The organism is Streptomyces sp. NPDC013187, assembly GCF_042899705.1.
GTDB classification, from domain to species: Bacteria; Actinomycetota; Actinomycetes; order Streptomycetales; family Streptomycetaceae; genus Streptomyces; species Streptomyces hawaiiensis_A.
This window is the reverse complement of sequence record NZ_JBIBAF010000001.1, coordinates 20754-76815: the sequence shown is the minus strand read 5'-3', so window position 1 is coordinate 76815 and position 56062 is coordinate 20754. Positions and strand designations below refer to the sequence as shown.

53 protein-coding genes (1 of these 53 running past the window's edge) are annotated in these 56062 nt (G+C 72.6%); 37 read left to right on the top strand and 16 right to left on the bottom strand.

Annotation, left to right across the window (positions count from 1 at the left end; genetic code table 11):
- The 5 genes from ACFY5B_RS00375 to ACFY5B_RS00355 form a co-directional block, all read left to right on the top strand.
- Nucleotides 1–973: the 3' portion of a sensor histidine kinase gene (locus tag ACFY5B_RS00375; RefSeq protein WP_389962366.1), read on the top strand. The gene continues 407 nt to the left of window position 1, outside the view; only the last 973 of its 1380 coding nucleotides appear in the window; its start codon lies beyond the left edge, outside the window; the stop codon is at nt 971–973.
- On the top strand, nt 970–1653 hold the full coding sequence (locus tag ACFY5B_RS00370) for a response regulator (RefSeq protein WP_389962363.1): 684 nt from the start codon (nt 970–972) through the stop codon (nt 1651–1653). Before ACFY5B_RS00375 ends, ACFY5B_RS00370 begins: the two co-directional genes overlap by 4 nt.
- Nucleotides 1654–1752: 99 nt before the next feature.
- A complete protein-coding gene (locus tag ACFY5B_RS00365; RefSeq protein ID WP_389962360.1) occupies nt 1753–3093 on the top strand; it encodes a sensor histidine kinase in 1341 nt (446 codons plus the stop codon).
- On the top strand, nt 3090–3755 hold the full coding sequence (locus tag ACFY5B_RS00360) for a response regulator (protein ID WP_389962357.1): 666 nt from the start codon (nt 3090–3092) through the stop codon (nt 3753–3755). Before ACFY5B_RS00365 ends, ACFY5B_RS00360 begins: the two co-directional genes overlap by 4 nt.
- Before the next feature lie 52 nt (nt 3756–3807).
- A complete protein-coding gene (locus ACFY5B_RS00355) occupies nt 3808–5025 on the top strand; it encodes a cytochrome P450 (protein ID WP_389962354.1) in 1218 nt (405 codons plus the stop codon).
- Here the strand turns inward: ACFY5B_RS00355 and ACFY5B_RS00350 are convergent.
- From ACFY5B_RS00350 to ACFY5B_RS00340, 3 genes are read right to left on the bottom strand one after another with little or no spacing between them, the layout of a single operon-like run.
- The gene (locus ACFY5B_RS00350; RefSeq protein ID WP_389962351.1) at nt 5009–5233 is read right to left on the bottom strand and encodes a hypothetical protein; all 225 of its coding nucleotides are present in this window, start codon (nt 5231–5233) and stop codon (nt 5009–5011) included. The genes ACFY5B_RS00355 and ACFY5B_RS00350 overlap by 17 nt on opposite strands.
- A 45-nt stretch (nt 5234–5278) precedes the next feature.
- Complete coding sequence (locus tag ACFY5B_RS00345; RefSeq protein WP_389962349.1) at nt 5279–6907, bottom strand: ABC transporter permease; 1629 nt, start codon at nt 6905–6907, stop codon at nt 5279–5281.
- On the bottom strand, nt 6904–7818 hold the full coding sequence (locus tag ACFY5B_RS00340; RefSeq protein WP_389962346.1) for an ATP-binding cassette domain-containing protein: 915 nt from the start codon (nt 7816–7818) through the stop codon (nt 6904–6906). Before ACFY5B_RS00340 ends, ACFY5B_RS00345 begins: the two co-directional genes overlap by 4 nt.
- A gap of 74 nt (nt 7819–7892) precedes the next feature.
- Between ACFY5B_RS00340 and ACFY5B_RS00335 the strand changes: the two genes are divergently transcribed.
- Complete coding sequence (locus tag ACFY5B_RS00335; protein ID WP_389962343.1) at nt 7893–8390, top strand: GbsR/MarR family transcriptional regulator; 498 nt, start codon at nt 7893–7895, stop codon at nt 8388–8390.
- 12 nt (nt 8391–8402) lie between these two features.
- Here ACFY5B_RS00335 and ACFY5B_RS00330 read toward each other — a convergent pair whose 3' ends face one another.
- On the bottom strand, nt 8403–9284 hold the full coding sequence (locus ACFY5B_RS00330) for a diacylglycerol kinase family protein (RefSeq protein ID WP_389962340.1): 882 nt from the start codon (nt 9282–9284) through the stop codon (nt 8403–8405).
- A gap of 185 nt (nt 9285–9469) precedes the next feature.
- Here ACFY5B_RS00330 and ACFY5B_RS00325 point away from each other — a divergent pair, with 185 nt between their 5' ends.
- Both ACFY5B_RS00325 and ACFY5B_RS00320 read left to right on the top strand, forming a co-directional pair.
- A complete protein-coding gene (locus tag ACFY5B_RS00325; protein WP_389962337.1) occupies nt 9470–10753 on the top strand; it encodes an adenylosuccinate synthase in 1284 nt (427 codons plus the stop codon).
- Nucleotides 10754–10888: 135 nt separating this feature from the next.
- Nucleotides 10889–11182 (top strand): hypothetical protein, encoded by a 294-nt coding sequence (locus tag ACFY5B_RS00320; protein ID WP_033310150.1) that lies wholly within the window; start codon nt 10889–10891, stop codon nt 11180–11182.
- 9 nt (nt 11183–11191) lie between these two features.
- Here ACFY5B_RS00320 and ACFY5B_RS00315 read toward each other — a convergent pair whose 3' ends face one another.
- From ACFY5B_RS00315 to ACFY5B_RS00305, 3 genes are all read right to left on the bottom strand, one after another.
- Complete coding sequence (locus ACFY5B_RS00315) at nt 11192–11842, bottom strand: hypothetical protein (protein WP_104783223.1); 651 nt, start codon at nt 11840–11842, stop codon at nt 11192–11194.
- Between the two features lie 121 nt (nt 11843–11963).
- Nucleotides 11964–12665, bottom strand: a complete 702-nt coding sequence (locus tag ACFY5B_RS00310) for a GntR family transcriptional regulator (protein WP_389962333.1) — start codon at nt 12663–12665, stop codon at nt 11964–11966.
- 139 nt (nt 12666–12804) lie between these two features.
- A complete protein-coding gene (locus ACFY5B_RS00305) occupies nt 12805–14160 on the bottom strand; it encodes an aspartate aminotransferase family protein (protein WP_389962330.1) in 1356 nt (451 codons plus the stop codon).
- 168 nt (nt 14161–14328) lie between these two features.
- Between ACFY5B_RS00305 and ACFY5B_RS00300 the strand changes: the two genes are divergently transcribed.
- The 4 genes from ACFY5B_RS00300 to ACFY5B_RS00285 all read left to right on the top strand — a co-directional run bounded on the left by ACFY5B_RS00300 (nt 14329) and on the right by ACFY5B_RS00285 (nt 19207).
- Nucleotides 14329–14934, top strand: a complete 606-nt coding sequence (locus tag ACFY5B_RS00300) for a DJ-1/PfpI family protein (RefSeq protein ID WP_389962327.1) — start codon at nt 14329–14331, stop codon at nt 14932–14934.
- A complete protein-coding gene (locus ACFY5B_RS00295; protein WP_389962324.1) occupies nt 14931–15389 on the top strand; it encodes a MarR family winged helix-turn-helix transcriptional regulator in 459 nt (152 codons plus the stop codon). Before ACFY5B_RS00300 ends, ACFY5B_RS00295 begins: the two co-directional genes overlap by 4 nt.
- Before the next feature lie 79 nt (nt 15390–15468).
- Nucleotides 15469–17523 carry a protein kinase gene (locus ACFY5B_RS00290; RefSeq protein WP_389962321.1) on the top strand — a complete coding sequence of 685 codons (2055 nt, stop codon included), beginning with the start codon at nt 15469–15471 and terminating at the stop codon, nt 17521–17523.
- Nucleotides 17524–17653: 130 nt separating this feature from the next.
- Entirely contained in the window at nt 17654–19207 is a 1554-nt protein-coding gene (locus ACFY5B_RS00285; protein ID WP_389962318.1) for a substrate-binding domain-containing protein, read from the top strand.
- A gap of 6 nt (nt 19208–19213) precedes the next feature.
- Here the strand turns inward: ACFY5B_RS00285 and ACFY5B_RS00280 are convergent, their stop codons facing one another.
- Nucleotides 19214–19972 (bottom strand): SLATT domain-containing protein, encoded by a 759-nt coding sequence (locus ACFY5B_RS00280; protein WP_389962315.1) that lies wholly within the window; start codon nt 19970–19972, stop codon nt 19214–19216.
- A 276-nt stretch (nt 19973–20248) separates the two neighbouring features.
- Here ACFY5B_RS00280 and ACFY5B_RS00275 point away from each other — a divergent pair, with 276 nt between their 5' ends.
- From ACFY5B_RS00275 to ACFY5B_RS00265, 3 genes are all read left to right on the top strand, one after another.
- Nucleotides 20249–20608 carry a YbaB/EbfC family nucleoid-associated protein gene (locus tag ACFY5B_RS00275; protein WP_344461247.1) on the top strand — a complete coding sequence of 120 codons (360 nt, stop codon included), beginning with the start codon at nt 20249–20251 and terminating at the stop codon, nt 20606–20608.
- Nucleotides 20609–20702: 94 nt separating this feature from the next.
- Nucleotides 20703–21302 (top strand): recombination mediator RecR, encoded by a 600-nt coding sequence (recR, locus tag ACFY5B_RS00270; protein ID WP_003991835.1) that lies wholly within the window; start codon nt 20703–20705, stop codon nt 21300–21302.
- Nucleotides 21295–21954 carry a DUF5063 domain-containing protein gene (locus ACFY5B_RS00265; protein WP_389962311.1) on the top strand — a complete coding sequence of 220 codons (660 nt, stop codon included), beginning with the start codon at nt 21295–21297 and terminating at the stop codon, nt 21952–21954. Before recR ends, ACFY5B_RS00265 begins: the two co-directional genes overlap by 8 nt.
- On the opposite strand, the gene ACFY5B_RS00260 is transcribed toward ACFY5B_RS00265, so the two are convergent.
- Nucleotides 21947–26599 (bottom strand): hypothetical protein, encoded by a 4653-nt coding sequence (locus tag ACFY5B_RS00260; protein ID WP_389962308.1) that lies wholly within the window; start codon nt 26597–26599, stop codon nt 21947–21949. The two genes, ACFY5B_RS00265 and ACFY5B_RS00260, sit on opposite strands and share 8 nt — an antisense overlap.
- A 196-nt stretch (nt 26600–26795) precedes the next feature.
- Here ACFY5B_RS00260 and ACFY5B_RS00255 point away from each other — a divergent pair, with 196 nt between their 5' ends.
- The gene (locus tag ACFY5B_RS00255; protein WP_389962305.1) at nt 26796–26972 is read left to right on the top strand and encodes a hypothetical protein; all 177 of its coding nucleotides are present in this window, start codon (nt 26796–26798) and stop codon (nt 26970–26972) included.
- Nucleotides 26973–26983: 11 nt separating this feature from the next.
- Here ACFY5B_RS00255 and ACFY5B_RS00250 read toward each other — a convergent pair whose 3' ends face one another.
- A complete protein-coding gene (locus ACFY5B_RS00250) occupies nt 26984–27820 on the bottom strand; it encodes a PhzF family phenazine biosynthesis protein (protein WP_389962302.1) in 837 nt (278 codons plus the stop codon).
- 173 nt (nt 27821–27993) lie between these two features.
- On the opposite strand from ACFY5B_RS00250, the gene ACFY5B_RS00245 reads away from it, so the two are divergent.
- Entirely contained in the window at nt 27994–28521 is a 528-nt protein-coding gene (locus ACFY5B_RS00245) for an SgcJ/EcaC family oxidoreductase (RefSeq protein WP_389962299.1), read from the top strand.
- 34 nt (nt 28522–28555) lie between these two features.
- On the opposite strand, the gene ACFY5B_RS00240 is transcribed toward ACFY5B_RS00245, so the two are convergent.
- Complete coding sequence (locus ACFY5B_RS00240) at nt 28556–29950, bottom strand: sensor histidine kinase (RefSeq protein ID WP_389962296.1); 1395 nt, start codon at nt 29948–29950, stop codon at nt 28556–28558.
- Nucleotides 29947–30654 (bottom strand): response regulator transcription factor, encoded by a 708-nt coding sequence (locus ACFY5B_RS00235; RefSeq protein ID WP_389962293.1) that lies wholly within the window; start codon nt 30652–30654, stop codon nt 29947–29949. The genes ACFY5B_RS00240 and ACFY5B_RS00235 overlap by 4 nt, the downstream gene beginning before the upstream one ends.
- 234 nt (nt 30655–30888) lie before the next feature.
- Between ACFY5B_RS00235 and ACFY5B_RS00230 the strand changes: the two genes are divergently transcribed.
- The 4 genes from ACFY5B_RS00230 (at nt 30889) to ACFY5B_RS00215 (ending at nt 35553) form a co-directional block, all read left to right on the top strand.
- Entirely contained in the window at nt 30889–32166 is a 1278-nt protein-coding gene (locus ACFY5B_RS00230; RefSeq protein ID WP_030846224.1) for an aspartate kinase, read from the top strand.
- A complete protein-coding gene (locus ACFY5B_RS00225; RefSeq protein ID WP_389962289.1) occupies nt 32166–33251 on the top strand; it encodes an aspartate-semialdehyde dehydrogenase in 1086 nt (361 codons plus the stop codon). Before ACFY5B_RS00230 ends, ACFY5B_RS00225 begins: the two co-directional genes overlap by 1 nt.
- 551 nt (nt 33252–33802) lie before the next feature.
- Complete coding sequence (locus tag ACFY5B_RS00220) at nt 33803–34378, top strand: SigE family RNA polymerase sigma factor (RefSeq protein ID WP_248510736.1); 576 nt, start codon at nt 33803–33805, stop codon at nt 34376–34378.
- A gap of 128 nt (nt 34379–34506) precedes the next feature.
- A complete protein-coding gene (locus tag ACFY5B_RS00215; RefSeq protein WP_389962286.1) occupies nt 34507–35553 on the top strand; it encodes a hypothetical protein in 1047 nt (348 codons plus the stop codon).
- A 56-nt stretch (nt 35554–35609) separates the two neighbouring features.
- Here the strand turns inward: ACFY5B_RS00215 and ACFY5B_RS00210 are convergent, their stop codons facing one another.
- Nucleotides 35610–36404, bottom strand: a complete 795-nt coding sequence (locus ACFY5B_RS00210) for an SURF1 family protein (protein ID WP_389962283.1) — start codon at nt 36402–36404, stop codon at nt 35610–35612.
- A gap of 99 nt (nt 36405–36503) precedes the next feature.
- On the bottom strand, nt 36504–37328 hold the full coding sequence (locus ACFY5B_RS00205; protein WP_389962280.1) for a class I SAM-dependent methyltransferase: 825 nt from the start codon (nt 37326–37328) through the stop codon (nt 36504–36506).
- Nucleotides 37329–37430: 102 nt separating this feature from the next.
- Here ACFY5B_RS00205 and ACFY5B_RS00200 point away from each other — a divergent pair, with 102 nt between their 5' ends.
- A complete protein-coding gene (locus ACFY5B_RS00200; protein WP_389962277.1) occupies nt 37431–39299 on the top strand; it encodes a prolyl oligopeptidase family serine peptidase in 1869 nt (622 codons plus the stop codon).
- A 101-nt stretch (nt 39300–39400) separates the two neighbouring features.
- Here ACFY5B_RS00200 and ACFY5B_RS00195 read toward each other — a convergent pair whose 3' ends face one another.
- Nucleotides 39401–41290, bottom strand: coding sequence for an NAD-binding protein (locus ACFY5B_RS00195; protein ID WP_389963643.1), 1890 nt, complete (start codon nt 41288–41290; stop codon nt 39401–39403).
- Between the two features lie 182 nt (nt 41291–41472).
- On the opposite strand from ACFY5B_RS00195, the gene ACFY5B_RS00190 reads away from it, so the two are divergent.
- The 10 genes from ACFY5B_RS00190 (at nt 41473) to ACFY5B_RS00145 (ending at nt 49974) form a co-directional block, all read left to right on the top strand.
- The gene (locus ACFY5B_RS00190) at nt 41473–42570 is read left to right on the top strand and encodes a permease (RefSeq protein ID WP_389962273.1); all 1098 of its coding nucleotides are present in this window, start codon (nt 41473–41475) and stop codon (nt 42568–42570) included.
- Nucleotides 42567–43274 carry a TIGR03943 family putative permease subunit gene (locus ACFY5B_RS00185; RefSeq protein WP_389962270.1) on the top strand — a complete coding sequence of 236 codons (708 nt, stop codon included), beginning with the start codon at nt 42567–42569 and terminating at the stop codon, nt 43272–43274. Before ACFY5B_RS00190 ends, ACFY5B_RS00185 begins: the two co-directional genes overlap by 4 nt.
- A gap of 64 nt (nt 43275–43338) precedes the next feature.
- A complete protein-coding gene (locus ACFY5B_RS00180; protein ID WP_389962267.1) occupies nt 43339–43749 on the top strand; it encodes a hypothetical protein in 411 nt (136 codons plus the stop codon).
- Nucleotides 43750–43942: 193 nt separating this feature from the next.
- Complete coding sequence (locus ACFY5B_RS00175; protein WP_389962264.1) at nt 43943–44509, top strand: O-methyltransferase; 567 nt, start codon at nt 43943–43945, stop codon at nt 44507–44509.
- 233 nt (nt 44510–44742) lie between these two features.
- Complete coding sequence (locus tag ACFY5B_RS00170; RefSeq protein ID WP_389962261.1) at nt 44743–45096, top strand: hypothetical protein; 354 nt, start codon at nt 44743–44745, stop codon at nt 45094–45096.
- A complete protein-coding gene (locus ACFY5B_RS00165) occupies nt 45096–45464 on the top strand; it encodes a hypothetical protein (protein WP_389962258.1) in 369 nt (122 codons plus the stop codon). Before ACFY5B_RS00170 ends, ACFY5B_RS00165 begins: the two co-directional genes overlap by 1 nt.
- On the top strand, nt 45464–46912 hold the full coding sequence (locus ACFY5B_RS00160) for an FAD-binding oxidoreductase (protein WP_389962256.1): 1449 nt from the start codon (nt 45464–45466) through the stop codon (nt 46910–46912). Before ACFY5B_RS00165 ends, ACFY5B_RS00160 begins: the two co-directional genes overlap by 1 nt.
- A gap of 206 nt (nt 46913–47118) precedes the next feature.
- Complete coding sequence (locus ACFY5B_RS00155; protein ID WP_389962253.1) at nt 47119–48081, top strand: GNAT family N-acetyltransferase; 963 nt, start codon at nt 47119–47121, stop codon at nt 48079–48081.
- 65 nt (nt 48082–48146) lie between these two features.
- Nucleotides 48147–48293 carry a hypothetical protein gene (locus tag ACFY5B_RS00150; RefSeq protein ID WP_389962250.1) on the top strand — a complete coding sequence of 49 codons (147 nt, stop codon included), beginning with the start codon at nt 48147–48149 and terminating at the stop codon, nt 48291–48293.
- Between the two features lie 40 nt (nt 48294–48333).
- Complete coding sequence (locus ACFY5B_RS00145) at nt 48334–49974, top strand: FAD-dependent oxidoreductase (protein WP_389962247.1); 1641 nt, start codon at nt 48334–48336, stop codon at nt 49972–49974.
- A 123-nt stretch (nt 49975–50097) separates the two neighbouring features.
- Here ACFY5B_RS00145 and ACFY5B_RS00140 read toward each other — a convergent pair whose 3' ends face one another.
- Nucleotides 50098–50583 carry a MarR family winged helix-turn-helix transcriptional regulator gene (locus ACFY5B_RS00140; RefSeq protein WP_389962244.1) on the bottom strand — a complete coding sequence of 162 codons (486 nt, stop codon included), beginning with the start codon at nt 50581–50583 and terminating at the stop codon, nt 50098–50100.
- Nucleotides 50584–50694: 111 nt separating this feature from the next.
- Between ACFY5B_RS00140 and ACFY5B_RS00135 the strand changes: the two genes are divergently transcribed.
- The 5 genes from ACFY5B_RS00135 (at nt 50695) to ACFY5B_RS00115 (ending at nt 55744) form a co-directional block, all read left to right on the top strand.
- Nucleotides 50695–52251, top strand: coding sequence for an FAD-dependent monooxygenase (locus tag ACFY5B_RS00135; RefSeq protein ID WP_389962241.1), 1557 nt, complete (start codon nt 50695–50697; stop codon nt 52249–52251).
- A gap of 145 nt (nt 52252–52396) precedes the next feature.
- Nucleotides 52397–52528 (top strand): hypothetical protein, encoded by a 132-nt coding sequence (locus tag ACFY5B_RS00130; RefSeq protein ID WP_389962238.1) that lies wholly within the window; start codon nt 52397–52399, stop codon nt 52526–52528.
- 102 nt (nt 52529–52630) lie between these two features.
- Nucleotides 52631–52762 (top strand): hypothetical protein, encoded by a 132-nt coding sequence (locus tag ACFY5B_RS00125; RefSeq protein WP_389962235.1) that lies wholly within the window; start codon nt 52631–52633, stop codon nt 52760–52762.
- Nucleotides 52763–53081: 319 nt separating this feature from the next.
- Nucleotides 53082–54122, top strand: coding sequence for a methyltransferase (locus ACFY5B_RS00120; RefSeq protein ID WP_389962232.1), 1041 nt, complete (start codon nt 53082–53084; stop codon nt 54120–54122).
- Nucleotides 54119–55744 (top strand): FAD-dependent oxidoreductase, encoded by a 1626-nt coding sequence (locus ACFY5B_RS00115; protein WP_389962229.1) that lies wholly within the window; start codon nt 54119–54121, stop codon nt 55742–55744. Before ACFY5B_RS00120 ends, ACFY5B_RS00115 begins: the two co-directional genes overlap by 4 nt.
- Nucleotides 55745–56062: the final 318 nt, after the last annotated feature.

The following is a 56062-nucleotide window of genomic DNA, read 5'->3' as shown; positions in this document are numbered from 1 at the left end:
CATCGGACACATGGCGGTGCTGCTGCTGCTCGCCCTGCGGGTGCGGACCCGGGTGTCCGTCGAGGCACTCGCGCTGACGGTGCTCCTCACCTACGTCGTCCAAGGGCTGCTGGGCGCGGCCGGCCATTCGTCCACCGGAGTACTCGCGGTCTCGCTGTTCACCGTCGTCATGGTCCTCGGCACCGCCCTGCGCGGCCGTCGCGAGGCCCGCGCCCAACTCGTCGAGCAGACCACGCTGACCGCCGAGGAGCGCACCCGGCGCACCCTGCTGGAGGAGCGCAGCCGCATCGCGCGGGAGCTGCACGACGTGGTGGCCCACCACATGTCGGTCATCTCCATCCAGGCGCAGGTCGCCCCGCACCTCGTCGAGAACCCGCCCGAGGAGCTCAGGGAGAACCTCGCGGGCATCCGGCAGAACGCCCTGGAGGCGCTGACCGAACTGCGCCGCGTGCTGGGCGTGCTGCGCTCCGAGCACCCCGGGCCGGAGGAGCCGTTCGCCGGCACGGGTGACGGGACCACACCGCACGCCCCGCAGCCCACGCTCGACCGGCTCGACGCGCTGGTGGAGAACACCCGGGCCGTCGGCCGCGAGGTCGTCACCGACATCAGGGGCGAGCGGCGCCCGCTGCCGCCCGGCGTGGAGCTGTCGGCGTACAGGATCGTGCAGGAGGCGCTGAGCAACGCCCTGCGGCACGCGCCCGGCGCGAGGATCACGGTCCGTCTCGGCTACGAGCCGGACGGCCTGGCGGTGGAGATCGTCAACGGCCGCCCCACCGCCCCGCCCCCGCCGTCGACGGGCGCGGGACACGGACTGCTCGGCATGCGGGAGCGGGTCGCGATGCTCGGCGGCACGATGACGGCCCACCCGTGGCACTGGGACGGCTTCAAGGTCACCGCCTTCCTCCCCGACACCCCGCCCGCCGACACCGTGGGCACCCACCCACCCACCGCCCCCCGGAGACAGGCCTCATGACGAGTGGTACCGGCGAACCCATCCGGGTTCTGATCGTCGACGACCAGGCGATGGTCCGGCAGGGCTTCACCGTGCTGCTCGGCGTCCAGCCCGACATCGAGGTCGTCGGCGACGCGAAGAACGGCGAGGGCGGCGTCGCCCTGGCCGCCGAGCTCGCCCCGGACGTCGTCCTGATGGACATCCGCATGCCCGGCATCGGCGGCATCGAGGCGACCGAACGCATCACCGCCGCCCACCCGGACATCAGGGTGCTGGTCCTCACCACCTTCGACCTCGACGAGTACGTGTACGACGCGCTGCGCGCCGGAGCCTCCGGGTTCCTGCTGAAGGACGCGTCGTCCGAGCAGCTCGCCGAGGCGGTCCGGGTGGTCGCGGCCGGGGAGGCGCTGCTCGCCCCGGTCATCACCCGCAAGCTGATCGCCGAGTTCTCCCGGCTCGACGGCAAGCCCCGCGCCCCGCTGAAGGAGCGCGTCGGTGATCTGACCGAGCGGGAGACGGAGGTGCTCTCGCTGATCGCGCAGGGCCTGTCGAACGCGGAGATCGCCCGGCACCTGTTCGTGGCCGAGCAGACGGTGAAGACCCACGTCGGCAGGATCCTGGTGAAGCTGGGCCTCAGGGACCGGACGCAGGCGGCGGTGTTCGCGTACGAGTCGGGGCTGGTGCGGCCGTCGGGGTACTGAGGGGTGGCGCTGCGGCTCCCCGTAGTACCTGAGAGGGACCCTGTGGAACCCCTCTCACTGGGGACGACCGGGACCCGGGACGCGCTTACCGTTCTGTACGTGACCGAGACGACTCACACACAGACCACGCCACCGGGGGACGGGGCGTTGCCGCGCAGCCCGGAGTACCGGGTGGCGGTGGACTCCCTGCGCGGACTGCGACAGGACCTCATACACGACGCCTTCGCCTACCGGCCGCTGCCGGGCCGGCGCACGGACGGGCGGTTCGCCCGGCGGCTGCCGGGGCGGTCGCGGGAGTACGCGGCCTGGATGCCGCACGCCCTGATCGTCGCGGCGGCCCTGATCTCCACGGCTTTCGCCACCGTCGACTCCGGTGGGCCCGCCGCCCTGATGGGTCTGTTCTGCGCGGTTCCGGTGCTGCTGACCATGGTGCGGCCGGTGGGGGCGTTCTGGGCGTCCATGGTGTCCACCCCGGTCGTGGCCGTGCTCGGCAGCCGCTGGTTCGAATGGCCGTGGGCGGCCGGCAGCTTCGTCAGCCACCTGACCGTGCTGACAGTGGTGGCGATACGCACCAGGCCGCGCACGGCCGGGTGGATGTGGGTGCTGACGGCGCTCTACGCCATCGTCGCGGACAGCGGCATCGGCCCGACCTCCATGTACGGCAGCAACTCCGGCGCCATGCTGATCCTCTCGGCGCTGATCCTGCTCAGCGTCACCGTCTGGCACATCCGCCGCAACGCCGAGCAGGAAGTCACCGCCCAGCTGACGGTCACCGCGCACGAGCGCTCCCGCCGCACCCTGCTGGAGGAGCGCACGACCATCGCCCGCGAGCTGCACGACGTGGTCGCGCACCACATGTCGGTGGTGGCCATCCAGGCGGAGGCCGCGCCCTACCGGGTGGACAACCCGCCGCCGGAGCTGGAGAAGGCGTTCGCCACGATCCGGGAGAACGCGGTGGCGGCACTGACCGAACTGCGCCGCGTCCTGGGCGTCGTCCGCGCCGAGGACTACGAGGCCCCGGACGCCCCGCAGCCGACGCTCGCCGACCTGGAGGGGCTGCTGGCCAATGTGCGGGAGGCCGGGCTGGGCGTCGACAAGGTGGTGACCGGCGCGGTGCGCGAGCTGCCGCAGGGCGTGGAGCTGTCGGCGTACCGGATCGTGCAGGAGGCGCTGAGCAACTCCCTGCGGCACGCGCCGGGCGCGACCGCCCGGGTGGAGATCGGGTACGTGCTCGGCGGCCTGGGGCTGCGCATCGTCAACGGCCCGCCGCCCAACCCGAGCCTGATCAAGCCCTCGCCCGGCGCGGGGCACGGCATCACCGGTATGCGGGAGCGGGTGTCGATGCTGGACGGCGAGATGACGGCGGGCCGTACGGACGAGGGAGGCTATGAGGTGGCGGTGTTCCTGCCGGTCGCCCTGCCGGACGAGGGCGGCTCATGACCATCCGGGTGCTGATCGCGGACGACCAGATGATGGTGCGCGAGGGTTTCTCGGTGCTGCTGAACGCGATGCCGGACATCGAGGTCGTCGGCGAGGCGGTGAACGGCCGGGAAGCCGTCGCCAAGGTCCGCGAGCTCGCCCCGGACGTGGTGCTGATGGACATCCGCATGCCCGAGCTGAACGGCATCGAGGCGACCCGCGAGATCGTCGCCGCCGACGGCGCCGCAAAGGTGCTGGTGCTCACCACCTTCGACCTCGACGAGTACGTGTACCAGGCGCTGCGCGCGGGAGCCTCCGGCTTCCTCCTCAAGGACGCCTCGGCCCGCCAGCTCGCCGACGGGGTGCGTGTGGTGGCGTCCGGGGAGGCGCTGCTGGCGCCGTCGGTGACCAGGAGGCTGATCACCGAGTTCTCCAAGCTCGCCGACACCCCGCGCCTGATGCCCTCCGCGCAGGCGGCCTACGGGGATCTCACCGACCGGGAGACGGAGGTGCTGGTGCTCATCGCGCAGGGGCTGTCGAACTCGGAGATCGCGGAGCGGCTGGTGGTCGCCGAGTCGACGATCAAGACGCACGTCAGCCGGATCCTGGTGAAGCTGGGCCTCAGGGACCGGACACAGGCGGCGGTGTTCGCCTACGAGGCGCGGCTGGTGACGCCGGGGTGACAGGGGGCGCCGCCCCTGGTCAGAGTGGGGGGTGCCGGGCTAGCGTCCGTCCATGGCAGCTGTTTCCGACCTCGGGTTCGACCCGTGGGACCCGGCGTTCCTCGCCGACCCGTACCCCGCCTACGCCGACCTGCGTGCCCGGGGCCGCGTGCACTGGTTCGAGCCCACGAACCAGTGGCTCGTCCCGCACCACGCGGACGTCTCGGCCCTGCTGCGCGACCGGCGCCTCGGGCGGACGTACCAGCACCGGTTCACGCACGAGGAGTTCGGCCGCACGGCGCCCCCGCCGGAGCAGGAGCCGTTCCACACCCTCAACGACCACGGCATGCTCGACCTGGAGCCGCCGGACCACACCCGCATCCGCCGCCTGGTGTCGAAGGCGTTCACCCCGCGCACGGTGGAGCGGCTGAAGCCGTACGTGCGGGGCCTGGCCGACGACCTGGTGTCCGGGCTGGTCGCGGCGGGCGGCGGCGACCTGCTGAAGGACGTCGCCGAGCCCCTCCCCGTCGCGGTGATCGCCGAGATGCTCGGCATCCCGGAGTCCGACCGGGGCCCGCTGCGCCCCTGGTCGGCGGACATCTGCGGGATGTACGAGCTGAACCCGTCCGAGGACACCGCGGCCAGGGCGGTCCGCGCGTCGGTCGAGTTCTCCGAGTACCTGCGCGAGCTGATCGCGGCGCGCCGCAAGGAGCCCGGCGACGACCTCGTCTCCGGGCTCATCGAGGCCCACGACGAGGGCGACCGGCTCACCGAGCAGGAGATGATCTCCACCTGTGTCCTGCTGCTCAACGCCGGTCACGAGGCCACGGTGAACGCCACGGTCAACGGCTGGTACGCGCTGTTCCGCAACGAGGCACAGCTGGAGCTGCTGCGCGCGGACCACACGCTGATCCCGTCCGCGATCGAGGAACTGATGCGCTACGACACCCCGCTCCAGCTCTTCGAACGCTGGGTGCTGGACGAGATCGAGATCGACGGCACGACGATCCCCCGGGGTGCGGAGATCGCGATGCTGTTCGGCTCCGCGAACCACGACCCCGCGGTGTTCGGGAACCCGTCCGCCCTGGACCTCACCCGCACCGACAACCCTCACATCTCCTTCAGCGCCGGCATCCACTACTGCATCGGCGCACCGCTGGCCCGTATCGAACTGGCGGCGTCGATGGGGGCGTTGCTGGAGCGTGCCCCGACGCTGCGCCTCGCCGAGGAGCCGCAGCGGAAGCCGAACTTCGTGATCCGGGGTCTCGAGGGGCTCAGCGTGGTGGTCTGAGCCGCCGGAGCAGGGCCCAGGCCGCCAGGGCGGCGGCGGCCCCGCCGAGGACCGCCGGCGGCAGTTCGGCGTAGAGCACGCTCCAGTCCGGGGTCGCCTGGAACCGCCGGAACCGCCCCCGGACACCGACGGCCCACACCCAGAGTCCCGCGCCCGCCCCGAGCGCGGTGGTCAGACATCCCGCTGCGGCCTGCGCACGTTGTCCCATGACCGGCATGGATGTACGCGGGCCGCTGCCGGTTCCGGCCGCTGCTCAGGTCGACATGTCGCGGCGGCGCAACCCCGCCAGGCCCGCGGTCACCAGCACCACCGCCACCCCGGTCAGCACGGACACCGGCCCCCACGCCATGGATCCGCCCGGCAGCTTCGGCAGGTGCCCGAACGGCGAGACGTCCAGCACCGCCTGCGGTACGTCCAGCGCGGGCCCGACCCAGCCGATCAGCAGCACCGCCCCGGCGACCCCCCACGCCGCCATGGCCGCCCGGGGCAGGGCCCCGTGCAGCAGCACCGCCACCCCGCCGACCACCCACACCGCAGGAAGCTGCGCCAGGCACGCCCCCAGGATCGGACCGGTCTGCCTGCCGTAGCCGACGGCGAGGCCCAGCCCGGCCAGCAGCATGATCAGGGCGGCGCCGCCGAAGGCGATCAGCAGATGCCCGGCGGCCCACCGCAGCCGCCCCACCGCGTGTCCCAGCACCGGTTCCGCCCGGCCGGAGGTCTCCTCGCCGTGCAGGCGCAGCACCGAGGAGACGATGTACAGCGCCGCGACCAGGCCGAGCATGCCGATCATGGACGCCAGGAACGCGTCCGTCAGGCCGGACTGTCCGCCCATCCGCTCGATGATCCGCCTGGCGTTGTCGTTGTCGCCCACCAGGTCCGCCGCGCCCTCGGTCATACCGCCGTAGACGACGCCGGCCAGGAAGAAGCCGATGCTCCAGCCCAGCACACCGCCCCGCTGCAGCCGCCATGCCAGGGCGCCCGCGCTGCCCAGGCGGCCGGACGCCGGGCCCGGCCGGGTCGGCAGGAAGCTCATGCCGAGGTCCCGGCGCCCGGCCAGGGCGTAGGCGGCCCCGCCCTGGAGGGCCGCCGCCCCGGCGAAGAGCGCGAGCACCCACCAGCGCTCGTCGGCGTAGGGCCGCAGGTACTCCAGCCAGCCCAGCGGCGACAGCCAGGTCAGAACCGACGAGCCTCCCTCGGTGCCGAAGGCCTGGGAGGTGCCCCCGTCCGTCCCCGAGTCGCCCGCCGCGCGCAGGACGAACGCGGTCCCGAGCACCGCCGCCGTCAGGCCGCGGGCCAGCCGCGCGCTCTCCGTCAGCTGCGCGACGATCGCGGCCGTCGTGGCGAAGACCATCCCGACGGCGGCGATGCCGAGCCCGAGGGCCAGAGCGCCGGTCGTGCCCAGGCCGGCCAGCCCGGCTGTCACCAGCAGCGCCAGCGCCGCGTTCGCGACCGCCGCCGCCAGCAGGGCCGCCGTCAGGGAGGCCCTGCGGCCCACCGTCCCGGACGCCACCAGCTCCTGACGGCCGCTCTCCTCCTCGTCCCGGGTGTGCCGTACGACGACCAGCAGGCTCATCACGGCCGCCAGGGCACCGGCGTAGACCCCGACGCGCCAGGCCGTCAGGGCGCCCAGGGAGTCGCCGAAGACCGGGCCGACCATCGCGCGCAGCGAGGAGTTGGTCTCCATCTGCCGGATCAGGCCGGCGCGTTCGGAGGGGGTGCCGTACAGGCCCTCCAGGGTGCCGGGCATGGAGAGGACCATGAGTGCGTTCACCGCGATCCACACCGGGATCGTCAACCGGTCGCGGCGCAGGGCGAGACGCAGCAGGGTTCCGGTGCCGGCCAGGTGCCGTGAACTGCCCGGCCGCACCGCGAACGTCGTCATCGGGCCACCGCCCGGTCCGTCTCGGCCGCCTCGCCTTGGTAGTGCCGCAGGAACAGCTCCTCCAGGGTGGGCGGTGTCGACGTCAGCGACCGTACGCCCGACTCGGTCAGCGACCGCAGGACGGCGTCCAGCCGGTCGGTGTCGACCTGGAGCCGGACCCGGTGCCCCCGCACGTCCAGGTCGTGGACGCCCGGCAGCGCAGACAACCCCTCGGGCGGGCCCGCGAGCTCGGCGACGAGGCTGGTGCGGGTCAGGTGGCGCAGGTCGGCGAGGGAACCGGTCTCGACCGTACGGCCCTTGCGGACGATGCTCACCCGGTCGCACAGCTCCTCGACCTCGCTGAGGATGTGGGAGGAGAGCAGGACGGTGCGGCCCCGGTCGCGCTCCTCCTCGACGCAAGCCTGGAAGACCTCCTCCATCAGGGGGTCCAGGCCCGAGGTCGGTTCGTCCAGGATCAGCAGGTCCACGTCCGAGGCGAACGCGGCGACCAGGGCGACCTTCTGCCGGTTGCCCTTGGAGTAGGTGCGGCCCTTCTTGGTGGGGTCGAGTTCGAAGCGCTCGACCAGCTCCGCACGTCGCCGCGCGTCGAGTCCCCCGCGCAGCCGGCCGTAGAGGTCGATGACCTCGCCGCCGGAGAGGTTGCGCCACAGCGTGACGTCCCCGGGGACGTAGGCGATCCGGCGGTGCACCTCCACCGCGTCCGCCCAGGGGTCGCGGCCGAGCACCTGCGCGGCGCCCGAGTCGGCGCGCAGCAGCCCGAGCAGGACCCGGATGGTGGTGGACTTCCCGGCGCCGTTGGGGCCGAGGAAGCCGTGCACCTCGCCTGCGGCGACCTCCAGGTCGAGTCCGTCGAGAGCATGCGTCCGCCCGAAGGACTTGTGCAGTCCGGAGACGGTGATGGCCTTCGTCATGCTTCAGAACGTACGCTTCCTTCAGAAATTTGTGAAGTTAACGAACGGTGTGAAGCGCGGATAGGCTGGGTCCCATGACCGAATCAACCGGAACCGGCCGCGACGCCCAGGCCGTGTCGAGGTTCGTGGAATCCTTCGCGGCACAGCTCGTCGAGGCGGGCATGACGCGCATGCCCGCCCGGGTCTTCGCCGCGCTGCTCTCCTCCGACGAGGGCTCGATGACCTCCGCCGAGCTGGGGGAGCAGCTGCGGATCAGCCCCGCGGCGGTGTCCGGGGCGGTGCGCTACCTGGCCCAGACGCACATGGTCTCGCGCGAGCGGGAACCGGGCTCGCGCCGGGAGCGCTACCGGGTGCACGGCGATCAGTGGTACGAGGCCCTCACCAACCGCGACGCCGTCCTCAAACGGTGGGAGATCTCCCTGCGTGAGGGCGTCACCAGCCTCGGCGCCGACACTCCGGCCGGCCGCCGCATGTCGGAGACCCTCGCCTTCTTCGAGTTCATGGAGGGCGAACTCGCCGCGCTGATGGAGCGCTGGCGCGTGCACCGGGACAAGACGTTCGGGCAGGAATGACCAACGGCCGGCTCACCGCCCCGCCGGCACCGTGAGCCCCCACGCGTCCTCCCGCACCACCCACGTCCGGGTCCGCACCGGCCCCGACACCACCGTGTCCGCGCGGTAGCGGAAGTGCGCCCCGGACACCGTCACCGTCCGGCCCCGTGCCAGCAGCGGTGTGGCCTCCGCGCCCACCGACACCGGTCTGACCTCCACCGACGCGACGCCCGCCGCGGCCGGTGCCACCGACACCGCCTCCACCGGCTGGTCCAGGTCGACGAGGGTCTCCCCGTCCACCTCGACCCGCAGCCGGGACGGGCCCGGCTCGGGCGCGGCGGCGAGCCGGGACGGGCGGCCCGCCGGAACCAGCGTCCGGACCAGGGACTGGCAGGTCCGCAGCCAGGGGCGGCCCGGCACGTCGTCCGCATCCGGCGCGGGCTCGGGGCCCGCCCCGGCCGGGGCGGGCCGCAGCGGCGGTATCCGCAGCGCGCCGAGCACCACCCCGTCGCTGTCGTCGACCATCAGGTCCATGCGCCGCTCGACCCCGTCGAGCACCGCCCGCGCCGCGGCCACCGTCCCCGTGGGCACCCCCAGCGACCGGGCCAGGGACAGCGCGCCCCCGACCGGCACCACCGACAGCGGGCATCCGGCCAGCTCCCGGTGCCGGTGCAGCAGCGCCACCGCGCGGATCAGGGTCCGGTCGTCGCCCACCACCACCGGTCGCCGCGAGCCCCGCCGGGCCAGCGCCCGGGCGAACTCCTCCGGCCCGTCCGGCAGGCACAGCTTCATGCCCGCACCCGCGCCGAGCACGTCTTTCGCGATCCGAACGGACTCTCCGTCCGACCTACGGGCGACCGGATCGACCACCACCAGCAGCTGCTCGGACGTCGCGGAAGTCGCCACCTCGGCCATGCCTCGCTTCCTCGGGTAGCATCTTTGTGCAAGAGCCCCTTGCGCTATTGCGCCAGGGGCTTCGTCTATTCCGGGGCATCCGGTCCGACGGTTGGCGGCCAACGGCGGTCGCGGTGCACGCGGCTGCGATTATCCGCGTTCGCCCTCGACCATGGACATGCCCCGCCCGGAAGGGGTGTACGCGCGTGCCCGCACTTGTGCTGCTCGGTGCTCAGTGGGGTGACGAAGGCAAGGGAAAGGCCACCGACCTTCTCGGTGGCTCCGTGGACTATGTGGTGCGCTACCAGGGCGGCAACAACGCCGGCCACACGGTGGTCGTCGGTGACCAGAAGTACGCACTGCACCTCCTCCCTTCCGGAATCCTGTCTCCCGGCTGCACGCCGGTCATCGGTAACGGCGTCGTCGTCGACCCGTCGGTCCTGCTCTCCGAGCTGAGCGGTCTGAACGAGCGTGGCGTCGACACGTCCAAGCTCCTCCTCAGCGGAAACGCGCACATCATCACGCCGTACAACGTGACGGTGGACAAGGTGACCGAGCGCTTCCTCGGCAAGCGGAAGATCGGCACCACCGGGCGCGGCATCGGCCCGACCTACGCCGACAAGATCAACCGTGTCGGCATCCGCGTGCAGGACCTGTACGACGAGTCGATCCTCACGCAGAAGGTCGAGGCGGCCCTCGACGTCAAGAACCAGGTCCTCACCAAGCTCTACAACCGGCGCGCGATCGCCGTGGACCAGGTGGTCGAGGAGCTGCTGGCCTACGCCGACAAGCTCGCGCCGTACGTCTCCGACACCGTCCTGGTGCTCAACCAGGCGCTGGAGGACGACAAGGTCGTCCTGTTCGAGGGCGGCCAGGGCACGCTCCTCGACATCGACCACGGCACGTACCCCTTCGTCACCTCGTCGAACCCGACCGCGGGCGGCGCCTGCACCGGTGCCGGCGTGGGCCCGACGAAGATCAGCCGGGTCATCGGCATCCTCAAGGCGTACACGACCCGCGTCGGCGCCGGTCCGTTCCCGACCGAGCTGTTCGACGAGGACGGCGAGGCGCTGCGCCGGATCGGCGGGGAGCGCGGTGTCACCACCGGCCGTGACCGCCGCTGCGGCTGGTTCGACGCCGTCATCGCCCGCTACGCGACCCGCGTGAACGGCCTGACGGACTTCTTCCTCACCAAGCTCGACGTCCTCACCGGCTGGGAGCAGATCCCGGTCTGCGTGGCGTACGAGATCGACGGCAAGAGGGTCGAGGAGCTCCCGTACTCCCAGACCGACTTCCACCACGCGAAGCCGGTCTACGAGATGCTGCCGGGTTGGAACGAGGACATCTCCAAGGCGAAGTCCTTCGGTGACCTGCCGAAGAACGCCCAGGCGTACGTGAAGGCGCTGGAGGAGATGTCCGGCGCCCCGATCTCCGCGATCGGCGTGGGCCCGGGCCGGGACGAGACGATCGAGATCAACTCGTTCCTCTGACCGGTCCCGACGTCCGCGGGCCGCTCCTCGTGCACACGGGGGGCGGCCCGCGTTCTGTCGCCGGGAGAGTTCCCGGCAACGGGCATACGCTGAAGCCATACCCCCGCGTGCGTCGGCCAGGAGAAGGTGAGTGCGATGCGCGTACTGCTCAAGGCGTCCATGGACACGGAGAAGGCCAACGAGGCCATCCGGAACGGCACCCTGGGAAAGCTGATCCAGGAGTCGATGGAACAGATCAAGCCCGAAGCGGCCTACTTCACCTCCGACCACGGCAAGCGCACCGCCTACGTGGTCTTCGACATGCAGGACAGCTGGCAGATGCCGGTCATCAGCGAGCCCTACTTCCTGCAGCTGGGCGCGGAGATCACCTACACGCCGGTGATGAACCTGGAGGACGTGCAGAAGGGTCTCTCCCAGCTGGGGCGGTGAGCCGCGGGATCAGCTGAAGACGATCATCGACCCCTGGGCCAGGCTGCGGGTCACCGCCGCGTGCAGTCCGAGCCAGACGTGCCGCTCGCGGGCGAACGGGCTCGGATCGTACGGGGCGGGAACGGCGGGCTCCTCCAGTTCCGTCGGGGCGAGCGGCGGCTGGGGGGCCGCCGGCGGGTTGGCCGGGTCGATCCCGATGGCCGGGGCGACCACCTCCAGCTCCCGCAGCAGGGCGTGCGAGGAGCCCAGCGGGCCGCCGCCGGCGAGGAGGTCGTCGTCGGCGAGCGGACCGGGGAAGTCGACGGGGACGTAGGCGCCCGCGTGGTCGTAGTGCCAGACCAGGTGCGACTGCTGGGCCGTCGACTCGAACATCTCCAGCAACTGCTCGTAGTCGCCGCCCAGCTCGTCCACGGGCGTCACCGGCAGGCCGCACACCTGGAGCAGATAGGCGCGGCGCAGGAAGTGCAGCGCGTCGTAGTCGAAGCCCGCGACCGGGGCGACCTCGCCGGACAGGCCCGGCATGTACTGGTACACCGGCACCGGTGGCAGACCGGCCTCGGCGAGCACCTTGTTGTATTGCGCGAGTTCCTCGGCGAAGGGGTTGTCCGGCGTGTGGCACAACACGTCGACGAGCGGTACCAGCCACAGGTCACAGGCCAAAGAAGGCTCCTCGCTCAGCGCGGTGGTCGGGTAGCACGGTGGTCAAGAAGGGTAACGGTGCGCCGCGGTCACGGCTCCCGCCGTGCATGTCCCATACCCATACGGACAGCGCCGACGCGGGTCATCCGGTGGCGAGCCGCTCGATCAGGGTGAGCGAGTGCGTGTTGTACGCGGCGATGATCGCCCGGGCGGCGTCGTTGTCGCGGTCGATCAGGGCGTCGACCAGCTGGGTGTGACCGGCCCACAGCTCGCCGCGCAGATCGGTGAGCCGGCGCAGGTGCTGCACCGCGCAGACCCAGGTCTGCACGCGCAGCCGGTTCAGGAAGTCGGCGAGGTAGGGGTTGCCGAAGCAGGCGCCGAGCTCGCGCCAGAAGCGCAGGTCGTAACCGATGAGGACGCTGAGATCACCCGCCGCGGCGGCCCGCTGCGCCTCCTCGCCGCGCCTGCGGACCCCGGCGACCAGGGCGGCGGACCGGGGATCGTCGGGCCGCACGGCGCCCGGGCGCCCCTCGGTCAGCGCGACGAACATGCCCTCGATGACCAGCCCGCGGGCCTCGATCATGCCGCGGAAGTCGTCGACCGAGTACTCGTGGACCCGGAAGCCGCGGTGCTGGTCGGCGTCGAGGAGCCCCTGCGCGGAGAGGTCGACGAGCGCCTCGCGCACCGGCGTCGCGGACACCCCGTACTGCTCGGCGATCTCCTTGACCGTGAACTCCTGCCCCGGCTGGAGCCGCCCGGCCAGCACCTCGTCACGAAGCGCGTCGGCGATCTGCTGTCGCAGGGTGCTGCGCGTCACGGCGCCGTTGCCGGAGCTGGCGGGCATGGTCAGGGCGTCTCCCTCGTCGCGTTCAGGTGGCGTGCGCGTACATATATGTCTACGAGCACGCCACCTTACGCGTTCGAATGGGGCGCGAGGATGTCGGTTACTGACGGGTTTACAGGTGTTTACCGCACGTGCTTGTCTACCGCGTGTGCTCGTCCGCCACCGAGAGCGCCGCGTCCAGCACCGCCAGGCCTTCCTTGAGCTCGGCCTCGCCGATGTTGCAGGGCGGCACGACGTGTGTCCGGTTCATGTTCACGAAGGGCCACAGCCCGCCCTTCTTCGCGGCGGCGGCGAAGGCGGCCATGGGGGCGTTCGCCTCACCGGCCGCGTTGTACGGCACCAGGGGCTCCCGCGTCTCGCGGTCGCGCACCAGCTCCAGCGCCCAGAACATGCCGGTGCCGCGCACCTCGCCGACGCTCGGGTGCCGCTCGGCGAGCGCCCGCAGTTCCGGCCCGACGACGTCGGCGCCCAGCCGGGCCGCGTTCTCGACGACGCCCTCCTCCGCCATGACGTTGATCGTCGCCACCGCGGCCGCGCACGCCAGAGGGTGTCCGGAGTACGTCAGACCGCCGGGGTAGGGCCGCTTCCCGAACGTCTCCGCTATCGCCCCGGAGATCGCGACACCGCCCAGCGGCACATAGCCGCTGTTCACGCCCTTGGCGAAGGTCAGCAGGTCGGGCGTGACGTCGAACAGGTCCGCCGCGAACCACGCGCCGGTCCGTCCGAAGCCGGCCATGACCTCGTCCAGCACGAAGACGATTCCGTGCCGGTCGCAGATCTCCCGCACCCCGGCGAGGTAGCCGGGCGGCGGCACCATGATCCCGGCCGTGCCGGGGATCGTCTCCAGGATGATCGCCGCGACGGTCGAGGGCCCCTCGAAGCGAATCGTCGTCTCCAGGTGCTCCAGCGCCCGCGCGCACTCCTGCTCCTCGGTCTCCGCGTAGAAGCGGGAGCGGTACAGGTAGGGCGCCCAGAAGTGCACGACCCCGGCCGTGCCGCTGTCGGAGGCCCAGCGGCGCGGGTCACCGGTGATGTTCACGGCCTGCTGGGTGCCGCCGTGGTACGAGCGGTACGCCGAGAGCACCTTCGGGCGGCCCGTGTGCAGACGGGCCATCCGGATGGCGTGCTCGACGGCGTCGGCGCCGCCGTTGGTGAAGAAGATCTTGTCCAGGTCGCCCGGGGTCCGCTCGGCGATCAGCCGGGCCGCCTCCGAGCGCGCCTCGATCGCGAAGGCGGGCGCGAAGGTCGTCATCCTCGCCGCCTGCTCCTGGATCGCGGCGACGATCTTCGGGTGCTGGTAGCCGACGTTCGTGTAGACGAGCCCGCTGGAGAAGTCGAGGTAGCGGCGGCCGTCGTAGTCCCAGAAGTACGACCCCTCGGCACCGGCGACGGCGAGCGGGTCGATGAGCTCCTGAGCGGACCAGGAGTGGAACACGTGGTCACGGTCGGCGGCCTTGACGGCGGCGCCGGCTTCGGGGTTCGGCTGAGGGGTCATGCGGGCGAGCGTAGGCATGGGGGGCGGGGGCGGGAAATCGGCGTCGTGTGTGAGGTCTGGGGGTTTCCGCGACAGGTTGTCGACGCGAAGGTGTCGAGCGGTGAGCCCATTGACAACATGCTGTCTTTTGGACAGCATGTTGTCATACAGGAAAGCCGAGGAGGAGCCATGAGCCGCAAGCCCGTCCATCTCGCCGTCTACGACACCCTCGCCGACTGGGAGACCGGCCACGCCACGGCCCACCTCGCCCGCGCCGGCCATGAGATCCGCACCGTCGGCCCGTCCACGGACCCGGTGCGGAGCACCGGCGGGCTGCGCGTCCTCCCCGACCTGGCCCTGACGGACCTGCGCCCCGCGGACAGCGCGCTGCTGATCCTCCCGGGAGCCGACCTCTGGGACACCTCGGACGACCTCGCCCCCTTCGCCCGCACCGCCCGGGCCTTCCTCGACGCGGGCGTCCCGGTCGCCGCGATCTGCGGCGCCACCGCCGGACTCGCCCGCGAGGGCCTGCTCGACGACCGCGACCACACCAGCGCCGTCTCCTTCTACCTGGCCGCCACCGGCTACGCGGGCGGCGGGCGCTACGTCGAGGCCGACGCCGTCACCGACGGCCCCCTGGTCACCGCGGGCCCCACCGAGCCCGTCGCCTTCGCCCGCGAGATCCTCCGGCTCCTCGGGGTCCATGAGGGGGAGGTGCTGGACGCCTGGTACCGGCTGTTCCACGACTCCGACCCGGCGGCCTACGGGGTGCTGGAGAAGGCCGGCGCACTGTGAGCCGGGAGCGGCAGGACCTGCTCAGCAGCAGCGCCCTCGGGGTGTTCCGGCTCAACGGCCAGTTCCTCGCCGTCGCGGAGGAACTGGCCCGGCCCGCCGGGCTCACCGCCGCCTGGTGGCAGGTGCTCGGCGCGGTCCTCGCGGAGCCGCTGCCCGTCTCCGGCATCGCCCGCGCCATGGGCATCACACGGCAGAGCGTTCAGCGCATCGCCGACCTGCTCGTCGGCAAGGGGCTCGCCGAGTACCGGCCGAATCCGGCGCACCGCCGCGCCAAGCTCCTCACGCCCACGGCTGAGGGGCGTGCGGCGATCGCCCGGATCGACCCCGGGCACGCGGCGTTCGCCGACCGGCTGGCGGAGGCGTTCGGGGAGACGGAGCTGGCGGAGGCGGTGCGGGTGCTGGAACGGCTGTCGACGGTGCTCGACCAGGTGGGTCCGCCTGTTACGGAACCGTAGACGTTGTCCAGGTCACCCGGCCCCGGCCCCGCACTATTCTCGGTCTGTTGCTCGCGTGTGGGGGGAAGGCGGCTGAGCGATGGAGAAGCTGGGGCCAGGGGACCCGCCTCGGATCGGTGCGTACCGGCTGCTGGCGCGGCTCGGTGCGGGCGGCATGGGGCACGTGTATCTCGCCCGCTCCGAGCGGGGGCGTACGGTCGCCGTGAAGCTGGTCCGTGAGGAGCTCGCCGCGCAGGAGGAGTTCCGGGAGCGGTTCCGGCAGGAGGTGCAGGCCGCGCGCAGGGTCGGCGGGTACTGGACGGCGCCGGTGCTGGACGCCGACACCGAGGCGGCCGTGCCGTGGGTCGCCACCGGGTATGTCGCCGGGCCGAGTCTCCAGCAGGTCGTCGGACACGACCACGGCGCCCTGCCCGAGCGGACGGTCCGCATCCTCGCGGCCGGGCTCGCGCACGCGCTCAAGGACATCCACGCGGCCGGCATCGTCCACCGCGACCTCAAGCCGTCCAACGTGCTGGTCACCATCGACGGCCCGCGCGTCATCGACTTCGGCATCGCCCGCGCCCTGGAGACCGTGACGGACGGCGGGCTCACCCGCACCGGCGCACTCGTCGGGTCGCCCGGCTTCATGGCGCCCGAGCAGGTGCGGGGCGACCGCATCACCCCGGCGTGCGACGTCTTCTGCCTCGGCTCGGTCCTCGCCTACGCCGCCACCGGCGCCCTGCCGTTCGGCACCGCCAACAGCGGCGTGCACGCCCTGATGTTCCGCATCGCCCAGGAGGAACCGGACCTGGACGGCGTCCCCGAGGGCATCGCCGACCTCGTCCGGGACTGCCTGCGCAAGGACCCCGCCGCCCGGCCCTCCCTCGACCGCGTCCTGCAGCGCACGGGCGCGGACGACACCGTCGCCGACGGCCGTGCCCTCGACCCGTGGCTGCCGAGCGCCCTGGTGGCCCAACTGGGGCGGCACGCGGTGCGGTTGCTGGACACGGAGGATCCGGAGGGGGAGTCGGGGCAGGCCCCGCCCGCCGCCGCGGGGGCGCGGGGCAGTGACACGGGCGGCTCCGCCGCGCGGGGGCGACCGGCCCCCGCCGGCCCGCAGCCGGAAAGCGACGCGGCGCGGCGGCCGGGGCCGGTCCCCGCGGACGAGTCCGGCCCCGGCCCGACCCCCGAACACGCCGCCGCCGCCGACGAGTCGTCACCGCGCCCCGCGCTGCCCCCGGCCTCCGCGACGGCGCCCGCGGTGGCCCCCGGCCCGCCCCCGCCGGGCCTGCCGGGCCCGCAGGGCGACGGGCCGTCGGTGAACCATCTGCCCACCATGGCCGCCGGGCAGAGCGCGCCCCCGGCACCTCACCACCTGCCGGGCCCGGTCGCCCCGCCCCACCCGCAGCCCCAGCCGCAGACGCCCCCGTATCCGGCGTACGGCTACCCCCAGCAGCACCCCCAGCCCGGCGCCCCGGGCGTCGCCCCGCCGCACCCCGCCTACGGCGGTCTCGGCTCCACCCCGCCGTACGGCCCGCCGCCCTACGGCACAACCCCGCCGTACGGCCCCCCGCAGCCCCGGCCGTCGCGGGGGGACGGCCGTTCCACCGCGCTGCTCGTCGTGATCGCCCTGGTCGTCGCGCTCGCCGCGGGCGGGTCGGTGTACGCCCTGATGCAGGGCGGCGACGACCGGGCCGACGACGGCCGCGGCGGCACGCAGAGCACGGGCCCGTCCCCGACCAGCCCGGGCCCGTCCCCGACGACCTCGCAGCCGGACACCTCACCCTCCCCGGCGGACGGCACGATCCCGGCCGGGTACCTCGGCACCTGGACCACGACCATCGACAACGCCGACGGCGAGCACAGCCGTTCGCTCACCCTCCAGCAGGGCGAACCGGGCGACACGGTCCTGTCCCTCGTGGCCGACGGCCCGACCAGGGGCGGCGGCACCTACCACTGCGTCTTCGAGGGGCGGTTGACCGCGGAACCCGGCACCGACGGCGCACTGAGCATCGGCCCGTCCACCGTGAAGGTCGGACAGCCCCGCACCGCCTGCACCCCGGGCGCGGCCACCGAGGTGACCCTCCTGTCGGACGGCACGCTGGAGCGCGTGAACACCAGCAGCGGGGAGCGGCTGACGTACACGAGGCAGTGACCAACCGCCCTTGGCCACGTGGTGGTTGAACGTCCGGCGAATTCCGGCCGACGACCACCGGCTGGGCGCTCGCACGGCCGTACGGTGACCGGACGATCGAATCGTCCGGGCGGCGGCGGGGGCACCCACGGTGGAGTGGTTGAGCGCGGAGAACCTCGTGGCCGTGGCCACGGCCCTCCTCGGCATCATCGCCTCGGGCGTGATGGTCTGGTACGAACGCCGGGTGCCGCGCCGCAAACGCATGGGCTACCGGGTACAGATGGACAACCCCATCGGCGACGACGTGCGATCGGGCCGCGCCAACCGCCGACTCGGCCTGTTCGACGAGGCTCCCGACATGTCGGACGCGACCCTGGTCCTGCTGCGCATCGAGAACGACGGCTCGCAGGGCATCGACCGCGACGACTACACCGGCCCCGAACTCCACGGCCTGACCGTCGTGTTCACCGGCCGGACCGTCCGCGGGGTCTCGGTCACCCAGCCGTCGGACACCGACCACCTCATGGACCACTTCACCGCGGCACGCGGCTTCGCCTACGACGGCAACACCCTGCGCATCCCGCGCGTCCCGCTCAACCGCGGCGACCACTTCAAGCTGCTCGTCCTCCTCTCCGGCGGTGACGTCGGCGACGAGATCCGGCTGGTAGGCGGCCTGCGCGACGGTGAGGTGCACCCCAACCGCAGTGCCACGCCGGACGAGAAGCCGCCGCTGTTCAGCCGGGCCGCGCGGCTGATCACCATCGCGCTCACGGCGAGCGTGGTCACCCTGGCGGCGATCGTCGTCGCCCAGGACGACACCCCGCCCCCGATCGGCTGCGCGAGCGGCACCCTCACCCTCACCGGCTCCACCGCGTTCGCTCCCGTCCTGCGCGAGGTGGCCGAGAAGTACGAGCGCGACTGCGGCGGCGACCCCGTCATCGACGTGGACGCCCACGGTTCCACGGCCGGGATACGCGAGCTCACGGCCGCCGGCGACCGGGCGAAACGGAACTCCCAGGGCTCCCCGCCGGTCGTGGCCCTCTCGGACGGCCCCAAGCCGGCCGGTCTGCCCGACCTGCGCGAGAACCGGGTGGCGGTGTCCGTCTTCGCGCTCGTGGTCAACGACGACGTGAGGCTGACGAACCTGTCCAGCGACGACGTCCGGCGCCTGTACCGGGGCGAGGTCCGCAACTGGCGGCAGCTCGGCGGCCCCGACCTGCCCGTGCGCCTCGTCAGCCGGGACGCCAACTCCGGGACGAGACAGGTCTTCCAGCGCCGGGTGCTGGGCCGGGGCGAGATCGCCAACTCCTCCGTCGACTGCGTCCACAAGGACGACCCCACGGCGACCGTCCTGCGCTGCGAACTCGATTCGACCGAGCAGGTCCTGGCGACGGTCGCCGGTCTCCCCGGCGCCGTCGGCTACAGCGAACTGAACCTCGCCGCCCGGGCGAAGGGCCTGCGCGTACTGCGCCTGGACGGCGACCCGCCGTCCGTCGACGCCATCGAACACGGCACGAGCGCCTACCCCTACCGCGAGATCGAGTACGCCTACACCTACGGCCGCCCCCCGGCCGACTCCCTGGCCTCCAGCTTCCTCACGTATCTGGCCCGTGGCAACGGCCAGGACGTCATCCGCACCCACGGCCACGTGCCGTGCTGGACGCCGGAGGGGCTCACCTTGTGCGCACAGGACGGCGGGAGCTGAGGCCCCTCACCGCGGCTCCGGCGGACGCTGGCGCGGCATGTTCGGCCGGGTCCCGCCGTGCGGCGGCACCGGGAACCGCCCGTTCACCCCTGTCTCGGGCCCGCGCCCCGGACCCGGGAAGACGACCGTCTGCAGCCCCGCCGGCGCGGCACACCCCGACCGGAACTCGCCCATCCAGTCGGCGGTCTCCACCCGCACCAGTTCCGTCATGTCCTCGGAGAACCGCCGCAGCACCCCGAGGCACCGCTCGGCGGCCTCGCCGGCCGTCCCCTCCGCCGGGCCGAGCACCTCCCGCACGCTCTCCGCCGCCCAGTCGAACTGCAGCGCCTGCAGTCGCCGCTGCACGGCCTGCGCGGTGGCCACGTCCCGCATCCACCCGGACGTCACCCCGAAGTACCGGTCCACGACCACGCACGCCGCCCCCAGCAACAGCGCCAGACACCCCCAGGGCGCGATCCCGCCCGCGACACCGGTCAGATCCAGCAGCGGCAGCGCGACCCCGGTGACCGCCCCGGCCGCGGTCCCGCAGCGCAGCACCCGCGCGCACCGCCGCTTCCACACCCGGTCGGCGAGGTACCAGGCAGCCGTCCGCAGCGCCCCCCGCTCCACCCACCGGTACAGCTCGTCCAGCCGGACCGCCGGCTCGCCCCAGTCCCCGAGCGGGAAGACCCGCCCGGTCAGATCGCCCGGCCGCAGCCCGGCCGCCGCCTGCTCGCCCCGCCCGTCCTGAGGCGGCCCCTCGGGCTGCATCTCCGGCTGACCCACCCGGCACTCCTCACTGACCACGAATGACCACGTACGGTTCACTCACCGATCACGCTGCGCGATGGACCAAAACCCGCATCCGGAACGCGCCCGACCCTTCCTACCTCCCAATGGGTGGCGAAGACGTAGCTTTCGCCTCTTTTCCGCCCGGAAGTATTCCTTGATCAGGTATAGGGCGCGAGGGGGACTCACTCGAAAGAGTGCTGGGGCGACGGCAGCCCCGACCACGTAGGCTCGTGCCGAACGGGAAAACGCGTACCGAGCAAGGAGCTGATCGTGATCCCCGGTGGTGGCCAGCCCAATATGCAGCAGTTGCTCCAGCAGGCCCAGAAGATGCAACAGGACCTGGCGCAGGCGCAGGAGGAACTGGCGCAGACGGAGGTCGACGGGCAGGCGGGCGGCGGTCTGGTGACGGCCACCGTCACCGGCGCCGGCGAGCTGCGCGCCCTGAAGATCGACCCGAAGGCGGTGGATCCCGAGGCGGCGTCCGCCGAAGAGACGGCCGAGACCCTCGCCGACCTGGTCGTGGCCGCTGTCCAGGCGGCCAACGAGAACGCGCAGACGCTCCAGCAGCAGAAGCTGGGCCCGCTCGCGCAGGGTCTGGGCGGCGGCGGCATCCCCGGTCTGCCGTTCTGACCCGGCGCACCGCCTTCCTCGGACAGGCGGCAGACAACTACGGTACGTACGGGACGGTACGCACCGACCCCGAAGACCCAGGAAGGGCAGTCCGTTGTACGAAGGCGTGGTCCAGGACCTGATCGACGAGCTGGGGCGGCTGCCCGGCGTCGGTCCGAAGAGCGCCCAGCGGATCGCCTTCCACATCCTGCAGGCCGAGCCGACGGACGTACGGCGTCTCGCGCAGGCCCTGATGGAGGTCAAGGCGAAGGTCCGCTTCTGCGCGACCTGCGGCAACGTCGCACAGGAGGAGCTGTGCAACATCTGCCGCGACACCCGCCGCGACCCGGCCGTCATCTGTGTGGTCGAGGAGCCGAAGGACGTCGTGGCGATCGAGCGCACGCGTGAGTTCCGGGGCCGCTACCACGTCCTGGGCGGCGCGATCAGCCCGATCGACGGGGTGGGCCCCGACGACCTGCGCATCCGGGAGCTCCTGGCCCGGCTCGCCGACGGCACGGTCACCGAGCTGATCCTCGCCACGGACCCGAACCTGGAGGGCGAGGCGACGGCGACGTACCTCGCCCGCATGATCAAGCCCATGGGCCTGAAGGTCACCCGCCTGGCCAGCGGCCTCCCGGTGGGTGGGGACCTGGAATACGCGGACGAGGTCACCCTCGGACGCGCCTTCGAGGGGAGACGACTCCTAGATGTCTGACGCCACGCTGCACGCGACCGACCAGAACCCGGACGATTTCGCGGTCCAGATCGCGGACCAGATCGAGAGTTTCCTGGTCGCCGTCACGGAGGTCGCCAAGGGCGACGAGCCGGAATCGGCCGTGCCCTTCCTCCTCCTGGAGGTCTCCCAGCTCCTCCTGGCCGGCGGCCGGCTCGGCGCGCACGAGGACATCGTGCCCGACGAGCGCTACGAACCCGACTCGGGCCCCGAGGCGGACGTCGACGAGCTCCGCGAGAACCTGGCCCGCCTGCTGGACCCGATCGACGTCTACTCCGAGGTCTTCGACCCCTACGAGCCGCGCAAGGCCCCGGTCCCGGCCCGTATCTCCGACGACCTCACGGACGTCATCACGGACCTGCGCCACGGCATGGCCCACTACCGGGCCGGCCGCACCACGGAGGCCCTGTGGTGGTGGCAGTTCTCCTACTTCTCCAACTGGGGCTCCACCGCCTCGGCGAGCCTGCGGGCCCTGCAGTCGGTCCTCGCCCACGTCCGCCTCAACCAGCCCCTCGCCGAACTCGACGGCCTGGACACGGACCAGGGCATGGGCGACGACACGCTGGAGATCGAGGCGGGCCGCGTGATGGTCGAGGAGATCGCGGAACCGCTGGGGCTGCGCCCGGCTAAGTAGCCCCGAGCCGCGGGACGTTGCCGCCCGGCTCCTGCTTCATGATCAGGCCCGGCACTTCGGGCAGCGCGGTGAGGACGGCGTCACGGACGCGCTGGAGGTCTGCGTCCAAACCCTCCAGCCGCTCCACGAGTTCTTTGGCGGGCAGGGCGAAGCTGCGCACGACCAGCAGGAAGTCGGAGATCGGCTCACTGAGAACGAGGGGCGGGTTCCGCTTCCCGGGGGCGGGTTGCAGCAGGGCGAGACCGCGGTCGGTGTCGTCCAGCCGGCCGATCCGGTCCAGCGGGACCCGGAAGCCGAACGCGGACAGTCGTTCCGCGATCTCATGGGGCTCCTTGGACAGCTGCCGGGCGACGGAGACCAGATGGTGCAGGGGGACCGGTCGGTCCTCGTCGAGCGGCTGGGTGCTCTCGTCGGGCAGGCCGAGGAGATAACGGTCGAAGGCGTAGGCGTCTTCCGGTGCCGTCCCGAACGACGTGAGCAGGCCGTACTGTGCGAGACGGTCGACCACCGTCCGGGGCGGCAGCCCGAGGCCGGAGGACTTCATGACCACGTGGTGCACCGACACCGGCCGGTCCGGAGACAGCGGCGCCCCGGACAACCCGAGGCGCCGAGTCGCCCAGAGCAGTATGTCGTCCCTGGGTTCGGCGCTCGGAGGGTACGAGACGTCCGGTGGTTCGAGGCCGTAGGCGCGCAGCCGGGCCGCCGCCTCTGCCGGCCGCAGCCCGGACTCGAGCGCCGCTCTGGCCACCTGATGGACGGTCACGGCGTCATCGGCCCGGATCCATGGGTCCCGGGCGTCGGCGTTGACACTGAGGATCGTCACGTCGGTGTCGTTCGCCCGGTGGGGCAGCGCGGAGGGCACGGGCAGTCCCAGTGCCTCGATGCATCGGGTCATCTCGTGCAGGGGCACGTTCCGCGCGGCTGAGGCGCGGGCCAGCACACCGGGCGGAATCGCCGCTTCTTCCCTCAGGTGTTGCCACTCACGGGCGCCCCACCCCCACTCCCTGCTCCGGCGGAGGAACGCGTCGGCCCGCTCTTCGTCGGTGGGGGCGAGTTCCGGGAGGAAGCCGAGGGCGCGCAGTTCCCCCGCGACGGACGGCACCGAACGCTCCAACTCGGCCGCGGCACAGAGCACATGGCCGAGGGACACCGGCTTCGCCGGGTCCAGCGGGACGTCCCCGCGCAGCTGGTCGCTGACCAGGCGAAGCGTCGTGTCGGCGGTGCCCTCCAGCAGAGGGCCGTCCACCGTGACGGTGAAGCCGAACCACCTCAGCCACTGGACGGCCGTGCCGAGGTCGACACCGAGGTCGCGGCGGGCCTTGAGGAGATGGCCGGGCGGCACCGGTCTGCGGACACTGAGCCAGGGGCTGCGGCCGTTCAGGCGGAGGCTGAGGAGGACCAGGGCCCGCTCGTCCAGGTCCTCCGCGGCCGAAGCGGGTTCGGCGACGGTGAATCCGAAGGCCCGCATGCGCCGGGCGGCCTCACCGAGGCTCAAGCCGAACTCGATCCGCGCCTTGAGCAGATGGCCCGGGGGCACCGGCCCGGCGCTGCCGAGCCAGGACGACAGCGCACGCCCGGAGCGGAACGGAGGCGCCAGGTCACGGCTCAGGAGCGCGAGGTTGATGTCGTCGATGGCCGGCTCCTCCTCGGCCGCCGGCGGTGTCGGCAAGCGGAGTTCCCTCATGCGCTCCACGGCCTCGCGGTAGGGGATCCCTCGGATGTCTGCGAAGAACAGGGCGTGTCCGGGAGCGGCGAGCTCGTTGTCGACGTCCATGAAGGGCCAGTGGCGTTCGTTCCAGGCACTGTTGGCGGGGGTGCACGCGAGGACGTCGGACGGAAGCGCGGGCAGGACCCGCTCGACCCGTTCGAGCTCCGGGACGACCGCCGTGAGTGCCGTCAGCTCGGCGTTGGGCCGGTGGGCCAGCAGCCTCCAGAGCAGGATGCGGTCTTCCATGGTGCCGCTCACCCGGCCGGCCGGGGTCTCGCCCAGGGCTGTCTCGTAGCTCTGCAGACGGGAGTCGCGCCGGTGGACGATCAGTGCGTCCTGGGGGAAGAACCCGGTGGCGGCCACAGGCGTCCGGTGACCGTGCAGATCCATCTCGTGCCCCGCCGCCCGCGCCGCCTCCGTCACGAGGTCGGCGAGCGCAGGACTGCGGCCCGCGACCTCCGCGAGCCATTCGACGTCCAGGAGTGGGGGATCGGCCGACAGCAGCGCCGGCAACGCGGCTCCGAGCAGCGCCTCCACGTCCGCGCAGACGTCGGCGTCCAGGATCTCCGTCCGGTCCACGGAGAGCCGGCGGGGGCGGGTCCTGCCGGTGAGGTTGACCACGGCGCCGCGCAGGGTCCGTGTGTCACCCGGGGCGGTCAGTACGCCGCGCAGGACCCGGGGTTCGGCGTAGATCCCGTCGACCAGGACGCCTCCGCCGTGCCGGCACCAGACGACCTGGCCGTCCTCGCCGTCGGCCCCGGCCTGCCAGGAGACCAGGCGGCCGTGGGCCTCGAGGCCGTCCGACCGCAGCCCGAGTGCCTCCCGCGGGCGCAGGACCCCGGGCTCCCACAGCACGGCCTGCCCGCCCTGCCGGGCGGTGGTCGCGAACTCCGCGATGCCCAGCAGCCTGCGCAGCTCCCGCACGCAGGACGGCGCCTCGTCACCGTCCCGGAGATACAGGCGGACCGTGGTGCCGATGGAGCCCGGGCTGCCGGTCGGGCGGACCCGGAAGTAGTGGCCGGGGCCGCTGATCAGCACCGTGATCTCGCGTAACCGTCCCTCCACGCCGTTCATGTGGCAGGTCGTCACACGGATCTCGTCGGCGAGCATGAAGTAGCTGAGCACTCCGATGCCGAACCGGCTGTTGGGGTGCATGGTGACGCCCCGGCTCTGCCACTCCTGCCGTTCCTCCTGGAACCGCGGGAGGTCCGTGAAACGGACTCCGGCCTGCGAGAACACCTCGGACAGGGTGACCTCGTCCATGCCGACGCCGTTGTCCCGGCACTCCAGGTAGTGCCGGTCCTCCTCCTCGTCGTACCCCTGGGTGAACTCGATCCGCCCCCGGTACCCGCTGACGCTCTCGGCCGCCTCGGACCGGGCCTTGCGGTAGCGGCAGGCGTCCAGGGCGTTCTGGTAGAGCTCGCGGATGGCGAGGGACCGGTCACGGTAGAGGTTCTCGCCCATGAGGAGCTCCTGGACGCGTTCCTCGTCGAGCCGGAAGCGGATGACGCCGCCGACGGGAACGGCCCGGCCCTCGGCGTCCACTTCACGGACCTCCTCGGCGCTCGTGTACAGGGGCAGGGCGTCGAAGTCGGGCGCTGCGGCCCGCCGGACGGCCCGCAGCAGGGACTCCAGCCGCCCGGTGTGCTCGGTGAGGGCGGCCACCACGGCGGGATGTCCGCAGCGGGCCCGGAGCCCGATGCCCTCTCCGCGCGGCTGCCAGGAGGCCTTGTCCACCGTGGTGAGGAGACTCGCCGGGTCGAGGGGGTCGGGAATGCCCACGTGCCGCACGACCACCGAGGAGAGGTCCGTGGCCTCGACCGCCATTCCGTGCGCGACGGCGAAGACGGACCCCACCAGCCGTTCCCGTACGTCCTGGAAGTCCCGCCCGTCGAAGTCCAGTTGGTAGGGGTCTTCGCGCAGGTGGTCCGGGCGGGCGGCGTCGAACAGCTCGTTCGGTCCCGAGTGGGCGCAGCCCAGCAGGCGTGACAGCGGCTCCGGATCGAGCACGGCCTCGAGGCAGGTGCCTTCGGTGCCCAGGGCCGACAGGAACGGTGTGAGCCGCCCCGGCTGCCGCCCCGCCCACTGGTGGAACAGCCACCACCCGATTTCCCGGCGTCCGTCGGGCCGGTCCTTCAGGGCACCCAGCTCCGCCCGCCGCACGAGCCGTTCATGGCCGCCGAGCAGCACCTCGAACATCTGCCGTTCCCTGTCCGGCGAGGTCCGCTGCCCGAGGTCCGTGGGGTCGACGCGGGACAGTTCCGCCGCCGTCCGTGAGCGGTGCGCCTGGTGGAGGAAGGGGAGCAGGGTGATGAGCGCGGCCTCGGCGGGGGACAGGAGCAGGGCGCCGCCGCTGCGGGGCAGGTCGAGGAACCAGTTGGTCCAGCGGGAGATCCGGCGTGCGAGGTTCACGTCGTGCCACGGGTCCTCGGCGAGCGCCGACCGGGCCTCCTCGTACAGTTCGGCCAGCCGCCCGGCGGTTCTTCCGGACTGCGCCTCGAGGGAAGCGGCCCGGTCCGCCGCGCCCGGCCGCAGCATCCGCCAGGCCGGGGAGCTGGTGACGGCCTCCTCCCAGCACGAGCGAACGCCGGAGGCGGGGGACGTGGCGGGGCGGTCAGGAGCCGGGCCGGTGCCCTTGCCGCGGTCCGCACGGGCCTGCGCCGCGAGGGTGCGCCAGCGTTCCTTGGCCGGGATGCGCAGGGACGGGTTCCTCCGGCGCGCGATGGTCTCGAGTGCGGAGACGAAGAGCACCACCTTGGCGTCGGTGCGGGGGACCCTGCGCATGGTCACCCAGTCCGCGACGCTGCTGTCTGAGGGGACATCGCGGCGGGAGGCCAGAACGCTCCGGATCTGCGCGTGCACGGCGGTCGCATCGGGCTTGTCGGCCAGCCTCAGCAGCCGGTCCAGCTCCGTCCAGTAGGTGTGTGGTTCCGTCATGGCGCCGTCCCCCCGTCGCGCGTGCCCCGCCCCGTCGTCCCGAGTCGGTCGACTCGGTCGACTCGGAAAGTTCCAAGCTACCGACCTGACCTGCGGAGCAACCCCTGATCGCGCGGATCGGCCCGCGCGGCGGCCGGCTCCGCTCCGGCACCTTCGGGACGTCCCGTCGCACCGACGCCCTCGTAAGGAGCCGCAAATGGACCCGCTTCTCATCGCCGCCGTGTGCGCGTGCAGTGTCCTCACCCTGCTGATCGTCGCCCTGGCGGCCGTGCAGTTCGTGCGCTCCGCGCTCGACGGAGCCGCATCCGAGGACCGGGCCCGGATCCTGGGTGCCCTGGCCGAGGTGATCCGGGCGCTGCGGGGCAGGCGGTGACCTCCAGCCGCTCAGAGCCGTACGGCCGTCCCCGTCACGCCGATGCCCGTCCCCGGTTCCGCCGGTACCGTCACGGTGATCGTGCTGGGCCGTCCCATATCCGCGCCCTGGTGAACCGTCAGGGTGGCAGGGGTCGGTACGAGGCCGAACTCGCGCAGATAGCCGCCGAACGCGGCCGCCGCCGCTCCCGTCGCCGGGTCCTCGGTCACACCGCCGGGCGGGAAGGGGTTGCGGGCGTGGAAGACGGTGGGTGACTCCCGCCAGACCAGGTCGATCGTGGTCCAGTCCCGGCGGGCCATGAGGGCGGTGAGCGCGGGCATGTCGTAGTCCAGGTCCGCCAGCCGGTCCCGGGTCGCGGCGGCGATCACCGGGTGCCAGGCTCCGGCGAAGGCCACTCGGGGCGGCAGATCCGGGTCCAGGTCCCCGGCGGACCAGCCGAGGATCGCCAGCAGTTCGGCGAGGTCGGCGTCGTCGAGGGGGGCCGTGCGCGGGGCGACGCTCACCAGGGTCGCCACGAGGGTGCCGTCCGCCGCCCGGTCCGTCGTGACGGTGACCAGGCCCGCCGCGGTGCGCAGCAGCAGCCGCCCGGTGCCGTGGCGCTCCGCGTGGGCGACAGCGGTGGCGATCGTCGCGTGGCCGCAGAACGGAACCTCGGCGAGCGGGCTGAAGTACCGGACGTTCAGGGAGCCGTCGCAGGTCTCCCGTACGAACGCCGTCTCGGAATAGCCCACTTCGGCCGCCGTCGCCAGCATCGCCGCGTCGTCGGCGCCGCTCGCGTCGAGCACCACCCCGGCGGGGTTGCCGCCCTCGGGATCCGTGCTGAACGCCACGTAGCGCAAGGTCTCCATGCCCCGACCGTAGCGCCCGGCTCCCCGTTCACGCTGCGTGATTTGGAGGCTCCCTGTACGTCCCCTGTACGCGGGCTGCACGGGCCCTAACCGGTGGAACGCGAGGCTGGAGTCACTTCCACCGCGGAGAACGCGGACGGAAGCAGACTCCCCTCGATCCCACTGGAGATGTCATGGACCGCCGTCCCGCCCGCCGACGCATAGCAGTAGCCGCCACCGCCACCGCGGTCCTGGCCGCCGGCACCTTCGCTCTCGGTGCCGGGGTCGCCGGAGCGGACGCGCGGGGCAAGGGCGAGAAGCACGCCAAGCCGGCGACCAAGGCGCAGGTGCTCGGGCTGTTCGACGACTGGAACGCCGCACTGCAGACCGGCGACCCGAAGAAGGTCGCGGACCTGTACGCCAAGGACGCGGTGCTGCTGCCGACGGTCTCCAACCAGGTCCGCACCGACAGAGCCGCGATCGTCGACTACTTCGAGCACTTCCTGCAGAACAAGCCCGTCGGTACGAAGACCGAGTCCGTCGTCAACGTCCTCGACCGCGACACCGTCATCGACACGGGGGTCTACGAGTTCGCGCTCACCGACCACGAGACGGGCGAGAAGAGCACCGTCAAGGCCCGCTACACCTACGCCTACGAGAAGCAGCCGAACGGGAAGTGGCTGATCGTGAACCACCACTCCTCGAAGATGCCTCAGGGCTGAGCCCGGTCGGCTGAGCCCGGTCGGCTGAGCCCGGTCAGCCGCCGCCCCGGTGGGACGCCCGTAGCGTGATCGTCACGCACAGGCCCCCACCCTGGGGGTGCCCCCGGGCGGGAGAAGCCGAGACCGGGGGAGCGTCCGACAGCGTCACGGTCCCGCCGTCGTCCGTCACCAGCTGCCTGACGACGGCGAGACCGAGGCCGGAGCCGGACTTCCCGGTCAGGCCCTGGCCGCGCCAGAACCGGTCGAAGGCGCGGGACTTCTCGGCGTCCGACATGCCGGGCCCCTCGTCCAGAACCTGAACTTCCACGACATCGCCCCGGGGTTCCACCCGCACGGTGATCGTCCCGCCGTCGGGCGAGACCTCCAGGGCGTTGGAGAGCACGTTGTCCAGCATCTGGTCCAGATGACCGGGACTGGACAGCACAGACGGCCGGCCGTCGGTACTCCCCCTGAGCGCGATGGTGACACCGCGCTCGTCGGCGGCCGGCCTCCACACGGCGAGCCGCTCCCGCACGATGTCCAGCAGCGGGAGCGGCTCGGCCGCCGTCACCTTCGCCTCGGCCCGGGCCAGCACCAGCAGCCCGCTGACCAGCCGGCTCATCCGCACGACCTCCGCCGTCGCCTGCTCCACGTCCTCCCGCACGAACTCGTCGTCCACGCCGTCGGCGATGTTGTCCAGGGACAGCCGCAACGCCGTGAGAGGGGTGCGCAGTTGGTGGGAGGCGTCCGCGACGAAGATGCGCTGCGCCGCGATGAGCGTGTCCAGGCGTTCGGCGCCCTGGTTGAGGGTGCGCGCCAGGGTCTGGGTCTCGGGCGGACCCGTCACGGGGGAGCGGGCGGTCAGATCGCCGTCGCTGAACTTGCTGGCCATGTCGTTGAGCTGGCGCAGCGGCCGGGTGAGGCGCCGGGCCACCGCGGCTCCGAGCAGGGCGGCCACGCCGAGGACGAGCACGGCGAGGACCGCCCGGAAGCCCCAGATCTGCCAGAGCCGACGGGTCATCTCGCCGGTGGAGTACACGATGCGTACGGCGCCGACGACCCGGTCAGTGCCGGTCGCCCGGGCGGGCACGGTGATCACCAGCTCGGGGCCCCAGATGAAGGAGGAGCCCCAGTCCGTCGTGGGGGTGCCGTCCCGCAGGGCCCTGTCCAGGGCCGCGTCCCGGGTGGGCCGCGGCAGGTCCGCCGGGCAGTTCGCCGTGCGGGTCACCTGGATCTCGTCGTCGTAGGCCCTGGCCATCTCCTCCAGGGCCTGGCAGGAGGCGGCGCGGCCGTCGCCGAGCAGCAGGGCCATGGCGTCGGCCTCGCGTGTGACGGCCGACCTGGTGTCGTCGCGCAGCTGATCCGTGAGCGTGAACGCCACCGGCACGGTGAACAGCGCGATGGCGACCGCGACGAGCAGGACGTAGCTGCGGACGAGCTGACGGATCATGAGACGCCGCCCGCGCCCGCCTCTGTGCCCCCGGTGATCTCCAGACGGAAGCCGACGCCGCGCACCGCCTCGATGGTGATCGCGCCCGCGAGCTTGCGCCGCAGCGCCGCCACGTGCACGTCGAGCGTCTTGGTCGGGCCGAACCAGTTCGCGTCCCAGACCGCTTCCATGATCTGCTCGCGCGACATCAGCGCCCCGGGCTCCTCGGTGAGGAAGGCCAGCAGGTCGTACTCCTTGGGCGCGAGGGTGACCTCCTCGCCGTCCAGGCGCACCCGGGCCGCCTTGCGGTCGATCGTCAGGCGGGTGCCGTAGCGATCGGGGCCCGCGTCGGGTGTGTCCGTGGGGGTGCGGGGCCGGGTGCGGCGCATGACCGCCCTGATCCGCGCGATGACCTCGCGGACGCCGAACGGCTTGGAGACGTAGTCGTCCGCGCCGAGCTCCAGCCCGACCACCCGGTCCGTCTCGTCGCTGCGGGCGCTGATCACGATGATCGGGACGTCGCCCCGCTCGCGCAGCGCCTTGCAGACGTCCAGGCCGTCGGTGTCCGGCAGACCGAGGTCCAGCAGGACGACGTCGTAGGGACCCTCGTGCTCGAGAGCCGCCCCGCCCGTGGTGACCCACTCCACCTCGAAGCCGTAGCGCCTGAGGCCACGGCGCAGGGACTCGGCGACCGGTTCATCGTCTTCCACCAGGAGTACGCGCACAGCCGAACCCTAGTGCTTGAAAGTTGTGTGACCGGGACCGCGGCTCGTGCGATTGTGACGCCGGGCACTTTCCCGAGTGGCCTGTGCCCAGATGGGAATGAGCGACTCTGGACGGGCGGCCCGAGATCTCACCATGCGATATCGCGGAGGGGTTTTTCGGACGCTCGTTAGACTGAGCCGACCGCGGTACGAATGCGTATGAGCGGATAGAGACGGATTGAGCGAGGAGCGCACGTGGGCCTTGTCGTGCAGAAGTACGGAGGCTCCTCCGTAGCCGATGCCGAGGGCATCAAGCGCGTCGCCAAGCGGATCGTGGAAGCGAAGCAGAACGGCAACCAGGTGGTTGCCGTGGTTTCCGCGATGGGCGACACGACGGACGAGCTGATCGATCTCGCCGAGCAGGTTTCCCCGATGCCTGCCGGGCGCGAGCTCGACATGCTGCTGACCGCCGGAGAGCGGATCTCCATGGCCCTGCTGGCCATGGCGATCAAAAAGCTGGGCCACGAGGCCCAGTCGTTCACCGGCAGCCAGGCGGGTGTCATCACCGACTCGGTCCACAACAAGGCCCGGATCATCGACGTCACGCCGGGCCGGATCAAGACCTCGGTGGACGAGGGCAACATCGCCATCGTGGCCGGTTTCCAGGGTGTCTCCCAGGACACCAAGGACATCACCACCCTCGGCCGCGGCGGCTCCGACACCACGGCGGTGGCCCTCGCGGCCGCCCTCGACGCCGACGTGTGCGAGATCTACACCGACGTCGACGGCGTGTTCACCGCCGACCCGCGCGTGGTGAAGAAGGCCCGGAAGATCGACTGGATCTCCTTCGAGGACATGCTCGAACTGGCGGCGTCCGGGTCGAAGGTGCTGCTCCACCGCTGCGTGGAGTACGCCCGCCGGTACAACATCCCGATCCACGTCCGGTCCAGCTTCAGCGGACTCCAGGGGACCTGGGTCAGCAGCGAGCCGATCAAGCAAGGGGACAAGCAGGTGGAGCAGGCTCTCATCTCCGGTGTCGCGCACGACACCTCCGAGGCCAAGGTCACGGTCGTCGGCGTGCCGGACAAGCCGGGCGAGGCGGCCTCGATCTTCCGCACGATCGCCGACGCCGAGATCAACATCGACATGGTCGTGCAGAACGTGTCCGCCGCCTCCACGGGCCTGACGGACATCTCCTTCACGCTGCCGAAGACCGAGGGCCGCAAGGCCATCGACGCGCTGGAGAAGAACAAGGCCGGCATCGGCTTCGACTCGCTGCGTTACGACGACCAGATCGGCAAGATCTCCCTCGTCGGCGCCGGCATGAAGACCAACCCTGGCGTCACGGCCGATTTCTTCACGGCCCTGTCCGACGCGGGCGTGAACATCGAGCTGATCTCGACCTCCGAGATCCGCATCTCGGTCGTCACCCGCGCCGACGACGTGCCCGAGGCCGTCCGCGCCGTGCACTCGGCGTTCGGGCTCGACTCCGACAGCGACGAGGCCGTCGTCTACGGGGGCACCGGCCGCTGATGGCCGATCTCCGACAGGACGCCCGGACCGGACGGTCCGGGCGTCCGACGCTTGCCGTGGTGGGGGCGACCGGAGCCGTCGGCACGGTCATGCTCCGGATCCTGTCCCAGCGGGCCGACGTCTGGGGCGAGATCCGGCTGATCGCCTCCCCGCGCTCGGCCGGCCGCAAGCTGACCGTGCGCGGCGAGGAGACCGAGGTCCTCGCGCTCACCGAGGAGGCCTTCGACGGGGTGGACGTCGCCATGTTCGACGTCCCCGACGAGGTCGCCGAGCGGTGGGCGCCCGTCGCCGTCGCCAAGGGCGCGGTGGTGGTCGACAACTCCGGCACGTTCCGGATGGACCCGGACGTGCCGCTCGTGGTGCCCGAGGTCAACCCGCACGCCGTGCGGATGCGCCCGCGCGGGATCATCGCCAACCCCAGCTGCACGACGCTCTCCATGATCGTGGCCCTCGGCGCGCTGCACGCCGAGTTCGGGCTGCGCGAGCTGGTCGCCTCCTCGTACCAGGCCGTCAGCGGCGCCGGGCGCGCCGGTGTGGAGACCCTGCGCCGGCAGCTGTCCCTGGTCGCGGGAACGGAGCTGGGCACGCACCCCGGTGACGTGCGCCGGGCCGTCGGCGACGACACCGGGCCGTTCCCCGAGCCGGTCGCGCTGAACGTCGTGCCCTGGACCGGTACGGCGTGCGACGACGGCTGGTCGTCGGAGGAGCTGAAGGTGCGGGACGAGGCCCGCAAGATCCTCGGTCTGCCCGGCCTTCCGGTGGCCGTCACCTGTGTCCGGGTGCCGGTGATCACCACGCACTCGGTGACCGTGCACGCCCGCTTCGAGGGCGAGGTCACCGTCGACAAGGCACGCGAGATCCTCGCCACGGCGCCCGGGGTGGTGCTGTTCGACAACCCGGCGGCGGGGGAGTTCCCGACCCCCTCCGACGTGGTCGGCACGGACCCGACCTGGGTCGGGCGGGTGCGGCGTGCGCTGGACGACCCCACGGCGCTCGAACTGTTCGTGTGCGGGGACAACCTGCGCAAGGGTTCCGCGCTCAACACCGCCCAGATCGCCGAGGTGGTCGCGGCCGAGCTGTCCTGACCGTGTGAGCCGGCGCACAGCGTGACCGGTCCCCGGCCGCAGGCCGCCCGGTGTCCTGGCGTTCGCCCCGCCGAATCCCCCGGACGATGTCAGAGGTGGTTTGTAGGATCTGTGGACGACATGTGAGCCGGTCGATGATCCGGACCACTTGTCCGAGGCGCTTCGGCATCAGAGGATTTACCTCCCCGCTCTCCGCAACCGCGCGAAGGGCGGGGAGCGTCTTTGCGGTCGCCCTTCGGTCGTGGGAGCGCTTACAGGCGTGGGGACGCCTGGAACCGGGCGTGGGGACGTCCGTTCACATTTGGATATAAGGGAAGAGCGGGACGCATGAGGGCCATGAACGCACCATCGACTGTGCTGCCTGACGCGGGTAGACCGGCAACGGCGACGGTCGGCGTGAAAGTGATGCCCGGCACGTACAACCCTCACGGGGGTCAGCGTGTCCAACAGGCGTGGCAGAGGTACTCGACTTCAGCGCGGTACGCGGCACGGTCCTTCGACCGCCCCGTCCGGCGGCTCTACGACCCCGCATGGCCGGTACGCCCGGTGGCATGCCGGTGATCGCGCCCGTGCCCGCAGCGCGGCCGGCCCGCATACCCAACCAGCGTGACGGCGCAGAGGACGGCGTGGCGGCCGGAACCTCCGTCGACCACCTCACCGAGACCTACCGGGCGCACTACCGCTCGCTGCTGGGTCTCGCCGCCCTCCTCCTCGACGACACCGCCTCCTGCGAGGACGTCGTCCAGGAGGCCTTCATCCGTGTCCACTCCGCCCGCAAGCGCGTCCGGGACCCCGAGAAGACCCTGGCGTACCTGCGCCAGACCGTCGTCAACCTCTCGCGTTCCGCGCTGCGCCGCCGCATACTCGGCCTGAAGCTGCTGTCGAAGCCCATGCCCGACATGGCCAGCGCCGAGGAAGGGGCCTACGACCAGCTGGAGCGCGACTCCCTCATCAAGGCGATGAAGGGGCTGCAGCGCCGCCAGCGCGAGGTGCTGGTGCTGCGCTACTTCGCGGACATGACCGAGGCGCAGGTCGCCGAGACACTCGGCATCTCGCTGGGCTCGGTCAAGGCGTACGGCTCGCGCGGCATCGCGGCACTCAGGGTCGCCATGGAGGCCCCGGTATGAGTGACGGCAACGGCGCGGGCGGCAAGGGGCGCGACCGCCCCGACCCCGCCGAACGCCTCGACGGGTGGCAGGCGCCGACAAGGCGGCACGGGCAAGATCCGAAGCAATCGCACGCTGGGAACGGAACTGTGAACCACGGCCCCGACGACCAGAGCCCCGACGGGCTCGACTCGGACGAGCTGGACCTGCGCTCGATGCTGCACCAAGTGGTGCAGGAGGTGGAACCGCGCGACGGCACCCTCGACTACCTGCGCAAGGCGGTACCGCAGCGGCGGGCCCGTAAGCGGCAGGCCGTCGTCGGCATGGCGGCCGCCGCGCTCTTCATCGGCACGGCCGTCCCCGCCCTCGTGCACGTCTCCAACGCCACCGGCTCCGAGGCCAACCCGGCCGCCATCGGCCACACCTCGGAGACCCAGGGCGGTGGGGGCCAGGGCAAGGGCCCGGACGGCGGCGAGAGCACCGCGGGCGGCTCCTCCGGCAAGGCCGAGGGCAAGGAGAAGGGCGAGAAGAAGGAGAAGGACAAGGGCAAGGGGCCCGGCGGCGCCTCCACCGGCGCGTCCCAGGGCGGAACCGGCCCCTCCTCCACCGCCGCCGCCGGCATCCCGGCGTGCACCGCCGCCCAGCTCGGCCCCGCCTCCGGAAGCGCCGGCGCCCCCGACTCCACGGGCGCGGTCTCCGGCTCCTTCCGCGTCGTCAACGTCTCCGGCGCGGCCTGCACGGTCACCGGCCCCGGCTCGGTGAGCGCGCTGCCGCAGGGCGCCGCCGACATGAGCAAGGTCGGCTCGGCCCGGCACACCGCGGGCGACGCGGCGGCCGGTCTGCTGCCCGACCCGTCCCTGGAGGCCGCCCAGCTGGTGCTCCAGCCGGGCATCGGCTACGACGTGAAGTTCGCCTGGGTGCCCTCCGAGACCTGCCCCACTCCCGGCGGCAGCGTCGGCGGACCCGACCCCAGCCCGGACCCGACCCCGTCGGAGGAGGACCCGACGACCACGGCCGGCACCTCCACCGGCGGCGACACGGGCGCGGCTCCCCAGCTGGTCAGGGAGGACGGCACGGTCGACGGCAGTGTGGCGGTGACGTACACCCCGGCCACCGGCGCGGGCGCGAGCTCGGTGACGGTGTCCAACGCGTGTGCGGGCACGGTGTACTGGACGGGCGTGCTGGCGGGATCGTAGGCGGTCCGCGGCCCGTCAGGGGCTGCGGACCCACCCGGCGCGGGTGCGGGCGCCGCTCACTTCACAGCGGCGTCCACGGTGACGGGCTCCTCGTCCGCGACCAGACCCAGCTCCGCGTCCCGCGCGAACTCCACCTCGCGCCGCAGCAACCGGAACCACATGAAGATCACGAACCCCACGAAGGCGAACCACTCGGCGGTGTAGCCCAGGTTCTGGAACGCCTTCAGGTCCAGGCCCGAGTCCGGCGGCGCGGCAGCAGGCACCGCCTTCATCCCGGCGTCGCCCTTCGACAGGGTGACCCACGCGTCGAACACGTCGTACGGGACCAGGTTGACCAGGGACGCCGCGCTGATCGCCGCGGTCTGCCCGGACGGCAGGCCGCCCTGGGCACTGACCCCGTTGTCCCCGGGTGTCTCCGAAGCCTGCAGCGCTCCGGTGATCGTGACCTCACCGGACGGCGGGGCGGGGACCTTCGCCGTGGCGGCGGCACCGGGGAGCCATCCCCGCACCACCGGCAGGGCCTCACCCGAGTCGGTGCGCAGCAGCGTCAGTACGTAGAAGCCCTGCTTGCCGTCGAGCTCCCGCCCGGGCACCAGCAGCTGCTTGCCGTACCGCCCGCTCGCGGTGACCAGCTTCCCGGAGGTCGCCTTGTCCACCGGCAGCATGTCCTTCAGCGGCCGCGGCGCCTCGTGCCGGGCCTCGGAGACCTGCTCGGTCGCGGTGCGGTGGTCCTGCACCCGGTCCTCGAACCGGCTCAGCTGCCAGGACCCCATGAAGATGCAGAAGGGGATGGACAACAGCACGAAGACGTTGATCCCCCACCATCGGGGCGTCAGCAGAAACCGGTACACACCCCCACGGTACGGGGGTGCCGGGCTGCCCCGGCCCGCGGGGTCGGCAACGGAGCGGGCCCGCCGGCCGGTTCCGGACGGCCGTGAAGCCCCCCGCGGTCAGCCCTTGCGCGCGCGGATCGAGTACATCAGCGGAATCCGCGGCCGGCCCTCGGGGAAGCGGAAGTAGCCGTCCCGGTGCTCGAAGGTCCCGAACCGCCGGAACAGCGACACGTCGTGCTCGTGCAGGAACTCGATCCGCAGCCCGGCCGCCGCGAGCGCCGAGACGACCTCGCCGACCGGATGCTGCCACTCCACCCGCCGGCCGTGGGTGAACTCGGCGCCCTCGGCCCCGTACGAGCCCGCGCTCTCCTCGATCCAGGCGTCCCGGGCGAAGTAGTCGTGCACGATCCGCGAGCCGGTCTCGTCGTCGAGGACGTCGGTGAGCGGGTGGAACTCGGCGAGATAGAGGAATCCGCCGGGTGCCACCAGCGACGCGGCGGTCTCCGCCCAGCGCCCTATGTCGGGCAGCCAGCACAAGGCGCCGCCGCCGGTGTACACGATGTCGTACGACGGGTCCGGGACCACGGCCGCCGCGTCGTAGACGTCCGCCGCCACGAACGCCGCCCGCTCCGGGCCGAGGCCCAGGTCGCGCGCGAGACCGCGGGCCAGGTCGACCGCGGGTCCGGAGAAGTCCAGACCGACGACGCGGGCGGCGCCGTGCCGGGCCCAGGACAGTGTGTCGAGGCCGATGTGGCACTGCAGATGCAGCAGAGAGCGGTTGCCGACCTCGCCCACCTCGGCGAGCTCGAAGTCGCGCAAGGGGTCCTGACCGGCCCGGAAGGCGTCCAGGTCGTAGAAATCACCGGCGACGTGCAGCGGGACGCGCTCGTCCCAGTGGGCGCGGTTGGCCTCGTTCCAGTCGGCGGGGGTGGGGGAGTACATGGGCGGGACTCCTGACCTGCTCGGAGGGGGGACCGGTGGAGGTTATCCACAGGCTGGGGACCTCGCGAGCGAATTGTCGGCCGGGGCGGGCAGTATGGGGCCATGACTGAGAGCAACGGGTCCGACGAGCGGGATCAGCGGGACCAGCACGAGCAAGCGGTACAGGCGGGACGGCAGGAGCGGATGCCGGACTGGGAGAAGCGCTTTCGGGCGCCCCGGGTGTCCTTGCCCGACTGGGCGGAGGACGCGCCGGACCGCTCCCTGTTCGTCTCGAACGCCACGGGCACGTACGAGCTGTACGCCTGGGACCGGTCGACCGGCGAGCAGCGCCAGGTGACGGACCGGCCGAACGGCACGACGGACGGCGTGCTGTCCCCGGACGGCGCGTGGATCTGGTGGTTCGACGACAAGGACGGCGACGAGTTCGGCGTCTGGCGCCGCCAGCCCTTCGAGGGCGGCGCGGACGAACCGGCCGCCGCGGGCCTGGAGCCCTCCTACCCGGCGGGCCTCGCCCTCGGCCGCGACGGGCGTACGGCGGTCGTCGGCCGCTCCACCGACGAGGACGGCACGACCATCCACCTCGTCCACACCGGCGAGGACCCGGTGGAGATCTACCGCCACCGCGAATCGGCCGGGGTCGGCGACCTCTCACACGACGGCACACTCATCGCCGTCGAGCACACCGAGCACGGCGACGCGATGCACTCGGCGCTGCGCGTCCTGCGCCCCGACGGCACGGCGGTCGCCGACCTCGACGACACCGAGGGCGGCACCCGCGAGCTGGGCCTGGAGGTCCTCGGCTTCGCCCCGGTCGACGGCGACACGCGCCTGCTCATCGGCCACCAGCGCCGCGGCCGCTGGGAGCCCCTGGTGTGGGACGTGGCCACCGGCGAGGAGACGGACCTGGCGCTGGAGCTGCCGGGCGACGTCAGCGCCGAGTGGTACCCGGACGGCAGCGGCCTGCTCATCGCCCACAGCTTCGAGGCCCGCAGCGAGCTGTTCCGCTACGACCTGTCCGGCCGCGCCCTGACGGAGATCCCGACCCCGCCGGGCACGGTCTCCGGCGCGACGGCCCGGCCCGACGGCAGCGTGGAGTACCTGTGGTCCTCGGCGGCCGAGCCGTCGGCGGTCCGCTCCACGGCGGGCGGTGTGGTGCTCGACCCGCCCGGCATGAAGTCGCCCGGTTCGGTTCCGGTGCAGGACGTGTGGGTGGAGGGGCCGGGGGGCCGCATCCACGCCCTCGTCCAGAGGCCGGAGGGCAGCACCGGACCGCTCCCCACGGTCTTCGACATCCACGGCGGCCCCACCTGGCACGACAGCGACTCCTTCGCGGCGGGCCCCGCGGCCTGGGTGGACCACGGCTACGCGGTGATCCGTGTCAACTACCGCGGCTCCACGGGCTACGGCCGTGCCTGGACGGACGCCCTGAAGCACCGCGTCGGCCTCATCGAACTGGAGGACATCGCCGCGGTCCGTGAATGGGCCGTCAGCTCCGGTATCGCCGACCCCGACCGCCTCGTCCTCACCGGCGGCTCCTGGGGCGGCTACCTCACCCTCCTCGGCCTCGGCGTCCAGCCCGACGCGTGGACCCTCGGCATCGCGGCGGTGCCCGTCGCCGACTACGTCACGGCGTACCACGACGAGATGGAAGCGCTGAAGGCGATGGACCGCACGCTCCTGGGCGGCACCCCGGAGGAGGTGCCCGACCGCTTCGAGGCCTCGTCCCCGCTCACGTACGTCGACCAGGTCAAGGCGCCGGTCTACATCTCGGCCGGTGTCAACGACCCCCGCTGCCCGATCCGGCAGATCGAGAACTACGTCAAGCGCTTGGAGGCGCGGGGCGCGGTGCACGAGGTGTACCGCTACGACGCCGGGCACGGGTCGCTGGTGGTGGACGAACGGATCAAGCAGGTGCGGCTGGAGCTGGAGTTCGCGGAGCGGTACCTGAAGGGGGTGCCGGGCGCGGAGTAGCTCGGGGGGCGGGGGTGGTTCGGCGGGTGCGGGCGGGGTGTGGCCGGTCGCGCGGTTCCCCGCGCCCCTCGAGTCGCTCCGCGACCCTGGGGCGCCCGGCGTCACGCCCCCGCCCGCTCCCGCCGTCTCCGTCCCAGCAGCTCCGCGAGCCCCCGTCGGGTCGCCGCCAGCACCACCCGGTCCCCGGGGCCCAGCACATACGCGGGAGGCAGATCCCACACCAGTCCCGAAGCCGGTACCCGCTCCTCACCCGGTGGCTCGGCCTCCTCCCGGCGCCGCCCGGGAGGTGACGTGTTGAGCGCCAGCACCCGCCAGGCCCCGGCCCGGAACGCCTCCCCGACCGTCCGCCCCTCCAGTTGCGGATGCCCGGCCACATCCACCTCCGCGAACAGCAGCACGCGCCGCTCCACCGGGATCGCCCCGAGGATCTGCCGCCCCATCATCGCCCCGGCGAACGCGGGCGCGGCCAGGTGCGACACGCTCCGGCTCCGCGTCAGGGCGCGCGGATGCGCGGCCCGCAGCGTCCGGTACACGGCCGTCGCGAAGTCGTCGTCGTACAGCCGCAGCACGACCCGCAGGTCGGGCCGTACGGACCGCGCGTACAGCGACGCCTCCAGGTTCGTCGTGTCCGCGCTGGTCAGCGCCAGCAGGGCATGGGCGCGGTGGATCTTCGCGGCCTCCAGCACGCCCTCCTGCGTGACGTCGCCGAGCACCACCGGTACCCGCAGCCGCCGCGCCGTGGCCATCCCGCGCGCGTCCGGATCGGACTCCACGCACACCACGGGGATGTTGAGTTCCCGCAGCCGCGTCAGCACGCGCGTCCCGATCTTGCCGAGCCCGAGCAGCACCACATGCCCGCCGAGCCCCCGGGGCGGCTTGCGCAGCGCGGACGCGCTGCGGAACGTGCCGAGTGCTTCCAGCACCGCCGCCAGCAGCACCGGCAGCAACAGCAACCCCACCAGGCCGGACAGCAGTTGCAGCACCTGCCGGGCGGTCGACTGGTGAAGCGCGGGATCGTTGATGCCGAAGAGATCGAGCAGCGTGATGTACGTCGCGTACAGCGGATGTTCGCCGGTCACGATCATCAACCCGACGGCGAGCGCCAGCACACAGCCCACCAGCCCGGCCAGCGACCACCGCAGCCGCCGCGAGAACAGCGAGGCGAACGGCGGCACACCGCCCCGGCCGGCGGGCAGGGAGGGACCCGAGTACGACACCTGTTCCAGGACGACGGTCCCGCGCCCGGTCGCCGACGCCACCGCCGCCTCGTCCGGCAGCAGGCGGGGGCCGTGCTCCCCACTGCCCTCGGAACCGTCCGCGCCGGCCGGGTCGTTGCTCGTCGCGGACAGCAGCGCCAGGGTGCACAGCCCCGGGTCGGCCACCTCGCCCGGCCGCGGCTGCCGTTCCACCGCCCGCAGCACGAGCCCTTCCGTCTGGACGACCTTGCTGGTGCCGACGAGAGCGGTGGCGGCCAGTGCGGGCGCGGCCGTGTCGGCGTCGGACAGCACCGTCGTCGACGCGTCGAGCCCCGCTCCCTGACCGTCCCCGGTGGCCACGGCGGCGGTCTGGTCCAGCAGTTCCTCGATGTGCTGCCCCAACCGCCGGTTGTAGAGCCGCAGTACGAGGCGGATGCGGGGGTTGAGCCGGCGGGCCGTGAGCGCGGCGCGGATGTTGGTCTCGTCGTCGTCGAAGACCAGCGCCAGCGCCGCCGCCCGGTCGGCGCCCACCTCGGTGAGCACCGCCTCGGTGATCTCCGGTGCCTCCACGACCTGTCCGCTCGCGGCCGGTTCGCCGCTCGCGCCGGTCCGGTTGACGGCCGCGTTCACGACCCGGTCCAGCAACGCGGCCGAGGCGGCCCGGGCCCGTCCGACCACGGGCTGCCGCACCCGTCTGCCGGAGGGCGGCACGACCAGGGTGACCTGCTCGGCGTAGACGCCCCGGAGTTCGGCGGCCAGCCGGTGCGCGAGGCCGTCGTCACCGCACACGATCATGTGCGTGGCCGGATCACTCGGCTGGCCTTGGTTCGGAACGCTCCCCACGAGGAGAAGACTGCCTCACCGGGACGACCGGTTCCAGAAGGGGGCGGGGTGGTGTGAACGCCCGGCCGTCGCCACCCGTACGAAAGGGGAGGGAATGGGGAATGCCCTCGCGCACCACCGGAGGTACCGGGCCCGTGGCCATCACGAACAGAGCCCCGCAGGACAGCGGTGAGCGCGGCGACGCCGGGGAGGGCCGGGGCAGGGGCACCGGGACGGACCCGGGCGGACCAGCCGATACGGACCCGGGCGGGAACGCCGGGGCGGGACGGGGCAAGGAGGAGGCCCGGTATCTCAACTCGCCCCTCCTGCTGACCCTTCTGCTGCTCACGGCGGTGATGTTCCAGGACCCGATCCGCGGAGCCCTGGCCGCACCGGTGATGCAGAGCTGGATGACGGTGTTCGTCGCGGTCATGGTCCAGGCGCTGCCGTTCCTGGTGCTCGGGGTGCTGCTGTCGGCGGCCATCGCGGTGTTCGTGCCGCCGTCGTTCTTCGCCCGGGCCCTGCCGAAGCACCCGGCCCTCGCGGTGCCGGTCGCGGGCGCGGCGGGCGCCGTGCTGCCGGGCTGCGAGTGCGCGTCCGTGCCGGTGGCCGGTGCCCTGGTCCGCCGCGGGGTCACACCCGCGGCGGCCCTGGCCTTCCTCCTGTCGGCGCCCGCCATCAACCCGATCGTGCTGACGGCGACGGCCGTGGCGTTCCCCGGCAATCCGGAGATGGTCCTGGCCCGCTTCGTCGCGAGCCTGCTGGTGGCCTGCTCGATGGGCTGGCTCTGGCACCGCCTCGGCCGCACGGACTGGCTCCGTCCCCCGGCCCGCGCGTCGCACGAGGGGCAGGGCAGGGGAGCGGCCTTCTGGGGCTCGGTCCGCCACGATGTGACGCACGCGGGCGGTTTCCTGGTGATCGGCGCGATGGCCGCCGCCACCCTGAAGGCGGTCGTCCCCGCGCAGTGGCTGAGCCTCGCGGCCGGCCACCCCGTGCTGTCGGTCCTGGTCCTCGCGGCCCTGGCCGTCCTGCTCTCCATCTGCTCGGAGGCGGACGCGTTCGTGGCGGCGTCCCTGACCCAGTTCTCCCTGACGGCCCGTCTGACGTTCCTGGTCGTGGGCCCGATGATCGACCTGAAGCTCTTCGCGATGCAGGCGGGCACCTTCGGCCGCGCCTTCGCCCTGCGCTTCGCCCCCGCGACCTTCGCCCTGGCCGTCGTGGTGTCGGCCCTGACCGGAACGGCCCTGCTGTGAACCGCCTGGCCCAGACGGCCCTCCTCTTCCTGCTCGGCGCGACCCTCCTGCACGCCGGCACGACCGACCTCTACCTGCGGTACGTCAAGGAGGGCCTGCGCCCCCTGGTCCTCCTGGCGGGCGCGGTCCTGATCGCCACGGCGGCGGCCACCCTCTGGTACGACCGCCGCGGTGCTCCCACGCACGACCACCACCGCGAACCCCGCGTCTCCTGGCTCCTCACGCTCCCCGTCCTCGCCCTGATCCTGGTCGCCCCACCGGCCCTGGGCTCTTACAGCGCGGCGCACACCGGTACGGCCCTGACGAAACCCTTCGGCTTCCCGGCCCTCCCCACCGGCGACGCACCCCTGCGCCTGGCCGTGGCGGACTACGCGGGCCGCGCGATCTACGACGACGGCCGCGCCCTCCACGACCGCGAGCTGAAGATCACCGGCTTCGTCACCCTGGACCGGACGGGCGCCCCCTACCTGGTCCGCATGGGCCTCAACTGCTGCGCCGCCGACGCCCAGCCGGTCAAGATCGCCCTGACGGGCAACACCCCGCCGGTCCTGAGGCCGGACACCTGGCTGGAGATCACGGGAACCTACACTCCCCGCCGCACCAAGGACCCCGTCAATAACGGCCCCATCCCTTACCTCGAGGTGACGTCCGCGAGGCCGGTCCCCACCCCGCACGACCCGTACGACGAGACGTGGAATTCCTGAACTGCGGTGTGGGGCAGCCCCTTTGGGGTACTCGGAGGAGACCGCTGACCAGCGAGGGGTAGGCATGACCACACTCCGAGGCGAGCGCACGGCGGACCTGGGCCGGCCGCTTCCGCCCGAGGCGGTCCGCGAGGAACTGGCGAGGGCCGACCACCGGGCGGGCCTCACCCTGGCCACCCTCGGCGCCGCCCTGGCCGCCCTCCTCACCGCGATCACCGCCGGTGTCATCACCCCCGCCCAGTACGCCGCGATCCCCCAGCTCCTCCTCTGGACCGGCTGCGCGGCCTGCGCCCCGTCCCTGGTCCTGCTGAGCCTGGCGAGGACACCCCACCAGGCCCCGACCGCCGACGCCCCGCCACAGCTCCTGACCCGGACCACCCGCGTCAAGCACCGCCGGATACGGCACGCGATGACGTGGGGGGCGGCGTTCCTCGCCCTCACCCTCGCGGGGACGCTGGCGGGGGTGCTCTCCTAGGCGGCCCGCCGGAGCACGGATCCGGCGCGCGGGGCCGGGGAGTCCCCCCGGGAAGCCGCTCCGACCCGCGGTTTGGAGTGCGGCTGGAGTCTCGCTCGCGAAGGCATCCAGGGCCGTCGCTCGCGGGGACGGCATCTGTAACTCTCGGCGAAGAGACCGCGAACGTCTCGAAACTCGTGACGGGGAGTTCCGCATGCCCAATGCCGTTTCCTGTACCGACCCCGCGGCCGAAGCCGCCGTTCCCACCTTCGAAGGCGCCACCGGAACCCTCCTGCGGCAGTTGGTGCTGGCGGCCGGGCCGCTGACCGTGCTCCAGATCGGCTGCCCGTACGCGTCCTTCACCGCCGGGCTCGCGGCCGCGGTGAGCGAGAACGGGCACGGCCGGGTCATCTGCTGCGAGCCGGAAGCCGCACGTGCCGCGGCCGCCGCGGCGGCGGTCGAGAAGGCCGGACTCGGCCGGTACGCGGACGTACGGGTGGGCCGTCCCGAACGGTCGCTGGCGACCGTCCCCGGACCGGTGGACCTGCTGCTGCTCGGCGGCCCGCCGGAGTCCTTCCTGCCGCTGCTGAAGCTGGTGGAACCAAGGATGCTGCCGGGCGCGGTGGTGGTGGCCCTCGGCGTGCGGGACGTGCCGGCGCCGTGCGCGGAGTTCCTCGCCCATGTCCGGTTCTCCGGCAGCGGCTACGTGTCGCTGCCCCTTCCCTTCGACGGCGACGGCGACGGCGACGGCGGCGTGGAAATGGCCGTCCGCGCCGCCTGACGCATCCGCGCTGCCTGTAGCCCCCGCGCCGCCTGACCGCATCCGCGCCGCCTGACGCATCCGCGCTGCCTGTAGCCCCGGCGCCGCCTGACCGCATCCGCGCCGCCTGACGCATCCGCGCTGCCTGTAGCCCCCGCGCCGCCTGACCGCTTCCGCGCCGCCTGACGCATCCGCGCTGCCTGTAGCCCCCGCGCCGCCTGACCGCTTCCGCGTCGGCCACCCCTAGGAGTGCCGTGTCCCTTCGTCCGTTCGATCCGGAGTTCCTGCCCGAGGGACACCCCGACAAGAAGACCGTCCCGCCCCGCGTCACCGCTCCGCGCGCCGTGTGGCGAGGGCTGGTCCGTTACCTGCTGCTGCCGGCGTACCGCGCGCTGGTGGCCCTCGGCTCCGTGCACGTGGCCGCGCTCTGGCACCCGGAGTTCGGGCCCTTGTGCGCGCCGCCGGGGCAGGAGCAGCCCGGCGGGCAGTCCGGCTACAGGGCGTTTCGAGCGGGTCTTGAGAGCGGGCCGGAAACCTGGCCCGGGCACACCACTCGCCCTGTTCCCCCAGTTCCACCGGCTTCCGACAAGGATCGAGGAGATCTGTGATGAGCGACGTACGGCTGGTCGGCACCTGGACCACGCAGTTGGACGACGACGGCAAGGCGGTCCCCGGGCTCGTCAGCTTCTCGGCGGACGGCACGGTCGTCTCCACCCAGCTCAACACCAAGAACATCGGCCTGGGCACCTGGCGTGCCACGGGCCCGGACACCTTCGAGTACGGCTTCCACATCCTGGCCGCCGACCCCGAGGGCAACCACGTGGGGGAGGCACATGTGCGGGTGTCGGGCGAGTTCGTCTCGGACACCGAGTGGCAGGGCACCGGCGGTGCCGAGTTCTTCGACCCGCAGGGCACCAAGCTGCGCGGGCACGCGGGGTCCAAGGTGACCGCCGGCAAGTTCGGCATCGACGACTGATGCGGGCGGCGGCGCTGCGGGACCGGCTCGACGGGGACCTGGTTCTGCCGGACGAGGCGGGCTTCGCTCTGGCCCGGCAGCTTCAGAACACCGAGTACGACACGATCGAGCCGTACGCCGTCGCGTACTGCGCCTCCGAGCGGGATGTCGCGCTGTGCGTGCGCTACGCCCGGGAGCGGGGGGTGCGGCTGCACGTCCGGGGCGGCGGCCACAGCTTCAACGGCTGGTCGACCGGTGAGGGGCTGGTCGTCGACCTGTCCCGGATGAACCACGTCGTCGCCGAGGGGCCCGTGGTGCGGCTGGGGGCGGGCGTCCAGTCGCTCGACGCGCTGGACGCCCTGCGGACCCAGGGGCGGCAGATCGTCACCGGGACGTTTCCCACGGTCGCCGCGGGCGGATTCCTGACCGGCGGCGGGATCGGCTGGCAGACGCGGAAGTTCGGGCTGGGCAGCGACCGGGTCGCCGCGGCGCGCGTCGTGCTCGCGGACGGCAGGACCGTCCGCTGCTCGCCCACGGAGGAGCCCGACCTGTACTGGGCGTCGCGCGGTGGCGGCGGAGGCACCTTCGGGGTGGTCACGGAGTTCGAGGTGCGCTCGATCGACGCGCCCGCCCTGACCGCCTTCGAGACGCTGTGGGCGTACGACGACGCCGTGGAGGTACTGACGGCCTGGCAGGAGTGGGCCGTCGACGGCCCTGACGAACTCGGCACCTCCCTGGTCGTGCTGCCGGGCATGTTCGGGCCCGGCGGGCGTCCGGTGGTCCGGGTCTGGGGCGTGCACCTGGGTGCTGACGAGGCGCTGCGCGACGGCCTGGACGAACTCGCCGAGCGGGCCGGATGCAAGCCGTTGAGCAGGACCGTCGGTGCGCGGGGCGGGTACGCCGAGGTGATGCACGAGGCGCTGTGCGGATCGAAGACGGTGGCGCAGTGCCGGCGTACCGGCACCGGGCCCGAGGCCGAGGGGCACCGGCACCCGTACACCCGGCAGAGCTACCGGCTCACCGGCCGGGCCGCGACCCGGGCGGAATCGGCGGTGCTGCTCGACGCCTTCGACCCCGCCCTCGACGCGTTGGGGCAGGAACGCTATCTGCTGTGCATCGCCCTGGGCGGTGCGGCGAGCCGGGTGCCGGGCGGCGCGACCGCCTACGCGCACCGCGACGCGCGGTTCCTGGTCGGCTACCAGTTCGCCTGCCGGCAGGCGACGACGGATCCGGGGGCGCCGGCGCGGCTGACCGCGCTGGCGGACCGTGCGGCCGATGCGCTCACGCCGCTCGCCTGCGGCTCGTACATCAACTTCCCCAGCTCGCGGGCGGGCGAGGACTGGGAGACCGACTACTTCGGCGCGAACCGGACCCGGCTGCGCGCCGTGAAGCGGGCCTACGACCCGGAGGACTTCTTCCGGCACGCGCAGAGCATCGGCCGTGCCCCGACGACCGAGGTGGAGTCATGAGGACGGATCCGCGGAACAACGGCGAGACGCTCCGCGTGACGGATGGCGCCTGACGGGCCGGATCGGCGTCCGCCCCGGTACGGGCCCCGTCGCATTCCAGGGATCTGGGAGTGCGGCGGGGCCCGCCCCTTTTCCGGCCGGTGCACCCGTCACGTGTCGAGTTGTCCTGGACGGTGTTTCGAGAGGTCCGGGTCACCGTGTGGGGCATGGAGATTCGTAGCCTCGACGGCGATGAGCCGGCGACCATCGCCGCGTTGCTTCCCGGCTTCCGGGACACCATGAGTCTGGAACTGCCCGGGGACCCGCCGGTGACGGAGGCCCTGCTGGCGCGGCTGTTCCAGCGGCGGCACGGGACGGACCGGATCGTGCTGGCCGCGTACGACGGCGGCACCCCGGCCGGTGTGCTGAAGCTCGGGCTGGATCTGGGCGACCCGAGCGGGCCGGGACACGGTTCGCTGTGGGTGTTCCCCGGTTTCCGGCGGCGCGGTGCCGGCCGGGCGCTGGCGGCCGCGGGGCTGGCGGCGCTGCGGGAGCGCGGGCGGGACCTGCTGCTCGCCGACGCTCCGAGGGCGGAGGCCGGTGAGCGGTTCGCGGCCGGCCTCGGAGCCGAACTCATCGGCGAGAGCGTGCGCCATCGGCTCCGTCCGGCCGGGCCCGCTGCAGCGGTGCTTCGGGCCGCGGCGGCCCGGCCGGTGCCCGGGTACCGCCTGGTGGCGTGGCGGGGTCCCTGCCCCGACGACCTGGTGGAGTCCTACGCGCGGGCCTGGAGCGGCCTGGAGGAGCGGGTCAACGGCCAGGCCAGGATCCGGCGCCCCTCCGCCGACGACGTACGGGCGCGGGAGGCCGAGGCGGAGCGGGCCGGGCATCTGCCCCATGTGGTGGCGGCGCTGCCCGAGCACGGCAGCGCGATCGTCGGGTACGCCACCTTGTTCGTGCGCGACAGCCCGATGGCGGACGGCGGCGAGACGCTGGTGCTGCCGCAGCACCGGCGGCGCGGTCTCGCCACCTGGCTGAAGAGCCAGCTGCTGCTCGGGGCCGCCCGGGAGAACAGCCGGCTCGCGCTGGTCCAGGTCTTCAACGACACCGCCGACACGGCTGTCGTCGCGCTCAACCGGAAGCTCGGCTTCGAGGCCGATTCGTACTGGTCGACCTACGCGCTCAAGGCCTGAGCGGTCAGCATCCCCGGACCCGCCCCGACCCCGAGTCCCGATCAAGAGCCGAGCGAGAGGAACCCATGACCACCGTGATCCCTGCCGGGCGGCGCACGCGCAACGCCGAGCTGATCCGCGAGCTGTACGGGACGCTCTGCCGAGAGCGCCGCTTCGAGGAGGCGGATCGCCTCTCCCCGGCCCTGGGACGGGCCGGACTGCCGACCCCGTGAACCCGTGCCCGAGCCTGATCACCCAGAGAGGGACCGTGTGATGACCTCCGCTTCCGACCGTTCCGACAGCGCACCCGTACTGATCGTCGGCGGCAGCCTCGTCGGGCTGTCCACCGCTGTGTTCCTGGCCCGGCACGGGGTCCGGTGCACCCTGGTGGAGCGCCATCCGGGAACGTCCATCCACCCGAGGGCCGTCGGCTACTACCCCCGTACCGGGGAACTGCTGCGGCAGGCAGGGATCGAGGACGCCGCCGTACGCGAGGCGTCCGGCTTCGCCACGCACCGCACCCGGGCCGGAGTGACCTCGCTGGCCGGTGAAGTGCTGTTCAGCAAGGAGGAGCTGGAGGGCGACGACGATCTGGGCGACCTCACCCCCTCCCGGCTGCTCCTGCTGCCGCAGGACCGGCTGGAGCCGCTGCTGCGGGACCGGGCGGTGGAGCTCGGCGCCGACCTCAGGTTCGGTACGGAGCTGCTGTCCTTCGCGGAGGACCCGGAGGGGGTCACCGCCGTCCTCGACGACGGCGCCGGTGGCACCCGTACCTTCCGCAGCTCCTATCTGGTGGCCTGCGACGGGCCGCGCAGTACCGTCCGGGAGGCGCTGAAGGTGCCCCGCCAGGGGCGCGGGGTGCTGTCCCGCCATGTCAGCATCGCGTTCGGCGCGGATCTGCGCCCGGTGCTGGGGGACCGCCGCTACAGCGTGGTCCATGTGCAGAACCCCCAGGTCACGGGCATCCTCGTGCATGACGACACCTTGACCGGGGGCACGCTCATCGTCGGGTACCGGCCCGAGGACGGGGAGAGCCTGGAGGACTTCACCGACGACCGCTGCGCCGAGCTGGTGGGGGCCGCGGTGGGAGCGCCGGGGGTCGAGGTGACGATCCGTTCGCGCTTCCCCTGGGACATGGCGGAGCAGGTGGCCGAGAGGTTCGTGCACGGGAGGGTGCTGCTGGCCGGGGACGCGGCGCACGTGGTGCCGCCGACCGGGGGCTACGGGGCCAACACCGGTATCGCCGACGCCCACAACCTCGCCTGGAAGCTCGCCCTGGTGGTCGGGGGCGTCGCGGGGGCCGGCCTCGTGGAGACGTATGACGCCGAGCGACGGCCCGTGGCGGTCTACACGGCCGAGCAGGGGTCCCTCCAGCTCGCCCTGCGCTCCGGCACCGCGACCCCGGAGCAGCGGGCCGCCGTCGCGGACGCGGTGACGGTGACCTCCGGCCAGGCCTACCGGTCCGCCGCGGTGGTGGCGGAGCCGGGCGGCGCGGACCTCCCGGTGGCCTCCGACCCGCGCGCGCTGCGCGGGGCGCCGGGCACCAGGGCGCCGTACGTGGAGCTCGTGCGCGGCGGTGAACCCGTGTCCACGCTCGACCTGTTCGGGAGGGACTTCGTCCTGCTGACCGGAGAGAACGGTCGCGAGTGGATCTCGGCGGCCGTTGCCGTCTCCGCCGAACTGGGTGTGAAACTCACCGCCCGCCGGGTGGTGCCGGGGACGGACGCCGGGGCGGGCACGCTGGCCGACCCGGACGGCGGCTGGTGCGAGCGTTACGGCGGTGTGCGCCCCGAAGGGGCCGTGCTGGTACGGCCGGACGGTGTCGTCGCGTGGCGGTCGCCGGGCGCGGATCCCGGGGGTGCGGAGGCGACGGTGCTGGGGGCGGTCCTTCGGGGCGTGCTCGGTCGGGGCTGAGGCCCCGGGCACCTCCGCGGCTTCGGTGGGGGTGTGCGTAGCGCCCGGGGGGCGTCGCGGTGTCGGGCCGGGGCGGCGGGGGCCGTCCTCGACCCGGCGGTGCTGTTCCCCGCCCGTCGTCGGCTACGCGGAGCCGGTGTGCTGCAACTCGCCCACGGAGTCCACGTACTTGATCAGCAGGCGGGCGAATTCGAGCCGCTCGTCCTCCGGCCAGTCCTGGGTGATGCGTTCGAAGGCCGCGCGCTGGTGGTGGCGGAAGCGCGCGAGCGTCTCGTGCCCCTCCGGGGTGAGCTGCAGGATCGTACGGCGGCCGTCGCGCTGTGAGGCCGCACGGATCAGATAACCGGCGGAGATGCAGTCGGAGACCATCCGGCTCGCCACGGAGGGGTCGACCGCGAGCCGCTCGCCCACGACACCGACGGTGATCTCCTGGCCCTCCTGGTCGGGTCCGTCCTGCACGATGTTGAGCACCAGCGTCCTGGTGAAGTCCTTGCGGGACACCCCCTTCTCCACATTCAGCACCTGCGCACGCCGCAGCCGGGAGAAGGCGGGACCGACAGCGTCGAGCAGATCCGCTGCCCGCGGCGGGGGCTGAGTCGAAGTGTCCATGTCCGCATTCTAAGCGAGTTGATTACGGCAGACGAGCATCTGTATGCTCTCAATCGACTGCATGAGTTTAAGCATATACCTGTGAGTGAACATCTATCGAGGGGGAACCTCATGTCCCAGTCCGTGCCGCCCGAGCACCCCGATCGCGACGTCGAGATCGCCCACGACACCGACGTCGACTTCGACGTGCTGATCGTCGGCGGGGGGCCCGTCGGCATGCTGCTCGCCTCGGAGCTCCGGATCGCCCGCGTCCGGGCGGTCGTGCTCGAGCGGCTGCCCGAGCGCACCCCGCACTCCAAGGCCTTCGGGCTGCACGCCCGCTCCCTGGAGTCCCTCGACCGGCGCGGCCTGCTCAAGAGGTTCCGCGAGGGTGCCCGCTCATGGAACAACGGCCACTTCGCCGGCCTCGACGAGTGGGTCGACTTCTCCACCCTCGACAGCGCGCACGGCTACGCCCTGCTCTCCGAGCAGACCCGCACCGAACGGCTGCTGGAGGAGCGTGCCGCCGAGTTCGGCGCCGAGATCCGGCGCGGTCACGAGGTCACCGCGATACGTCAGGACGCCGACGGCGTCGAGGCCGAGGTGACCGGCCCCGACGGCACCTACACGCTGCGCGCCCGGTACGCCGTGGGCTGCGACGGCGGCCGCAGCCTGGTCCGGCAGGAGGCCGGCATCGCCTTCCCCGGCACCGGCGGCCGGGTCACCGCCCGGCTCGGCGACGTGATCCTCGCCGACCGTGAGAACGCCCCCATGGGCATGGAGCGCACCGAGCGCGGCCTGCTGTTCTGTGTGCCGCTCGACGACACCTACCACCGCGTCTCCACGTTCGACTTCGAGGCCGACCGGGAGCCCGGGACGGAGCTCGCCCTGGACGAGCTGACCGCCAGCCTGCGCGAGATCTGGGGCGACGACCTCGGTGCGCACGCGCCGCGCTGGCTCTCCGTCTTCACCGACTCCGCGTGCCAGGCGGACCGCTACCGCGAGGGCCGGCTGCTGATCGCGGGCGACGCCGCCCACACCCACTTCCCGGTCGGCGGCCAGGGCGTCAACCTCGGTCTCCAGGACGCCTTCAACCTCGGCTGGAAGCTCGCCGCCGCGGTGCACGGCTGGGCTCCCGAGGACCTGCTCGACAGCTACGACCGGGAGCGCCAGGCGCCGGCCCGCAAGGTGCTGGCCAACACCCGGGCCCAGATCGCGCTGATGAACCCGGACCCGTACGTCACCCCGCTGCGCGAGCTGTTCACCGACCTCATGCGCACCGAGCAGGTGAACCGCTACCTCGCCGAGATGCTCAGCGGCGTCACCGTCCGCTACGCGCTCGAGGGCCCCGAGCACCGGCTGCTCGGCGACTTCGCCCGCGACCTGGAACTGAAGACCGAGGACGGCGTCCGGCCCCTCCCCACGTACCTGAGGCGAGGCACCGGTCTGCTGCTCGACCTGACCGGCGACTCGCTGATCGGCCAGGTCCACGAGAAGTGGGCCGCGGGCGTCTCCTGGGCCGGCCGGCTCCAGCACGTCCGGGCCGAGTGCGCCGAAGAGCCGCAGCTGGCCGGTCTGCTGGTCCGCCCCGACGGCTACGTGGCCTGGGCCGCGGACCGGGACATGCCGGAGCCGGAGCTGCGGGAATCGCTGACCGCGGCCGTCACCACCTGGTTCGGCACCGTCTGACGAAGAGGCCGCAAGGGCCGGAGGGCCCCTCCCTCCGGCCGTACGGCCCCTTCCCCCCACATCGCTTGTGCACGCGAGAGCCGCCGGTGCGGATCTACCGCGCCCTCCCCGACGGGGACTACGACCGACCGACCTCGGTGTCCTGTTGCGCGACCACGTCCCGCAGCCGGGCCGGGGCTGGCTCCGCCCGGACGGCCCGACTGGCCGGGGCGAGGCCGCGGTGTTCCGCCTGCTCGATGCGGTGCGCACCGGCGGCCCCGTCTACTCGGCGCTGTAAGGGCAGGAGTTCCGGAGGTACGTCCATGCGTATCGTCCCGACACCACGAGTTCGGTGCCCCCTCGGTGCTGCGGCTCGAAGAGGCCGAAAAGACCGTCGGTGGTGACACCCTCACCAAAGGCCCGTCCCGTCGTCCACGCCGAGCTGCCGTCGAAGGATGCCGAGGCCGCGCACGAGCTGATGGAGTCGCGCTCCCAGCTCGGCCGTGGTGCTCGTTCCCCGGCCCGTATCTGACGCCGTGCCGTACCGGTCCTCGTGCTGGGTTTGCCGGCCGCCCTGACGATGAAGAACCTCCCCCTGCGCGGGGAGCACCAGGGTCAGGACCACCAGGACGACGAGGTGGCCGCAGAGGGGAACCGAGCCCCCCACCCGCCGATGGAGAGCCGCCGTCCCGCACGGGACGGCGGCTCTCGTGCGTCGGCGCCGTGCCCCGGGCCTCCCTTCAGCGCCCTTCGAGCCCGAATCGACGGCTCGCGACCATCGTCGGCACTGCACAGCCGTACGACGCAGGACGCAGGCCGAAGAACAGGCAGAGGCAGACCAGGAGGCTCGTGTGACCACGACCGAAGACCCGCAGACGGCTCCGGCGGTCGACCCCGGACCACTGATCCGGCTGACCATCGCCGACTGCGCCGCCAAGGTGCTGCACAGCGCCGTCACCCTCGGCGTGTTCGGCGCCCTGGCCGAAAGCCCCGCCGACGCCGCCGAACTGGCACGGCGCACCGGGACACACCACCGGATGGTCCCGGACTTCCTGGACGCGCTGACCGGGCTCGGTCTGCTGGAGCGGACGGAGAGCGGCTACCGCAACTCCCCCTTGGCGCAGGCCTATCTGGTGCCGGACTCCTCCTCGTACCTCGGCGGCTTCGTCGAGCTCACCAACGAGACCCTGTACGGCACCTGGGGCCGGCTCACCGAGGCGATGCGCTCCGGCGAGCCGCAGCACCTCGACCCGGACAAGGGCGGCTTCGTCGGGGACCGGCACAAGGACCCCGCCAAGATGAAGCGCTTCCTCGCGGGGCTCGACGCGTACAGCGACCGGATGGGCGCCGAACTCGCCCGGCGCCTCGACTGGGACCGCCACTCCTCGTTCGTCGACCTGGGCGGCGCCCGCGGCAACCTCGCGGCCGTCCTGGTACGGGAGCACCCGCACCTGAAGGCGACCTGCTTCGACCTGGAGCGGACCCGGCCGCTGTTCACCGAGCACATCGAGGCCCTGGGCCTGACCGGCCGGGTCGCCTTCGCCGGCGGCGACTTCTTCACCGACCCGATCCCGCCGGCCGACGTCGTCGTCCTCGGCCACATCCTGCACGGCTTCGACACCGCCCGGCGGCGCGAGCTGCTCGGCCGGGTCTTCGAGGCGGTGCGGCCCGGCGGCACGGTCCTCGTCTACGACCGGATGATCGACGACGACCGCAGCGACCCGGAGCGGCTGCTCAGCAGCCTGCACATGCGACTGGTCAGCCCCGACGGCTCCGAGTACCGCATCGCGGACTGCCGGGCCTGGCTGCGCGGGGCCGGCTTCACCGACGGTGAGGCACAGCCCCTGCTCGGCACCCACACCCTGGTCACCGCCCACAAGGAGGCAGCATGAGGTCGCACCGGACCCCCGTTCTCATCGTCGGGGGCGGGCTGACCGGACTGTCCGCGGCCGTCTTCCTCGCCCACCACGGTGTCACCGCCACCCTGGTGGAACGCCACCCGGACACCTCCACCCACCCCAAGGCCCGTGCCATCAACCCGCGGACGATGGAGCTGTACCGCGCGGTCGGCATGGAGGAGCGGGTACGAGCCGGGCGTTCCCCCATCTCCGGCAACACCGACCTGGTGCACGTCGAGAGCCTCGCCGGCAAGGAACGCGTACGGATGCCCAGTGCCTCGCCGGAGGACATCGGCCGGATCAGCCCCACCCAGTGGACGCTGATCGACCAGAACCAGCTGGAGCCGATCCTGCGGGAACGGGCCGTCGAGGCCGGGGCGGACGTCCGCTTCTCCACCCGGGTCGACGCGATCGAGGAGTACGAGGAGGACGAAAAGGACGGGGCCGGGGTGCTGGTCCACGTCACCGACCTGTCCACCGGGGAGAGTTCGCAGATCCATGCGCAGTACGTGATCGCGGCGGACGGCAGCCGCAGCCCGCTGCGCGAGATGCTGGGCATCGGGGCGCACGGCCGCGGCACCATCACCAACCTCGTCAGCTTCTTCTTCGAGGCCGACCTGACGGAGGCGCTGCGCGGCCGCCGGATCATCGCGGCGTACGTCAACAACCCCGAGGTGCGCGGCACGATCATCCCCATCGACAACGACCGCCGCTGGGTCATCAACGTCTCCTTCTTCCCCGAACAGGGCCAGCGTGCCGAGGACTTCACCGAGGAACGGTGCACCGCCCTGGTGCGCGCCGCGGTCGGGGTGCCCGACCTGCCGCTGAAGATCGAGTCGGTGGACATGCCCGCGTGGGACATCTCCGCGCGCGTGGCGGACACGTTCGCGACCCGCCGGGTGTTCGTCGCCGGGGACGCCGCCCACGTGATGCCGCCCACCGGCGCGTTCGGTGCCAGCACCGGCATCCAGGACGCGTACAACCTGGCCTGGAAGCTGGCACTGGTGCTGTCCGGCACGGCGGGCCCGGGGCTCCTGGAGAGTTACGACGCCGAGCGGCGGCCGGTGGCCGAGGAGACCGTCCGGCAGGCGATGCTGCGGTTCGCCGTGCGGGAGGGCAAGCAGTATCAGGAGGTCGCCGCGGAACTGGTCGACGAGACGACCATGACCTTCGGGTACTGCTACCGCTCCGGGGCGTTCGCCGCGGAGGAGGGGGCGCCCGACGCCATCGTCGAGGACCCCGCGCACCCCTCGGCGCGGCCCGGGGCGCGTGCACCGCATCTGCAACTCGACGGGCCGGAGGGACCGGTGTCGGTCGTCGATCTGTACGGCGACGGGTTCACCCTGCTCGTCGACGAAGCGGCGGGCCGTTGGACCGGGGCGGTGGAGCAGGAGGCCGCGCGGCTGGGGGTCGGTCTGAAGGTCGTGCGGATCGGGCGGGGGACGCGGCTGTGGGACCAGGACGGGTCCTTCCGGCGGCGGTACGGGCTGCTGGCCGGGGGCGCGGTCCTGGTGCGGCCCGACGGGTTCGTGGGGTGGCGTACGACTGCGGGGCGCAGTGGGCCGGTCGACCGGGCGGCGATCGCCGCGCTGCGGGAAATCCTGGACCGGGCCTAGCACGACGGGGGGCGTGTGCGGTTGTCGGGCGACTGCGGGCCGGCGGTGGCCGGTCGCGCAGTTGCCCGCGCCCCTTGGGACGCGCTTTCGCGCGTGTCGGTTGTGGGTTGGCTGCGGGCCGGTGGTGGCCGGTCGCGCAGTTGCCCGCGCCCCTTGGGACGCGCTTTCGCGCGTGTCGGTTGTGGGTTGGCTGCGGGCTGGCGGTGGCCGGTCGCGCAGTTCCCCGCGCCCCTTGGGACGCGCTTTCGCGCGTGTCGGTTGTGGGTTGGCTGCGGGCTGGCGGTGGCCGGTCGCGCAGTTCCCCGCGCCCCTTGGGAG

What these genes read in the sequence shown, in the direction of transcription:
- ACFY5B_RS00180 (WP_389962267.1), top strand. Translation starts at nt 43,339, where the DNA reads ATGACCACACTCCGAGGCGAGCGCACGGCGGACCTGGGCCGGCCGCTT.
- ACFY5B_RS00175 (WP_389962264.1), top strand. Translation starts at nt 43,943, where the DNA reads ATGCCCAATGCCGTTTCCTGTACCGACCCCGCGGCCGAAGCCGCCGTT.
- ACFY5B_RS00145 (WP_389962247.1), top strand. Translation starts at nt 48,334, where the DNA reads ATGACCTCCGCTTCCGACCGTTCCGACAGCGCACCCGTACTGATCGTC.
- ACFY5B_RS00225 (WP_389962289.1), top strand. Translation starts at nt 32,166, where the DNA reads ATGGCCGATCTCCGACAGGACGCCCGGACCGGACGGTCCGGGCGTCCG.
- ACFY5B_RS00135 (WP_389962241.1), top strand. Translation starts at nt 50,695, where the DNA reads ATGTCCCAGTCCGTGCCGCCCGAGCACCCCGATCGCGACGTCGAGATC.
- ACFY5B_RS00330 (WP_389962340.1), bottom strand. Translation starts at nt 9,284, where the DNA reads ATGGCCGAGGTGGCGACTTCCGCGACGTCCGAGCAGCTGCTGGTGGTG.
- ACFY5B_RS00140 (WP_389962244.1), bottom strand. Translation starts at nt 50,583, where the DNA reads ATGGACACTTCGACTCAGCCCCCGCCGCGGGCAGCGGATCTGCTCGAC.
- ACFY5B_RS00250 (WP_389962302.1), bottom strand. Translation starts at nt 27,820, where the DNA reads ATGGAGACCTTGCGCTACGTGGCGTTCAGCACGGATCCCGAGGGCGGC.
- ACFY5B_RS00335 (WP_389962343.1), top strand. Translation starts at nt 7,893, where the DNA reads ATGACCGAATCAACCGGAACCGGCCGCGACGCCCAGGCCGTGTCGAGG.
- ACFY5B_RS00360 (WP_389962357.1), top strand. Translation starts at nt 3,090, where the DNA reads ATGACCATCCGGGTGCTGATCGCGGACGACCAGATGATGGTGCGCGAG.
- ACFY5B_RS00345 (WP_389962349.1), bottom strand. Translation starts at nt 6,907, where the DNA reads ATGACGACGTTCGCGGTGCGGCCGGGCAGTTCACGGCACCTGGCCGGC.
- ACFY5B_RS00290 (WP_389962321.1), top strand. Translation starts at nt 15,469, where the DNA reads ATGGAGAAGCTGGGGCCAGGGGACCCGCCTCGGATCGGTGCGTACCGG.
- ACFY5B_RS00310 (WP_389962333.1), bottom strand. Translation starts at nt 12,665, where the DNA reads ATGCCCGCCAGCTCCGGCAACGGCGCCGTGACGCGCAGCACCCTGCGA.
- ACFY5B_RS00205 (WP_389962280.1), bottom strand. Translation starts at nt 37,328, where the DNA reads ATGTACTCCCCCACCCCCGCCGACTGGAACGAGGCCAACCGCGCCCAC.
- ACFY5B_RS00355 (WP_389962354.1), top strand. Translation starts at nt 3,808, where the DNA reads ATGGCAGCTGTTTCCGACCTCGGGTTCGACCCGTGGGACCCGGCGTTC.
- ACFY5B_RS00340 (WP_389962346.1), bottom strand. Translation starts at nt 7,818, where the DNA reads ATGACGAAGGCCATCACCGTCTCCGGACTGCACAAGTCCTTCGGGCGG.
- ACFY5B_RS00305 (WP_389962330.1), bottom strand. Translation starts at nt 14,160, where the DNA reads ATGACCCCTCAGCCGAACCCCGAAGCCGGCGCCGCCGTCAAGGCCGCC.
- ACFY5B_RS00240 (WP_389962296.1), bottom strand. Translation starts at nt 29,950, where the DNA reads ATGATCCGTCAGCTCGTCCGCAGCTACGTCCTGCTCGTCGCGGTCGCC.
- ACFY5B_RS00350 (WP_389962351.1), bottom strand. Translation starts at nt 5,233, where the DNA reads ATGGGACAACGTGCGCAGGCCGCAGCGGGATGTCTGACCACCGCGCTC.
- ACFY5B_RS00165 (WP_389962258.1), top strand. Translation starts at nt 45,096, where the DNA reads ATGAGCGACGTACGGCTGGTCGGCACCTGGACCACGCAGTTGGACGAC.
- ACFY5B_RS00370 (WP_389962363.1), top strand. Translation starts at nt 970, where the DNA reads ATGACGAGTGGTACCGGCGAACCCATCCGGGTTCTGATCGTCGACGAC.
- ACFY5B_RS00160 (WP_389962256.1), top strand. Translation starts at nt 45,464, where the DNA reads ATGCGGGCGGCGGCGCTGCGGGACCGGCTCGACGGGGACCTGGTTCTG.
- ACFY5B_RS00255 (WP_389962305.1), top strand. Translation starts at nt 26,796, where the DNA reads ATGGACCCGCTTCTCATCGCCGCCGTGTGCGCGTGCAGTGTCCTCACC.
- ACFY5B_RS00245 (WP_389962299.1), top strand. Translation starts at nt 27,994, where the DNA reads ATGGACCGCCGTCCCGCCCGCCGACGCATAGCAGTAGCCGCCACCGCC.
- ACFY5B_RS00150 (WP_389962250.1), top strand. Translation starts at nt 48,147, where the DNA reads ATGACCACCGTGATCCCTGCCGGGCGGCGCACGCGCAACGCCGAGCTG.
- ACFY5B_RS00260 (WP_389962308.1), bottom strand. Translation starts at nt 26,599, where the DNA reads ATGACGGAACCACACACCTACTGGACGGAGCTGGACCGGCTGCTGAGG.
- ACFY5B_RS00200 (WP_389962277.1), top strand. Translation starts at nt 37,431, where the DNA reads ATGACTGAGAGCAACGGGTCCGACGAGCGGGATCAGCGGGACCAGCAC.
- ACFY5B_RS00195 (WP_389963643.1), bottom strand. Translation starts at nt 41,290, where the DNA reads ATGATCGTGTGCGGTGACGACGGCCTCGCGCACCGGCTGGCCGCCGAA.
- ACFY5B_RS00320 (WP_033310150.1), top strand. Translation starts at nt 10,889, where the DNA reads ATGCGCGTACTGCTCAAGGCGTCCATGGACACGGAGAAGGCCAACGAG.
- ACFY5B_RS00265 (WP_389962311.1), top strand. Translation starts at nt 21,295, where the DNA reads ATGTCTGACGCCACGCTGCACGCGACCGACCAGAACCCGGACGATTTC.
- ACFY5B_RS00220 (WP_248510736.1), top strand. Translation starts at nt 33,803, where the DNA reads ATGCCGGTGATCGCGCCCGTGCCCGCAGCGCGGCCGGCCCGCATACCC.
- ACFY5B_RS00155 (WP_389962253.1), top strand. Translation starts at nt 47,119, where the DNA reads ATGGAGATTCGTAGCCTCGACGGCGATGAGCCGGCGACCATCGCCGCG.
- ACFY5B_RS00300 (WP_389962327.1), top strand. Translation starts at nt 14,329, where the DNA reads ATGAGCCGCAAGCCCGTCCATCTCGCCGTCTACGACACCCTCGCCGAC.
- ACFY5B_RS00115 (WP_389962229.1), top strand. Translation starts at nt 54,119, where the DNA reads ATGAGGTCGCACCGGACCCCCGTTCTCATCGTCGGGGGCGGGCTGACC.